This window comes from Acinetobacter sp. V115_6 (genome assembly GCF_031799025.1).
In the GTDB taxonomy this organism is placed as follows: domain Bacteria; phylum Pseudomonadota; class Gammaproteobacteria; order Pseudomonadales; family Moraxellaceae; genus Acinetobacter; species Acinetobacter pittii.
In genome coordinates, this window is the sequence record NZ_JAVQNO010000020.1 from 1 (window position 1) to 57,671 (window position 57,671).

Consider the following 57,671-nt stretch of genomic DNA (forward strand, 5'->3'; position numbering starts at 1 on the left):
CTGCACCAACTGCACCAACTGCACCAACTGCACCAACTGCACCAACTGCACCAACTGTCTCGATAAAGAAACAATCTACAGTTTCAAAACAGACAAAAATAAGCAAAGAAGAATCAAAAATTATTGATCAAAAGTCTAGTTTAGCGACTACTAAAGAAAAAACAGTGATAAAGGATTCTGCTTCCCAACGAAAGACTGAAGAAAAAGTAGAACTGAATGCAGTTGAACCCTTGTCTAAGGATATCATTACTTCATCAGCACCAGTAGCACCAAAAAACGATGAGGCGAAGTACACTACCATTGATGGTGTGGAGTACGTTAATAATGAATATTTAGAGAATCAAGAGTTTAATCTAGAAGGGAAAAAACGTTTTTATATTATGCCTGATGGTTTAGGTCGTACTGAATCTATTGAGCGTAAAAAAGGTGTTGGTCAGTCTATCCTTGATAACGTATTGCATCGATCTCAAGAAGATCAAGTCTCTTCTGTGGTATTAGCTCCTACTTATGTGAGACTTTCACACAAAGAGTTAGCAAGCACTTTTGAAAATGATTTGTGTTTTATTAATGGCTATAACAAATCAATTAAAAAGCTAAGCCAGAATAAAGAAGTTGGGTTATGGCCGAGACAACCTCTTAAAGAAAAATTTGAATACGAAGTCGTAAAAGTAGATTCTTCTATTAAGAATATACAAGTAGCTTCCTATGCTACAACCAATGATAAGCCTGTATATTATTGGCCCCTCGCTGTTTTCTTGGATGAAAAGGGGTGTGTTATAGAAGGTGCTAGTGGTTTTAAAAGTAAGTCGTATCCTGCGACGATTTTACAACATGCATCGATTTTAGGCGTTTTACAGGTGCCAGAACGTACACACTATATTATGTTAACGCCTTTATCGTCGGCTGTGGATATGCCAGATCAGGAACTATCTAATCAGGGACAAATTAAAATTTCGGTATTACGTTAAAAATAAGTAGGAATGATGATGAGTAAAAAAATTTTATTACCTTTTGCATTATCCACATTGGCAATTGTATTAAATGGTTGCGGTGGTGGTGGCTCAACAATTAATGAAGATCCTACTCAAGGTGGTGGTACGATTCCGACCACTAATTTGGATTGTAAAGCAACAGATGAAACCTGTCTGAATTTTGAATTAAATTATCCAATAGCAGGTTTGAATTTCGACTGTAGTTTATCTCCGAATCAGCGTTATATTACTAAATTGGTTGGTAACTCTGTTGGTGGTGCTTGTAGTATCAGTGGCAGTAAATCAGATGAAACAATTACGCTTTATCTACAAGGTAGCAATACTCACAAGATTGCGTTAGGTACGATAAAACTTGATACATTAGGAAAATACGGAACAACACATTTAACAGTTTTGGATATGGCTACAGCATTAACTGGTCAGCCTCCTGCTTCAATGAGTAACGCTGATCCAACTATTAAAGTAGCTATGGCTTTAGTTAAGTTATTCCAAAGTATTGGTGTTGAACGTGGCGATAATGTGGTAGGTGATTTACAACCAACCCAATTTACTCAAGATAAGAAAAATCTGTTGACTAGTTTGACACAAGATATAACTGCAACAGAATGGAAGAATGGGCAATATGCAACTCTTCTAAAACCTTGGTTAGATGTAAGTAAAGTGTCTGATGCACAAGCTTATGCACTCGTGGTTCAAGTCACAAACTTAGCAAATGCTGCATTATTTCAAGCAAATGAAGCGACTTATGCGGGTATTGTAGATCCTGTTAGTTCACCGTTACCGCTGGGTTTTTATGGCTGTAATCAGGCATTAGCAGATTGCTTTAATAAATCTACCACTAATTTACGTCATATGATGGCTAACATGTTCATGTTGACTGACCGTGAAGGTTATGCAATGGGTTACGGTCTGCAATGGCGTGGTGATGCTACTTTATATAAAGATAAGGATGGAAACGTGACTGGTGTTGCTCCACCAGTTTTATTGTGGACCAAAGCAAAACCAATGCAAATGCTTGTTGCTCCCCAACAAAATGGTTGGCTTAACCCAATTTCAAAAGATATTCAATCGACTCAACCCTTACGTTTAAGCGTTGATAGCAATGCAAATAATGATTTGCAAATCTATCAAGGTAAGTTTATGAACGATTATGCTGTTGCTGGAAGTGAAGGTTTCTATAAACAACTAACACGCTCGACCACAGGAAATATTCAGCATTATGGTTTATGGCGTCAAACAGTAGGTACAGAAAACTATAAGGGTTCACTTGATATTATTAAAGCCAACCCGATTAGTTATCTTGGAAAAGAAATTTTTAAAACAGCAGCTAACGTGAGTTCTGGTCAACGCTATGTCTTCCCATTATATGCGACTTTGACATTCCGATTTGATACTACTGGGATAGCTCCTATCGATTTAGGTATTGTCGTTGATGAAAAAGGAAATATTCGTACGGATATTAAACCAAATGCAACTGCAACCGATATGTCTGGTCAATGTGCAACAGTAACAGACAACAGCTTAATTGATAGTAATGGTGTGCAACAATACCGACTTGGTACTACTGGTGGAACAGAGTCATCGGATAATGATAGCTCTATTACTGTTCGTATGATTTTATCGAATCCTCAGCTAGGTAACCTTAATGGGATTTTGATGGGACTTAACTCTGTGGTGAGACAGGATACTAATCCAGATGATAATGTAAATGATTCAATTTCGGTAAATGGAGCCAAGATTAACCTCTATAACTTGTTAGCAGGTCAAAACAGCAGTAATAGTATTAATTTAAGTGATTATGAAAACAAGACTGCACGTTGGATTAACCTTTATGCTTTCTATCAAGCTGTTTATAATAATATTAAGGACATTAGCCCAGCACCAACAGATGCTGAAAAAGCTTTAGCTCAACGCTTGTCTGGCACGGTGTCTATTAAACTAGCCAATCAGTCTATTCCAGCTTGTAATGCAATTAAAACTAAGTCTTAAAAATAAGAGACAAATAAAAAGACCGATTAGCGGTCTTTTTATTTGTCTAATTAATTAACCCGTATGGTCTAAACGAGTACCCAAAGTTTCAAGATGTGTTGGGAATACTTGTTTCTTACGATCTTCAAAATAATGTCTTAGTGTATGTTCGACACTAGGAAAGGCTAGTTCTCCCCATGGAATTTCATGTTCTTCAAACAGGCGACTCTCGATGCTTTCTTCACCTGCACCAAAAATGCCATCTTTCAGCTGTGCTTTGAACAGTACATAAATTTGACCAATACGCGGAATATTGTACATACAATACAGTTGTTCTATTTCTATCTCGGCTTCTGCTTCTTCTCGAGTTTCGCGTGCTGCACCTTGCTCCATGGTTTCGAACAATTCCATATAGCCAGCAGGCAAAGTCCATAAACCATAACGAGGTTCAATCGCACGACGACAGAGTAATACTTTGTCTTCCCATAACGCTAAGGCACCGCAGATTACTTTGGGGTTTTCATAGTGAATATTTCCACAATGAGTACAAACACGGCGTACTTTATGATCACCTAAAGGAATTTTTTGTTCGGTTTTATGCCCACACGCTACACAGAAACTCATAATTATCATCGAGTATAGAGATGCCTCAGCATAACTGAATTTTTAGACTTACGCATCAACTCTATTCCCTAACTTTGATTTTCAGATATGATGCAAAGAGAGACAGAATAATAGGTGAATGGTATGGAAGAGCACTTGCTAACACAAAAGTTACAGCAAAGATTGCGCTTTTCCACCCGCATACAAGAAGCACAAGCTGCAGTACTCATTGCCATTACGAATGAGAATGATCCTAAGGTACTGCTTACACGCCGTTCAATACATATGAACAACCATGCGGGGGAAGTCTCTTTTCCTGGGGGAAAGCGTGACCCTAGTGATACCAGTAATATTGTTGTAGCGTTAAGAGAAGCTCAGGAAGAGACAGCTTTAAACCCTTTTGATGTGCAGTTGTTAGGTGATTTGCCGATGCAGCGTGCAAGAAGTGGTTTGTCTGTAAAACCGATCGTTGGGCTTATTCCTCCAGAGGTGACTTTAATACCTCAGCCTACCGAAATTGATCGAATTTTCTTTGTTCCGTTACAGCAACTGATCGAGACGCGTCCAACACCCTATGAAGTTCGATATGCTCATCAATCTTTATATTTCCCAAGCTTACAGATTGATAATGAAATTATCTGGGGGTTAACTGCTCGTATGTTAGTTGCTCTGTTTAAATATGGATTGGGTTATCAAAAAGATTGGCCATTTTTACTCAACTCACCAACCTTTGGAATGCCAAAGTTTTCTCATAAAAAATAAAGATCAGGATTGATAAATTATGATGTATAGCTATCAAGGACAGCACCCAAAAGCATTACATGAGCCATGGGATGGTTGGGTTGCTCCAACTGCAACACTTATTGGGCAAGTGGAATTAGGTCGTCAGGTCAGTATTTGGTTTGGTGCAGTAGTTCGTGCTGATAACTGTGTCGTTCGGATTGGTGATTTTTCTAATATTCAAGAAAATTCTGTCTTACATACCGATGCTGGACTTGAGCTAAACATTGGTGAATATGTCACGGTCGGACATAAAGTCATGTTGCATGGTTGTACGATTGGTGATAATAGTTTGATTGGTATGAACGCCGTAATTTTAAATCGGGCTGTGATCGGTAAAAATTGTATTATCGGTGCTAATGCTTTAATTCCTGAAGGGAAGGTGATTCCAGATAATTCAGTGGTGATGGGTTCACCAGGCAAAATTGTCAAAACTTTAGATGAAGATGGCGCTGCAAAAATACGTTTGAGCGCATTACATTATGCTGAACACTTTAAGAGCTATGCTGATTTAAAAGAGTTTCACTTTTAAAATCTTTTAATAAGTTATTTTCTATGCCAAGCACAAGCTTGGCATTTTTATTTAGAGATAGAACAACTCGCCTATCAGAGCCGAGTGGGGTATCATAACCCTCGTTTTTAATCTGATTTAATACTAAGGTTGTGCATGAAATTGCTGGCGTTGGAAACTGCAAATGAGCAGTGTTCCATTTCATTAGTCGATGAAACCCAAGAACTGTTTTTTCAACTCGATACGCGGGCGAAAGCACAAACCCAGACCATTTTGCCCATGATTGAGCAGGGGCTACAACAAACAGGTCTTGAAGTTGCTGGTTTAGATGCGATTGCCTTTAGCCGTGGGCCAGGTTCTTTTAGTGGTGTTCGAATTAATGCTGCTGTTGCCCAGGCTTTAGCTTGGTCACAAGATTTACCAGTAATTCCCGTTTCTACATTGCAAGCTTTAGCACAAGCGGCATACCGACTTGAAGGTTTGGAGCAGGTGACTGCGGTGCTCGATGCACGTATGAATGAAGTTTACATTGCAAGTTTTGTTCTAGATGAACAAGGAATTATGCAGTGTATTGATGAAGAAAAATTAATGAGCTATGAGCCAGCAGCTGCTTATGCAAAACATTGCTTAATTGGTTCGGGCGCCAAGCTACTTCAAGTTGATGCAGAGCATCAAACAATCACTGCAACTGCACAGGATATTGCTTCTATTGCACGTGTCTATGCTGCACAAAAGCAATGGGTGGATGCCGAGCATGCTTTGCCAGTTTATTTACGTGATGATGCGTGGAAAAAGATAGCGGATCAGGGTAAAGCAAAATAAAGGCAGTACTCATGCATATATATTTTGAAGAAGATTTTCAAGAACAAGCACAGCACTACCAAGCTGTGCTTTGTTCTAGAGGTGTGACTGTCGATTTACAGCCAATTGAAAAGCTGAATGCGCGATTTTTACGCTTCAATCCTGAAATTGCCCTTTGTGTAGATGAAAACGGACTTTGGTTATCTGCTAATGGCATGAAAATGCAGCCTGACTGGAAAGCTGAAATTCCACGTTTAAAACGTGCAAGTCTTAAATCGGAAATGATTGCCCGTGCTTGTCAGTTAGGTGAAAAGCCGGTACTAGTTGATGCTACAGCGGGTTTAGGCCATGACAGCTTACTTATGGCTTATCTAGGTGCCCAAATCCAGCTCGTTGAGCGCCATCCGATTTTATTTACTTTACTTGAAGATTCGAAAGCTCAGGCGGAACGTGATCCATTCTTAAGTCAATTTATGGATCGTATTCAACTGATCTTTGCTGACTCTGGGAGCTATTTACAGCAATTACATCAAGAAGCAAAAACGGTTGATGTAGTCTATCTTGACCCGATGTTCCCACAGCGCGACCAAAATCAACAAGCAATTAAAAAACAAGCTCAAGTCAAAAAACAAATGCAACTTTTACATCTTCTTTTACCCGAAGATGGTGAGATGGATTTGGGGGATAATTTGCTAGTTTTGGCACAGAGAGTTGCTAAACGTGTAGTCGTTAAGCGGCCACGCCATGCTATTTTCTTGGCAAATCAAGAGCCAGCTCATCAATGGCAAGGGGAGGCTTGTCGTTTTGATGCGTATTTTCAGTAGGCTTATGTAAGGTTAGGTTTTATTGCTTGAATAATGCACAAATATATGTGATATAGTTCAAAAGCATGATTGCTAAAATTCTTAGCAGGCATACACTTAAGATGCCTGTCAAAAACGAAATTTTTGAAAACCTTTTATGATTGATCTTAAACCCTCCATTAACTTTTGGCATGATTTTAAAAGCAACCAAATTGCCGGAATGTGGCTGTTTTTGGGGTCGAGACGTTCTTTACAGATTGTGCATCCATCTATTCTTCAGCTTATTGTCTGGGGAATTTTAGGGGGGTGTACTAACTCTCTTTATAGCTGGCTTGTCGCTGGTCAAATCGGTGATTTTAATTCACAAGGTTTAATTGGTTATGCACTTTGGCCATTCATTGCCTTAATTGTTGGTATTTTCTTATCACAGCGAACTAACCAACCTCGCTTAATGCTAGTTCCTGCTTTACTTTGGCTGGTTCTAGATACAAATATCTTATTAATTCAATGTTTAATCCAGTATTTGGGGTCTAACGGTTATCTCAACTTTATTCCCGATGCTATTTATAACGGAATTTTACCGAGTTTATTTGTAGCTTTATTCGTGTGGCAAAGTTTAGCCGTAATTTGGGTTTTCTCACGTGAGCTTAAGTGGCCATGGTGGGAACGTGCACTGGTTATGGTTGCGACTATTGCAACGATGGTGGTGTGGCAACTTTCTGTAAAAGATCAACCCATTTGGAAGGTCGAAGATTCGGCTCCAACGTTTGCTGAAGATGCTTTTTATGCGCAAAGTAAACTTTTAAATGATTCTTTAGAGCAAGTTCAATATGGTGAGCTCGCCAAAAGCCATTGGTACTTTTTAGGAGTTGCTGGCGATAGTTATCAAGATGTTTTTAAATCGGAAGTGGTCCGTATTAAAGAGCAGTTTGATACACGCTTTGGAACGATTGGGCGCTCAATGATGCTGGTCAATAATCCAGATACCCGCACAGAAATTCCGATTGCCTCTAAAACCAGTATCGAATTAGCCCTACGCCGTATGGGCCAGCAAATGAACCGTGATAGTGATGTACTATTTTTATATATGACTTCACACGGTGAACAAAATCACTTCGAAATTGAAAATGCGCCATTAGATTTAGGGCAAGTAGACCCAAAATGGTTGCGTGAAACACTGGATAAATCCGGTATTCGCTGGCGTGTGATTGTCATCTCTGCCTGTTATTCAGGAAGCTTTATTCCTGCTTTACAGTCTCCTGATACCTTAATCATTACCGCATCTGCTGCTGATAAAACTTCTTTTGGATGTAATAACGAAGCTGATTATACTTATTTTGGTCGAGCTTTCTTTGATTTGGCTATGCGAGAGCAATCGTCGATGAAGGATTCGTTTAACACAGCTAAGCAAACGGTAACCAAATGGGAAGTGGCTCAAGGTGTTGAACCTTCGGAACCTCAGTGGATGATCGGTAAAAATATGGAACTTATGCTACCTCAATTGGAAAAGTATCTATTTCCTCAGCAAAATACGGGTAGTGTAGATATTGCTCAAACAAAAACAGAGGCTAAAAACGATGCAACTCCTGCAAAAAAACCGCTGCTTTGAGGGTGAGCAGCGCATATATCAATTTGAATCTTCTTATTTAAAAGGGCCTGCTAAGTTTGGTGTTTATTTACCACCGGCAGCTTTAGAGGGTAAAGCTTGCTCAACTCTGTTTTACTTAGCGGGTTTAACGTGCACTGAAGAAACTTTTGCCATTAAAGCCCATGCTCAGCATATGGCAGCACAACTTAGTCTTATATTGATTACGCCAGATACTTCTCCTCGTGGAGAACAGGTTGCGGCAGGGGATCATTGGGATATAGGTCAAGGCGCAGGCTTTTATATTAATGCCACAGAAGCACCTTGGTCTGAGCATTATCAAATGGAAAGTTATTTAATTGATGAGCTATATCCACTCATTTTAAAAAGCTTTCCTGTAAACGATCAACAAGTTGGTATCTTTGGGCACTCAATGGGTGGCCACGGCGCATTGACTTTGGCTTTTAAATATCCTGAGAAATTTAAGTCGGTATCTGCTTTTGCTCCGATCTGTGCACCAACAGAGTGTGCATGGGGAAACAAAGCGTTTAGCCATTATTTAGGTGCAGATCGCAATAGCTGGTTAGCTCATGATGCTATAGCTTTAGTCTCAAAGAATGGTGCAATATTTAGCGAAATTTTGGTGGATCAGGGATTGGATGACCAATTTTATGAACAACTTCACCCTGAAAAATTTAAGCAAGCATGTTTAAAAGCGGGACAGCCTTTAACTTTAAGACAACATGCTGGCTATGACCATGGTTATTATTTTATTCAAACCTTTATGGATGAGCACTTACAGTTTCATGCAATCCAGTTAGAAAAAGTATCTGGCTAATTAGTTTAGTGTTGCCATTCAACTTGAAATTCTTGTTGAGCCATACGGTTTAGATGATCAAGCACCACTTTTTCTAAGTGGTTGTGGTCATCTAGCTGACTATCAATAGCAACGTTTAACTGCTCTGTTTCTGGTGCAAGCGTAATTGTTGCGGTAGGCATTAAGATTTTAAAATCTTGTTCAGTTTCTTGTACTTCAAATTTGTGCTTCCAATGATTAACTAAACGTTTTGCAATGCGTTTTCCATCGTTTGTTAATAGATGAGTTGTGCTTTTCATTATCAATCCTCACATTGGTTTAATGTACCTTAACAAATTCGTTTCGCCATTAGCATTCTATTGTTGCAACGTTACGTTTCAAGTTTGAAATGTTGTCATTTAAGCAAGGAAGGGCGGGCTAAGTAGGTTCTTTTTTGTTATAATTTTTAGCCTCTCCTTAAACTTCTAGCCAGGTCATCCACCTATGTCCAAGCCTTATTTGATTGCTCCTTCTATTTTATCTGCCGATTTTGCTCGTTTAGGCGAAGATGTAGACAAAGTGTTAGCCGCAGGTGCAGATGTAGTGCATTTTGACGTTATGGATAATCACTATGTTCCAAATTTAACTTTTGGTGCAGGTGTATGTAAGGCTTTAAAAAACTATGGGATTACAGCTCCGGTTGATGTGCATCTAATGGTATCTCCAGTTGATCGTATTATTGGAGACTTTTTGGAAGCAGGCGCAGATATTATTACATTCCACCCAGAAGCATCTCACCACATTGACCGTTCATTACAGCTTATTAAGTCTGGTGGTGCTAAAGCAGGGTTAGTTTTTAACCCAGCCACGCCATTGCATTATCTAGATTATGTACTTGATAAAGTTGACCAAATTTTATTAATGAGTGTAAACCCTGGTTTTGGTGGACAAAAGTTCATTCCAATGACTTTAGAAAAATTACGTGAAGCTCGTAAAATTATTGATGCAAGTGGTCGTGATATTCGTTTAGAAGTTGATGGTGGTGTTGGCCCTGCAAATATCCGTGAAATTGCAGAAGCTGGTGCAGATATGTTTGTTGCGGGTTCAGCAATTTTTGGTCAACCCGATTATAAAGTTGTGATTGACCAAATGCGTGCAGAGCTTGCGAAAGTAGGCAGTGTTGATGCTTAAAAAGATAGAGTTAATCTAAAACAAACTTGTGGATAACTTTGTTTATAACTGTATGGATAACTGTGTTGATAACCGTATGGATAAGATGTTGGTAAAATAAACAAAATTAGATCAACCGTTTATTCTATAGACAAAAACTATGAAAAAAGAACGTTTTGGCGTTCTTTTTTTATGCGTGTTGAATAATTTATTAGCTGGTTTTTTATTAAGCTTTGCTAAAAAATAACCTGTGCAAAAAACGATGTAGCTCTGTGTAAAACTTTTTGTGCATAGATACGTATAAAACTGTAAAAGTGTCATGAAAAATAAAGCTAAATTTGGTTTAATAAGTTTTTAGTAAGAGACCTCGATAATTAATGACAGTAAAAATTTTAGCGGTAGATATGGATGGGACTTTTCTTAATTCCAAAAAGCAGTACAACAAAGCACGTTTTTTAAAACAATACGAACAACTAAAACAAAATAATATTCATTTTGTGGTAGCCAGTGGTAATCAACTTGCAAAACTTGTTACCTATTTTCCAGAAATTAATCATGAGATTGCTTTTATTGCAGAAAATGGCGCACATGTTGTAGATGCAGGGCAAGAAATAGCTTTTGCTCATTTAAGTCAGCAACAATATATTGAGATTTTAAAAGCGATTGACTCTTCATATATCTCAACCATGGTGATCTGTGGGAAACAGAGTGCTTATGTGCATAGCAGCATGAACGCAGAAGACTATGCCAAAGTTGCCCGATATTTTGAAAAACTGACAGTTGTAGATGACTTTTATGTACTAGATGACTTGGTGTGCAAAATTACTTTTACCGCTCAGGAAAACGAAAGCTTTGCGATTTTTGAACATTTTCAGAAGCAAAGTTTTGTAGCAGATAAAGTTTTGGTACCTGTTTCAAGTGGTTTTAATTTTATTGATTTGATTCTTCCCGACCAGCATAAAGCACATGGTTTGAAGTTATTACTACAAAAATGGCAGGTTGAACCTAATCAAGTGGTTGCGATTGGTGATAACAACAATGATATGCAGATGATTAAAGCTGTGGGGTATGGGTTTGCAGTTGAAAATGCAGTAGAAGCATTAAAAGCGGTGGCGCCCTATACCACTGTAAGTAATGAGCAAGAAGGTGCATTAGAGGTGATTGATTTAGTACTTCAGCATCGACCCCCATTTGCTTAATTGCTCTATAATAAGCAGTTAAGATAGAAAATTGTATCTCTTTTAAAACTTAGTTATGCTAATGGCATTAAGATCACTCATCGGCTCTAGGCGATAAACCACAATGGCTCTACACCACTTACGCAAGTATGCTTGGTTTGTGTTCCTAATGACTTTGGTCATTGGGTGGAGTGGTGTGTCTGTTGCTCAGACGCCTATGCAGCATGATCTTCATACGATACCGTGTCATAGTGAAAAAACTTCGCATAAGAATATGCATGTTCAAACAGATGATCAGACTGTATGTCATCAAAATATGACACAGGCTGTTCACTCGCATGGTGAGCACTGTCAGGACTGTAATCCAGTTCATTGTCAAATTATGAATTTGGCATTACAGCAAGCTGTACCAGATCTTGACTCGCAATTCATTCCTATCTCGTCTCAATTTAGCAGTATTTATCAGGCTCAGCATTTAGCCGGATACTGGCAAGAAATTTTACGTCCTCCAAAAGCTTAATCCTTTCTTACTTATTTTTTTAGTTCAAAGGATTACAGCAATGTCACATAAAACAATTAGCAGCCTCGTCGCTGTATTTGGTCTATTGGTTTCACCATGGACCCTCGCGGCAATTAAGGAATATCACCTTAATATTAATGAACAACAGGTCAATGTTACCGGTCAGCCGCTCAAACGAATTACCGTAAATGGAAAATTTACAGCACCAATTCTTGAGTTTGAAGAAGGAGATGAAGCTGTTATTCATGTTCATAACCAATTAAAGAATCAAGATACGTCTTTGCATTGGCATGGGTTGTTACTACCAGGGTTAATGGATGGTGTGCCCGGTTTCAATGGTTTTAAAGGAATCGCACCAAACGGAGATTTTGTTTACCGCTTTAAGGTGAAACAAAACGGCACTTATTGGTATCACGCCCATAGTAAAGGCCAAGAGCAAGATGGTTTATATGGGCCACTTGTGATTTACCCGAAAGGGAAAATACCCGTAGCTGCACATGAAAAAACGGATCGTGATTATGTGGTGATGCTTTCAGATTTTCATAATTCTTCTAGTGATAGCATTATGAAGAATTTGAAGAAATCTGCTGAGTATTATCAAAACCGCCGTGAAACTGTATCTGATGTTTTGAAGCAAGTTAAAACACAAGGCTTAAAAGCAACTTGGCAAGATCGTTCGATGTGGAATCAAATGCGGATGTTAAAAACCGATATGTCTGATGTGACGGGCTATACCTTCTTAGTCAACGGCAAAACACCGCAGCAAAACTGGACAGCTAACTTTAAAGCTGGTGATAAGGTTCGATTACGATTTATTAATGCATCAGCGATGTCATTTTTTGATGTCAGAATTCCAAATTTGAAAATGACTGTTGTGAGTGCAGACGGGCAGCCTGTTAAGCCAGTTGCAATTGACGAGTTCCGTATTGGTACAGCCGAAACCTATGATGTCATTGTAGAACCTACGCAATCAAATTATCAGATTGAAGCAGAGTCTATTGACCGCAGTGGTTTTGCTATTGGGACCTTGCACAATGAAAATACGCAAGCTGTAGAGCCAGTTCAAATGCCGCAGCCACGCCCACGTTCTTTGCTAACCATGGATGATATGGGTATGAGTCATGGCAATGGGGCAAGTGATGAACATGCTGGCCATCAAATGAACATGCAACACGACATGTCGGCTATGCCTGAAATGAAAAAAGAAGAGAGCCAGACTAATCATGATTCTACAATGATGAATATGGATCATGACATGAAAAATAAGTCATCTAGCGAACATGATCATTCCATGATGCAAATGAAGCATGACATGTCAGCGGTGCCTGAAATGAAGCATGATATGCAGGCAATGTCAGCTAGCGAGCATGACCACGCTATGATGAATATGAATCATGAGATGTCTGCGCAATCTGAGAATAAGCCTAAAAAGGATGAATCCGTTTATGGCTGGGCAAATGCTTCAACACCAGCGGGTATGAAAGCACTGCAATATAGTGATTTGCAATCTTTAACACCTCAGCCAGACACGCGTGCACCAGAACGTGAATTAGTTATTCGTTTAGGTGGCAACATGGAGCGTTATATCTGGACCATTAATGGCAAAAAATTTAGCGAAGCTGAGCCATTACAAGTTAAGTATGGCGAACGCATCCGCTTGAAGTTTGTGAATGACAGCATGATGGCCCACCCAATGCATTTACATGGCATGTTTATGCAATTAGAAAATGGCCAACAAGCTGAAAACTTACCAAATAAACATACCCTTATTGTTCCACCTGGAAAGACGGTTACTGCGTTATTGACAGCCGATGCCTTAGGAGAATGGGCGATTCATTGCCATTTGCTCTACCACATGAGTGCGGGAATGATGAATAAGTTGATTGTTGCTCAAGTAAATGATGGGCAACAAGCTGCTCAAGCTCAACCATCTGTTCAATCTGAAAATGAGAAAGGAGCTAGTCATGCGCATCACTAAGTTATTTTCTCAAATGATATATTGCGGTGCTTTCTCGAGCATATCAGTATTTACTTTTGCTCAAGAGCCTTTAACTCATGATCATTTACGTGAACATGGCGGACAGGTTTATCAAGCAACAAAAATTGATACTGGCTGGACTCAAAATGAAGAAGGAGAAGGTAGTTTTTCTTCTGAATTAGAAACTTGGGTGGGAACGGATGAAAATAAATTGTTCATTAAAGCCCACGTTGAAAAAGCAGAGTCAGAAGATGCCAATTATGGCGGTTCAGTACTTTATAGTCGAAATGTAGCTGACTATTGGGATGTACAGGCCGGTGTAAACTACGAACGTTTGCAACGGGAAGATGAAAAGCAAGATCGCTGGGCTGGTGTAGTGGGCTTACATGGCATGGCGCCTTACTTTTTTGAAACCGATGCATATCTTTATGCAGGTGAAGACCAGCTATGGAAGTTAAGTTTAGAAACGGAAAGGGACTTGCTCTTTACCCAAAAGTTAATTGGTAAACCTTATTTAAAAGCAGATGTCGTTTTGCAAGATGAATCTCGCTATGCAAGTAAAACAGGTTTATCAAGTTTACAAGCTGGTTTTCAAACCCGTTATGAAATCAATAAAAAGGTGATGCCATTTGTTGATGTCGGTTATGGTTATGAAAAAGGTTTAAAACAAACTGCTTGGCAAACTGGAACCGACTCCGAACATGGTTGGTATTATGGAGCTGGGTTAACACTAAAATTCTAATTGCTGAACAAAAAGTAAGCTTAAACATATGCCATTGGTTTATACTAATGGCATTGTTTTTTGTGTCAGTTATGGTGCAAAGATGGCTTTAGAAAAACAAGAGAATCAAATACATTTAAGTAAAAATAGCTCTAACTGCGAATGCTCAAGCATGTCGTCTCAGGAGTGTTTCACACCTAGTGAACCTGTGACTAAAAAGAGTCAATGGGTAAGTTATTATCATATTCCCCGCATGGACTGTGCAGCCGAAGAGCAAATGGTGCGGATGGCTTTAGCCTCTTACACTGATGATATTCAAGAGCTTCATTTTGATTTGCCTGCACGCCATTTAGCGATTTATCACAGTCTTCAAGCTGAAATGATTACTCAAAGTTTACAGCGTTTAGGATTAGGAGCCGAGTTACAACAAACACAGCCACATTATGAACCTGTTGAAAAACCTAAAAAGGTTCGACCAAGTACTTCAACGAATGCAGCACAAAAACAAGTTTTACAATGGTTGTTACTGATTAATGGGGTCATGTTTGTTATTGAGTTAATGGCAGGCATCATTGCTTCCTCTACAGGATTAATTGCCGATTCGCTCGATATGTTTGCCGATGCTGCAATTTATGGCATTGCTTTATTTGTGGTGGGTAAAAATCTAAATGCGCAATTAAAGGCTGCGCATCTTTCGGGGTGGTTGCAGTTTGGCTTAGCCATGATTGTGTTAATCGATGTATTGCGTCGTTTTATTTATGGCAGTGAACCTGTTTCAATTCTCATGATTTTAATTGGCGGATTAGCTCTTGCGGCCAACATTAGTTGTCTTTATTTAATGAGAGACCATAAGGAGAGCGGGGCACACATGAAGGCGAGTTATATCTTTTCTGCAAATGATGTCATCGTCAACTTGGGTGTCATTGTCGCTGGAATATTGGTTGCCATTACAGGTTCGCGTTATCCTGATTTAATGATTGGATTGATTATTGTTTTGTTTGTTTTAAATGGTGCACGAAAAATTTTACAGTTAAAAAATGAATAATATTTTCTGATAGAGGCAAGCCTGTGTCAGGGTTTGCCTTCATTTTTTATTTTAAAGTAAACTGAGTCCTCACATAAAGGAGGAACGACCTCCCCCATAATGGGACATCATGTCGGGACGACCTGACGTTATAAAAATTAGTGAATGTTATGGCTTGGGCTATTTTAATTTTAGCAGGTGTATTTGAAATCATTTGGGCATATTCTATGAAAATGTCCGAAGGTTTTACACGTTTAACCCCTAGTGTTATTACCGTAGTTTTTATGATTTTGAGTGTAGTTCTGCTTTCAATTTCAATGAAAACTTTACCTCTTGGCACTGCTTATACGGTTTGGACAGGCATTGGCGCAATTGGGTCATTTCTTGTAGGTATATTTTTTCTTCATGAACCTATTGGAGCTATGCGAATGATTGCCGCTGTATTAATTGTGTCAGGTTTGGTTTTAATGAAAATTTCATCGCCGTCTTAAGAGAATAAAACTATGTTGCTGTCTTATAAGTATATCAATTCGCCTGTTGGGCAATTAAAGCTAGTTGCGAATGAAAATGCTTTAGTGGCAGTACTCTGGGACAATGAAAATCCAAAACGTGTTCGACTGGCTGAGCTGGTCGAACAACTTGAGCATCCAGTTTTATTAAAGACCGAACAACAACTACAAGAATATTTTGAAGGTAAACGCCGAGAGTTTACATTGCCACTAGATTTCGAAGGAACCGCATTTCAAAAGCTAGTCTGGTCTGCTTTACTGACTATCCCTTATGGGGAAACAAGAAGTTATAAAGATATTGCACTCCAAATTGGCAATGAAAAAGCGGTGAGAGCAGTGGGCGCGGCAAACGGTAAAAACCCGATTTCCATTATTGCACCTTGTCACCGAGTCATTGGTGCTGGTGGAGCTTTAGTTGGTTTTGCTGGTGGGCTTGATAAGAAAGATATTTTATTAAAACTAGAGCAACAATGAGCCGTTTTTGCGCTCGATTTTTTTAGTCTTTTCTACTAAGCTGTCCACTATGATATTTCATAAGGTCGGTGCTTCACTGCATTGCTTTTTTGAAATATTGATCTTATTCATAACAAACTTTGGATGTTCTAAAAATGGCTGTCGGTGACGTAACAATGCCACAAATGTATGTGGTAAAAGGTGTAAAAATTGGCTCAACAGAAGCATATGTACGTTACCAAAACCGACGAGATTTAGTCATTTTTGAGTTTGCAGAAGGCTCAAATGTTGCTGGTGTATTTACTCAAAATGCATTTTGTGCAGCACCTGTTCATGTCTCTAAAGCTCATCTTGCCGAAGGTAATCCGCGCTATTTAGTGATTAACACAGGTAATGCCAATGCGGGTACTGGACCTACAGGCTTGAAAAACGCTCAAGATACTTGCGCGAAGTTAGCGGAGCTTGCAGGAGTTAATAGCTCTGAAGTACTTCCATTTTCTACAGGTGTGATTGGTGAGCAGCTTCCAATGGAGCGTTTACTTGCTGGTCTTCAGCCTGCATTAAATAGCGTACAAGATGCTGCTTGGAATGATGCTGCAACTGGCATTATGACAACAGATACTGTGCCTAAAGGCGCATCTGAACAATTTGAACTTGATGGCATTACTTATACCATGACAGGTATTAGTAAAGGCGCTGGAATGATCCGCCCGAACATGGCAACCATGTTGAGCTTTGTGGCAACAGATGCACCTATTAGCCGTGATTTAGTACAAAAGCTATTAAAGACAACAGTTGAGCATTCATTTAACCGTATTACGATTGATGGCGATACTTCGACCAATGACTCTTGTATTTTTGTAGCAACAGGTCAGGCGGGTGGCGCTGAAATCACATCGGACAGCGATGCACGCTACGCTAAAGTGTTAGAAGTTCTTGCTCGTGTAATGAATCGTTTAGCCCAGTTAATTGTCCGTGATGGTGAAGGTGCGACGAAATTTATTACTGTTGCTGTAGAAGGCGGCGCAAATACTCAAGAATGTTGTGACATTGCATATAGCATTGCGCATTCACCACTTGTCAAAACTGCACTTTTTGCATCGGACCCGAACTGGGGACGTATTTTAGCTGCGATTGGATATGCAGGCGTTAAAGACTTAGACGTGTCTAAAATTCAAGTGTGGTTAGACGATGTACAAATCTGTAAAGACGGTGGCGCAGCTGAGGACTATACCGAAGAAGCGGGTGCGCGCGTTATGGCACAAACCGAAATTACCATTCGTGTTGATTTAGGACGTGGTCAGGCCAAAGACACGGTATATACGTGTGACTTATCTTACGACTATGTCAAAATTAATGCTGATTACCGTTCTTAAATATCAGTTATAATCAAGCCTCGACAAAGAGGCTTTTTTATTAGCCCCATCTTTTGATATTAAATGATTCAATCCGTAAATCATTTAAGCAGTAACGTTATATGCGAGCAGGTATGCCAGCATGAAGGATAGAGAAGACGTTTTATGAGTGATGCGACTTTAATTGCCAACGATGCAAAAAACATTGTACAAGCGCATTTAGACCGTTTAGGTGAGCCAAAAGACAATCGCTTAAGTGAAGAAGCAAAACAACAAAAGTTTGCGCAGATCGAAGCAGAGCTCAAAAAACGTGATGCTGTCCTTGTTGCTCATTACTATTGCGACCCTGAAGTACAAGAACTTGCCGAAAAAACAGGTGGATGCGTTTCTGACTCTTTAGAAATGGCCCGTTTTGGACGAGATCATGCAGCCTCTACACTGGTTGTGGCTGGTGTTAAGTTTATGGGAGAAACAGCAAAAATCCTGTCTCCTGAAAAAACAATTTTAATGCCGACACTTGAAGCAACCTGCTCACTCGACTTGGGTTGCCCAGTTGATGAGTTCACAGCATTTTGTGATCAGCACCCTGACCACACTGTAGTTGTTTATGCTAATACATCGGCTGCTGTTAAAGCACGTGCAGATTGGGTCGTGACTTCAAGTTGTGCGGTCGAAATTGTTGAGCATCTAGATAGCCTAGGTGAAAAAATTATTTGGGCACCAGATCAGCACTTAGGTCGCTATATTCAAAAGAAAACTGGTGCAGATATGTTGCTTTGGGATGGCGCATGTATTGTGCATGAAGAATTCCGTGCGCGTGGTATTGCCAACATGAAAGCACTGTATCCAGACGCTGCTGTATTGGTACATCCTGAGTCACCAGAGTCAGTTGTAGAAATTGCAGACGCGGTAGGTAGTACGTCTCAACTCATTAAAGCTGCGCAGACTTTGCCAAATGAAAGACTCATTGTGGCAACAGACCGCGGTATTTTCTACAAAATGCAGCAAGCTGTACCGAATAAGATTTTAGTTGAAGCGCCAACAGCGGGTGAGGGGGCAACTTGTCGTTCATGTGCTCACTGTCCTTGGATGGCAATGAATGAACTTGACGGAATTTTAGAAGTTTTACAAAAAGGTGATCAGGAAATACACGTCGATCCAGCGCTTGCTGAACGTGCCAAAATGCCTTTAGATCGAATGTTAGCCTTTAGTGCATCGTTAAAACGTTAAAAAACCTCAAAATGCTTGTTAAATATACATTTGATAAGGATTTTTAACTTTTTTTGAGAATAGGTGTTGACGTCTGAGGGCGTCGCGCCTAGAATGCACACCGTACCGCACGATGTGCGATACAGCAAAAGCTGAGATAGATCGGAGCATAGCACAGCCTGGTAGTGCACCTGGTTTGGGACCAGGGGGTCGTAGGTTCGAATCCTACTGCTCCGACCACTTAAAATAATATTTTAAGATCGGCGAAGTATCGCATGATAAGCATCATCGGTTAAGCGCCTGTAGCTCAGTTGGATAGAGCATCCGCCTTCTAAGCGGATGGTCACAGGTTCGAATCCTGTCAGGCGCGCCATTTGGTAGCTTGGTACATAGAACTTATTTGATGGTGGATGTAGCTCAGTTGGTAGAGCCCTGGATTGTGATTCCAGTTGTCGCGGGTTCGAATCCCGTCATTCACCCCAATTTCGGAGCATAGCACAGCCTGGTAGTGCACCTGGTTTGGGACCAGGGGGTCGTAGGTTCGAATCCTACTGCTCCGACCATATTTAAAAGCGTTCAAGCTTTGAAAATATCCAAAAAATTAAAAAGAATTTCTTCTTGTCTTATCGATAGAAGGAATTTTTTTGTTTTTATATATTTAAATTTTAATTCATACACACTCCAATATTTGAACTTATTTATATAAGCTCTATTTCTTCTTATTTCTATTAATTAAAGATTTTAAAAAATTATATGTGTATGTTCGGCTTTGACAAACAAGGACTAAAAATACGGATTGTGAATAGCTATTTGAACTATTTTTAAAAATATCCGTCTAGATATGAATCCTGTGGGGTTTCCTAAATATGATTCTGAAGTTATGAAGCGTTTCTGGTATAAGCGTTTTATGAATGCATACCACAATGTACGAGAGCCTAATGGGTTAATGAGTTGGGCAGAGGCCCCGCAAATGTGGCTTGCTTGTTATAAGAGGGCACAATCAAATGAAAGGTAAAACTGTGATTACACCACGTTCTTTTAAATACTGATAAGTAATAACTTTTTGTGATTGCAATACGCCTAAGACTAAAACTATTAGTCCAATAATCATAAAGCCATGGGGTAAAAAATAAAGAATATCATACATGTCTAGTAGACGTGACTTCAGTGAGGTAAATGTCAAAATATTTGGAACATTCATAAAGAAGTATCCGAGAAGTAAAAATATTGCTGCTTTTAAAAACTTAATTTTAAATTGTTTATAGTTAAGCCAGCCATACACAGCCGTGACATGAAAATCTTGATCATATTCAAACATTAAGTATCTTCCTTCTTGCTTTGACATATATCTATAATGATATGAACCTAACCTAGCTCTAGGATACTTTTTGTTAAATTCCATCATAGAGAAATAATCAAATTTTGAAGACCTCGTCATCTTCTGAACATATAACTCTTTAATTTTAATTTTTAATTCTTCTTTTTTATTTGGATCTGTTTCAAGTTCAACTAACTTTCCATAGTTCTCAATATCTTTATCGATTCTCAGGAAAAGAGGAAAAATCAACTTAATGAGATCTATAAATAAATAAACAAGATCTTTCATTATTAAATCCTTTCAATTTGATAACGGCACATCGATGTACGAGAGCCTGATGGCTTAATGAGTTGGGCAGAAGCCTCTCAAATGTGGCTGGCTGGATATAGAGAAAATAAAGGGTAAAAAAAGCCGCTAAGCGGCTTTTTTTATTCAGAGAATAATAAGCTAAAAACCGAATTTCCATTTCGATCTGCTTCTATAAATGAACGAAAAACTTTGTGCTCAATAACCTTTTCCATAAGAATCTCATTTTCAATAGTCAAAAGTGAAATGATATATAGTTCTCTAGTAGAAAAATCAGATAGAAAAATAGACATACCTACTTCTTTGTCTTTTTTATCAATTCCTTCAAATTTTTCAATAAAATTAATAATATATAAGAAATATTCTTTATATTTTGTGCCTTTCAAATAACTATAAGCAAGACCATAGGGCGGAATTTCAACGATCATTTTTCTTAAACTTTTTAAGATTTCATCTTTATGAATAAATCCATCTCCATGAGATTTCTCAAAATTATCATAAATTTTTAGTGCCGCCATATGTAATGTTTTAAATGTACTTTCATTCTTAATAGAATCCCTGTAAGCAGATGAGCCAAAAACAGGTAGCTCATCGGCAATTTCATAGTAAGTTTTTTTTCTATTAAGTAACGGGAAAAGTATATTAAAGAAATTCTGAACCTGAGCCTCTTTAATCTGTTTTTCTAATAAATCAGCTTGTTGCTCTGTTATTAGCATTTGTTGCTCAGCAATGTCATTAGCTTTGGAAATTTCATCCCTTTGAGCTGCTAACTCTTTACGCTGAGCTTGAAGTTCTTGCCGTTGCATAAACAAAGAAATTAACAGCAGGGCAAATGCCCAACCACTAAATAAAGTATTTAAGGAACCATAAGCATCACCATAAGTACCATATTTCTCACCAATTTTTTCAAAGTAAGACTTTTTTTCGTCATTTGATAAACCTGTATGTTGACTTGGTTTAGAAGCAACAGCGATTGGCTTGTTATCTTCATCTATCTCTAAAAGAGTTGCAGGATACATTTTCCATATAGCAGCAATAAAAATTAAACTTAAGAAAATTGATAAGATCTCAAAGTTTTGCCAATATCGCTCTTTACGCTCTCTTTTATTTTTAGACATTTTCCAGCTCTCAAAACAATGTATTAGGAGACTTTTTGAAAAATTGACAAGTGAAAACTTTAATCTTCACTCTCCCTTTTCCCTTTAATTATTGGTTCAAGGGGTGATAGGAAAAGATTCTTAGATTCAATAATATAAATTCTTTTCTTACCATCAATTTCCATATTATAAAATAGATAGTCTTTATTGAAATATTCTAAAGAGGGTTGCTCACATAATCGAAAATTTTTTATCAACTCATTTTCTAATTTTGTTAAATTCTCGAAGTCATTAGGATAGTATGCAAATTTCCTAAAGTTACTTACCGTGTAATATAAAAATATGCCAAATATAATAAGGTATAACATTGTTAAAAATAGGGTGTGTATTTCAGAATAATCTTGTTTTTTTACATCATCAAAAATTTTGTCTAGGCCTGCTGGACTTTTATTTCTAAATTTAAGTATTAAGGTGATTATAAGTTCAATAATATAAATTGAACATTTAATGATTAAGAATAATACTGCAAATTCATATGCAACTTGTCTGAAATCTTGCTCTCTAGTATGAAATTTAAGGAATATAAAAATAACTAAAGTTAGGACTGAAATATTAAGTAATAAGTAAATGAAAAGATGCTTTTTAGAATGTGTAAAATGGTGGGAAAAATTTTTACTGTCATAAAGTAAAGCAAAGTTAGTAAGGTATACTGATATAGCAAAAGCCATAAATATAATGACTAGACCATCTGGTAAAAGTTGAGTTACAGAAAAAAAACGGATATATGGGATACCAATTGAACCCAACTCTAAAAGTTGCCATATACCACCAAGTGAAGTGGGAATTATAAAAAGAATAGGTAAATAATCTTTAATATTCTGAAATGATAGTGATGGTCTTTTGAAAATAAAGTGATTTAAAATATTCTTTAAAGTTTCAAACATATTATGAAAGTAGAAATAGTATATTGCTATCTTGACATAACGATTCACTATCAGCAATAAGAAAAAGCACAGTAAAATCTGTGTACAGATGTGAAAATTTGCTTTTAATCAAAGAAATTAAAAAAGAAACCTTTTACACGGATTTGTTGATTTTGAAAAACTTATAATTTTATTAAGATATTTTACTTAATTCATATTTAAAAAAAATTACTAATATTTCTGCCTTAACTCATCTTTTTCTTGATCTGATAAAAATGCGATTTTAAGTCCATTTTCTTGAGCTGTATAAATTTGCTCAGGGCTTAAACCTGCTAATGGGGCAGCAGTTAAATATTCATGTTGTATCTCAATGCCTTCTACAGCAGGGTCATCCGTATTAATCGTTGCAAGCACACCATGTTCTAAAAAAGTCTTTAATGGATGTTCTGCTAAAGACGGTACTGTGTTGGTTTGAATATTTGAGGTGAGACAAGATTCAATACCAATCTCATGTTTAGCCAAATAATCTAAAAGTTTTAAATCCTGAACTGCTTTAACGCCATGTCCAATTCGTTCGGCCCCTAATTCTTCAATAGCTTGCCAAATACTTTCTGGACCAGCAGCTTCGCCTGCATGTACCGTAATGTGCCAACCTGCATCACGCGCTTTTTTGAAGTGGTCAATAAATAAATTGCCCGGAAAACCAAGCTCATCTCCAGCAAGATCCAATGCTTTAATATCATTTTTATGGGCAAGCAGGGCATTTAATTCTTTTTCACAGGCTTCTTGGCCAAAAGTACGGCTCATAATGCCAATTAAATTCGCTTTTACCCCGTAAGCTTGACTGCCTTCTTTTACACCACCAATCACAGCTTCAACAACGCCTTCAAGTGGAAGTTGATGTGTCATTCCCATATAACCTGGTGAAAAACGCAGCTCTACATAGTCTAGGCCTTGCTGTGCTGCATCTTGCATGTTTTCAAATGCAATACGCTTACAGGCATCTAAACTGGCTAATACTTTTACGCCCCAATCTAGCTTAGATAAAAAACTTAATAAGTCAGGTTGGTTATCCATCACTTGTACGTGTGGCCGTAAAGATTCAATGTCATAGGCAGGTAAATCCAAATTGTATTTTTGCCCCAACTCTAAAATGGTTTGAATGCGGATGTTGCCATCAAGATGACGGTGTATATCTGTAAGCGGGAGCGTTTTTGTAATCATAAATTTCTTCTTATCTGTTCGTCTTAATTCATCATGCCTGTTTAGATGCACTGATAATAGTTTGGATTTGCTATGTTTTTGTGAAAAGCGTTGAGTTGAGTTTTTTGAACTTACTATATTTGTATAAGTTTTAATTTTGATGACATTGTTCTGGCCTAAGAAGATAACGCAGTCTGTGTAAGATACGAGCACCAAGATTTTTATTGTTTTTAATTTCGCTGAGCCTATTTTTTGTTGACTCTTCAATAGTGGATTGGCTGAAGAATGGTCATTGGTATTTTGGCTTTTACTTGTAAAGATGAATAAAGGCTTGCTAAAGACCAAACTGATAAAGCGATTAATTTATCTGTAGAAATCTATTTCTGGCAAGTAAATGAAAAAAAAGAAATAGGAAGCACTCAAATGAAGTCGGTACTTTGTCATCAAGCAAAACTACAAGTGGTGGACCAACCAAAATTAACCCCTGCTAAAGGACAGGTTTTATTGGAAGTGGTGCGATGTGGGATCTGTGGCTCTGATTTGCATATGCAGCATCACTGCGACCACATGCATGATTTGGCTGCACGTGTAGGGTTTAATGGTTTAGCGAAGTCTACAGATCCGTTTGTACTAGGACATGAGTTCTGTGGCAAGGTTTTGGATTATGGTCCAAAAACACGTCATAAATTTAAAGCAGATACACTTGTTTGTGCAATGCCGCTTTTAAATGTAGATCAGCATGGTTACTTGTCTACAGGACTTTCTCCAAATGCTTCGGGCAGTTATGCCGAGCAAGTATTGGCTCAGTCGAGTTTGATGTTTGAAGTACCCAATGGTCTAGATGCAGATAGTGCTGCCATGACTGAACCTATGGCGGTTGCATTGCATGCTGTTCGCCGTAGCCGTGTAAAAACTAGTGAACCTGCGATTGTAATTGGCTGTGGTCCTGTTGGGCTAGGTGTCATATTAATGCTTAAAGCAGCTGGGGTTAAAACCGTAGTTGCCAGTGACTTTTCTCCAAACCGTCGTAAGCTTGCCGAGCAATGCGGTGCAGATATTGTGGTAGACCCTAAAGAGACATCGCCATTTGCTAACTGGAAAGAGTTTGGTTTACTTGGCAATGTATCAGATGCGATTAATATGGGCATGGGGCTGTTTGATAAGTTGCAAGCAACTCGCTTACCGTGGTGGCATGGATGGCGCATGATTGATAAATTAGGTGCTCTGCCAAAACGTCCTGTTATTTTTGAGTGTGTGGGCGTACCGGGTGTCTTGCAGCAAATTATTGAAGGTGCACCTTTGTTTTCCCGAATTGTTGGGGTGGGTGTCTGCATGCAAAGTGACAAAATCGAACCAGCACTTGCGATTAATAAAGAGTTAGAAATTCAGTTTGTGTTGGGCTATACACCGCTTGAGTTTAGAGATGCGCTGCATATGATTGCAGAAGGTAAAGTGAACTGTTCACCGCTAATTACAGGTGTTGTTGGCCTAGAAGGTGTTACGAGTGCATTTGAGGCATTACGTGACCCTGAACAGCACGCCAAAATCTTGATTGACCCAAAACGTAGTGGTTCAGACATTCAATTGATGAGTCATTAATTCAAAGTCATTTACACTTAACTAAAAAGATTGTGATTTGATTAATCACAATCTTTTTTATGTTTATAGATCGCAATATGTGGCATAAATCAAAGCTGCTAAGCTAATTGGTATTACTTTTTAACTGCTCTAACTCTTGGTAAATCCACTCAACAAATTTTTGAATAGTCGGTGAGATGTCTTGGCTCGAATGAATAAGGTAATACTTTCGGCTACCTTTTAATTTTTTATTGGAAACAATCACCAGTTCCTTTTTTTGTAATTCAGACTCAATCAACATTTGTGGAATTAAGGCCATTCCCATGTCATGGCTTGCAGCAACCGCAAGCATTGAAAATAACTCATGGCGTTGTCCATCAAAAGGCTTCGGGTGTTGCATCTGATGGGTTAGAAACCATTCTTGCCAAATGCTAGGCCGAGTGGTTTGTTGAAGTAGGGGGATTTTCAGTAAATCTTCAGAGCTTAAATCATAGGTATTTTCATTGATCATGACTGCATCTGGAAAATACTTTTCGATGAGTTTTGGTGAGCATACAGGTACAATTTCTTCATCCATTAAATAATGTGCTTGTATACCGGGCCAGTGGTCAATTTGCTGCTGAGTACCTGCAAAAATAGCAGCATCAAAAATATTATCGTTAAATAAAAAAGGCTTGGTACTGGTTTCTAAGTGAACCGTAATTTCAGGGTGTTTTTGATTTAAAAGATGAAGCTTGGGTAACAGCCAGCGTGTTGCAAAGGTAGGAACCACACCTAATTTTAGTGTGCCACCTAAACCTTTATGAGAAATCACATCGGCTGTACATTTCTCTAGACCTAATAGGTAGGGTTTAATGCTTTTAAAATATTGTTGGCCTGCAATGGTGAGTTCAACGCCATGCCGAGTACGTATAAAGAGTTCAACGCCCAAGAAATCTTCTAACTGCTGAATTTGGCGCGAGACTGCACTTTGGGTAATACATAACTCTTGCGCAGCATAGGTATAACTTAGATGTTTTGCTGCACTTTCAAAGCAAAGCAGGCCCTGAATGGATGGGATACTTCTTCGCATAAATAAAATCCTTTTATTTGTCGTCATATTTCAAAACAGCATATGACCTAAATGCAGAGAGCAGAGTTTAGTATAAAAATAAGCCATTTTTAATGAAATACAACGAATTAAATATCTAAATTTAATGCCTCTTATTTTAAATATGCATAAGTTGCATATCTGCATGAACATTTATCGTTTGATTACTGCATTTTTCACGCATAACATCGAGTTAAATAAAGAAGATCAAATCAAGCAGAGGATGCGATGAATCACATGGTGACAACAAAAAAAGCAAAAGTTCAATTTAACTGGCAAGACCCATTTTTAATTGAGCAACAGCTTACCGAAGATGAGCGCATGATTCGTGATGCTGCTCACGCCTATTGCCAAGAGCGTTTGCAACCACGTGTACTTGAACAATTTCGTCATGAAACAACAGATCCATCTATTTTCCGTGAAATGGGAGAGCTCGGCTTACTGGCTCCAACCATTCCTGAGCAATATGGCGGCGCGGGTTTGAACTATGTGAGTTACGGTTTGGTTGCACGTGAAATTGAATATGTCGATTCGGGTTACCGCTCTATGGCGAGTGTGCAAAGCTCATTGGTCATGGTTCCGATTCATGAGTTTGGTAGTGAAGAACAAAAGCAGAAGTACTTACCTAAACTCGCTACTGGTGAATACATTGGTTGTTTTGGCTTGACTGAACCTGACCATGGTTCAGACCCGGGCAGTATGATTACACGTGCTAAAAAAGTTGACGGTGGTTATCGTTTGACTGGCGCCAAAATGTGGATTACCAATAGTCCAATTGCCGATGTATTTGTCGTTTGGGCAAAAGAAGTTTCTGCTGAAGGTAACGTGGGTGATATTCGCGGCTTTATTTTAGAAAAGGGCTGGGAAGGTCTATCTGCACCTGCCATTCATGGCAAGGTTGGTTTACGTGCCTCAATTACAGGTGAAATTGTAATGGATAACGTTTTTGTACCTGAAGAAAATGCATTCCCTGAAATTCGAGGTTTAAAAGGTCCATTTACCTGTTTAAACAGTGCGCGTTATGGTATTGCATGGGGTGCGATGGGGGCTGCCGAGTTCTGCTGGCATACCGCACATCAATACACCATGGACCGTAAACAATTTGGTCGTCCGTTGGCTGCAAATCAGTTGATTCAAAAGAAACTCGCAGATATGCAAACTGAAATTGCATTAGGCTTGCAAGTAGCTTTACGTTTTGGCCGTATGAAAGATGAAGGCATTGCGTCAGTTGAAGGCACATCTCTAATTAAGCGCAACAATTGTGGAAAGGCGCTTGATATTGCTCGTATGGCGCGTGACATGATGGGTGGAAATGGGATTAGCGACGAGTTTGGCGTAGCACGTCATTTGGTTAACCTTGAAGTCGTAAATACCTATGAAGGCACACATGACGTTCATGCCTTAATTTTAGGTCGTGCACAAACGGGTATCGCAGCATTTAGTAACTAACTCATTAATTTTTAAAAGATCGAGGTGTTCTTTCGAGAGCACCTTTAGGGATTTTTACGCAAAAATTTATGGAAAATGACAAGATTCATCGTAAGGATACTCATGTGAAGATGTGCCTCTGTGTACTTAAAACCAAATGTAAGATGATGAAAATATAGAAGATTAAGTCATACAGAAAACATAAGTAGGCTACCGATGACTCATTTGGGAAAATGAGGAGCTAAATATGAACAATGACGTTCAAGTAATATCGAAAGAATTAAGAAATACATTTCCAAGTAACCTTGGAACATACGAAAGGATTGGACCTCATACATGGAAATGGGCCTTGTTATTTGCCTATTTTGCAATGGTGGTCGATGGTATTGATATTATGCTGCTGTCTTATAGCTTGACCAGTTTAAAGGCAGAGTTTGGTTTAACTACCTTTCAAGCGGGTGCATTAGGCAGTGCTTCTTTGGCGGGTATGGGTATTGGCGGTATTTTGGGTGGTTGGGCATGTGACAAGTTTGGTCGTGTACGAACGATTGCCAACTCAGTTACTTTCTTTTCGGTAGCGACTTGTTTATTAGGCTTTACGCAAAGCTTTGAGCAATTTATGGCTCTACGTTTTATTGGTGCTTTGGGTATTGGAGCACTCTATATGGCTTGTAATACCTTAATGGCTGAATATGTACCGACTACTTACCGTACAACGGTCTTGGGCACACTACAGACAGGTCAAACCGTAGGTTATATTGCTGCGACGTTATTAGCTGGCGCAATTATTCCAGATCATGGCTGGCGCGTTTTATTCTTCCTGACCGTAGTACCTGCTTTCGTCAATATTTTCCTGCAACGCTTTGTGCCAGAGCCAAAATCTTGGCAGCTCACCAAAATTGAAAGCTTACAAGGCAACAGACAACCTAAAGAAATGGTCGTGGCTGAAAAGCCGAAAAGTAGCAGCATTTATAAGCAAATTTTTAATAACTTTAAGCACCGTAAAATGTTTTTGTTGTGGATGACCACAGCATTCTTCTTGCAGTTTGGCTATTACGGCATTAACAACTGGATGCCAAGCTATTTAGAAACAGAAGTGCATATGAACTTTAAAAACTTAACCAGTTATATGGTGGGTTCATATACAGCAATGATTCTAGGCAAAATTTTAGCGGGTTATCTTGCCGATAAATTTAACCGCCGTGCTGTTTTTGTGTTTGGAACAATTGCCAGCGCCGTGTTCTTGCCAATCATTATTTTCTTCAATACCCCTGACAATATTTTGTATTTATTAATCACTTTTGGCTTCTTATATGGCATTCCATACGGTGTGAACGCGACTTATATGGCTGAAAGTTTTTCAACCGATGTGCGCGGAACAGCCATTGGCGGTGCCTATAACATTGGTCGTGTCGGGGCTGCGATTGCACCAGCCACCATTGGTTTCTTGGCATCGGGTGGTACGTTTACCATGGCCTTTATTGTGATGGGCGCTGCGTATTTTGTTGCGGGTGTATTGCCGGGCTTATTTATTAAAGATCGTCAGTACGATCCGCAAAAACAATCATAAACAATGACAGGGAGGTGCATTAGCACCTTCTAAAAAGATAAGGGTATCGTTATGGGTGCATTACAAGGAATTCGGGTTTTAGATTTAAGTCGTGTACTTGCGGGGCCATGGTGTGGGCAAATCTTGGCAGACCTTGGCGCGGAAGTCATTAAAATTGAACGTCCTCGAGTAGGTGATGACACCCGTATGTGGGGTCCACCATGGATGCCCGATCAAGATGGAAACATGACCCATGAATCTGGTTATTTCCAGTGTACCAACCGCAATAAATATTCGGTTGCGGTAGACATAACTACACCCGAAGGTCAGGCCTTAATTTATGAAATCGCCAAGACCGCCGACGTGATAATTGAAAATTATAAGACAGGGTCTTTGGCTAAATATGGTTTGGACTATGCTTCCTTAAGTGAGTTGAACCCAAATATTGTTTATTGCTCGATTACTGGTTTTGGGCAAGATGGTCCACGTGCAGAAGAACCCGGTTATGATTTTATTATTCAGGGTATGTCTGGCTTAATGAGCATTACTGGCGAGCCTGATGATGTGGCAGGCGGCGGTGCACAAAAGGTTGGTGTGGCTGTGGTAGATATTCAAACTGGATTGTATTCCACCATTGCCATTCAGGCCGCATTGATTGCACGCTCACACACGGGACGCGGTCAGTATATTGATATGTCACTCCTTGATGTACAGGTCGCGGCACTGGCAAATCAGGGAATGAACTATTTAGCTTCGGGTAAAGCCCCACAGCGCATGGGTAATCAACACCCAAGTATTGTGCCATATCAAACTTTTAAGGCTAAAGATAAAGAATTTATTATTGCTTGCGGTAACGACAAACAGTTTAAAGATTTGTGTATTGCGATTGGTTATTCAGAGCTACTCGAAAATGAAAAGTTTGTGCGCAACCAAGACCGTGTCAAATATCGAAATGAACTGATTCCTTTATTGTCGGAGCACTTTTTACAGAAAACTGCTAAAGAATGGGTCGACATGATTCACGCGCTTAAAGTACCCGTAGGTGTTATCAACTCTATTGAAGATGCTTTGGCTGAACCACAAATCGTCCATCGCAATTTGGTGGTCAATATTCCTCATCGTTTAAATGAAAACTTTCAAACGATTGGTTCACCAATCAAAATGTCTGATACTCCAGTTGAATATCATCATGCACCACCAGAGCTTGGTGAGCATACGGCTCAAATCTTATCCAGATTTAAAACAGCAGAAGAACTGGCTACGTTAAAAGAGAAAGGCATTATTGATGGGAAGATTGCTTAAGCTATTGCCGTTTTTAATGTGATTCAATTTAAATAAAACTGTGATTTGCCATAAATCACAGTTTTATTATTAAAAAATAAGACACTTAATATTTAAAAATAAGCGGCAGTTCTGGTCTGAAATCATGAATCATTCCTTGAGGTTCATGATCAAAACTAATTTCCATTAAGTGTTCCGATCCATCAGTCACTTCAAAATCATCAAGTGTATTGAACAGTAACGAAGTAGGATGCTGCTCAAGGTTTGGAATAGAAACCTTAATCGCGGTGATCTCTGATAAATCTTTGCTATGCACAAGTGGTTGTTGTTTGTCTTTTACAGCAAGGTCTGGTCGTGAAGCAAATGAAAGGAAGAACCACATCGGTTCAGATACCACAGAATCTTTGGCAACATTTACTTCTAAGCTGGCTGGTAAATAGCTTGGCTTGTACACCCAATGAGGAAATTTTGCACCGTTACCATCTTTATTTTTAGGGCGAAAACAAATACCAAAAGGGGACGCGATATTATTTTGAGTATTTAGTCGCTCAAAAAGCAGAGTAGGTTTGGTGAGATCACTTGAGGCTTCTTCTGGGTTATTTAAAAAGATTAATTCGATAAAGCTATTTTTAAAGAAAAAGCGTCTGTTTTCGGTACCTTGACCCAGATGCTTATTGGATGAACCTTCTGTTAGACCAAATTTTTTTAAAGTTTCAGCTTCTGGAGCGCCTGATTGTACACAAATAAAAATATGGTCCACTTCCATTTTAAGTTCTCATGCTAATGTTGATGAATATTAAATAATTGATTAATCGAATTTTTCATGTTTATCGCAAGTGTTTCATCGAAACCATCGACTAAAAAGCGGCTAATGAGTCCTTCAATCACCGTATAGATCAGCTCAGATAAAGCTTCACCATTCGGTATATTGCAGTTTTGCGCAATCAATACTTTAATCCATTGTTTATGGGCTTTAGAAATAGAAATAATGTCTTGATCATCTTGGTTAGATTCTGCGACAGCTCTTACAAATAAACAGCCTTTAAAAAAATCTTGTCTAAACCAGTTAGAGTGCCAATCCAGAATCTTATTGATGGCTTCTAACCCTGTTGCATCTCCAATATAGCCCAAAAGGCTTTGCTTAAACCGTTCATCACGTGCAACGAGCACAGACTTAACCAGTTGATTTTTATTTTTATAGTACGTGTACATGGTGGTTTTAGAGCAGCCAGATTCATCCCGAATCAGGTCAACACCAACCCCGACGAAACTATTTTCATTAAATAACTTCTCGGCTGTGTCTAATATTTTTAAGGCAGATTTTGACATGTGTCTTTTCCAAAAAATAAAATAGTACAGATCTGTACTATTTGAAATTTTATCTATATGCTTTTTAAAAAGCAACTTCTGTCTCAGGAATAAAAATCATGTTCTCTATTTTTTATGGCAAAGAAAAACTAGCACCATCGCCCAATAAAATTGATATTTTAAGAAGCCTTGTTGGGGGGACGGTCAGTATTTTTATACTGTTGTGGTTGAGTAAGATCACACACAATATCTTTATCATGGCGCCGTTTGGTGCGACCTGTGTATTGCTCTATACCGTGTCGCAGTCACCTTTGGCACAGCCGAGAAATATTATATTTGGACATCTTATTTCAGCTTTTGTAGGTTTGTTTTTTCTAAAATTTGTCGGCGTTTCCATTTTTACAATTGCTTTTTCCGTGGGCTGTGCCATTGCGCTCATGCAAGTGTTTAAATGTGTTCATCCACCTGCTGGAGCTAATCCTTTGGTTATTTTGCTCACCGCAAGCAGCATACATTACGAGTGGAGTTTCTTAATTTTCCCTGTTTTGGTTGGTGCAGTGTCTTTGGTTTTGGTGGCGATGCTGATTAATAATATTAAAGCGAGTACGAAGTGGCCGATGTATGGCTTAGGAATTTTAAATAGTAAAAAGTAGGTGGGGTATGAAATATTTTGAGCTTAAAAATAATAAAAGTATTCACTATGCCAAGATAGTGAATACTTTTGAATGAAATTATGACTTCTTCGAAATACGCTCTTCGATAGCAAATTTGAGTAAAGAAGCACTGCGGTAAAAACCATGTGCGAACTTTCCAAATGGCATGGTAATAAAGAAAGTCATGACAGTGGCTAAATGGAAAATCAGTAAAAGTGCCATGTAAGGGGTATTGCGAAATGCCATGAGTGCTAGCCCTGAAGCGCTAACGATAAGTAGAAGGAAAATAAAGCCTCGATCTACAGGTTTTTGCTCACGGTCACCATGCAACGGATGGCGTTTAAGATTTAAATAGAGTAAGCCAGCAGGCCCGACAACTAAGCCAATTCCACCTAAAGTGCCTAAAATCACAGGCAAGCTTAGGTAAGGATAAGGTGCATGTAGGTCAAGAAAATAATGATATAAAGTCGCTACACCTGTAGCTGCAAAGCATAGCATAAAGCCATAAAACGTCAGGTGATGGAACACACGGCGGATTTGTGTGTAACGGTCATCTTGCTCATTACAGCCTTTGCCATGTCCACCATCTAAATATTTAAGGGTTAATACATTTTGGGTAGCTTGAACCAGATCGGGTTTCTCAACTTTGCCATGAATGACTTTAGAAGTTTGTCGCCAGAATTTGCTAATTCCAATGCCGAGCAGAACAATTGCAACTGTAAAGGTCGCTCCAAATAATAGAGCTAAAAAGTTATGCGGGAAAATCGCATAGAAATTACCTTGATAGCCTGCAAACAGGTCGGTACCTTTGTACCACACCACAGCTAACATGCAAAAAAAGAAAATAAGTGTTAACGCCGAGACAAAAGGAATACCCACAGATTTATAAAGTCGACCTAAAGGCTGAGGGGTCGCAAACTCTTGGTAAGTTTCTAAACGTACTTGTGCCATCGCTTTTGGAATGTTGACGCCAAACTCATGCGGTGGCGCATATTGGCAAGCGTGTAAACAAGCACCACAGTTATGGCACAGGTTTGCGAGGTAATGAATATCGGCTTGGTTAAACTCAAGACGTTTGGTCATGGCCGCAAATACAGCACAAAAAGACTCACAGTAGCGACAAGCATTACAAATCTGTAGAGCTCTTTGGACTTCTTGCTCATGGTCAGAGAGCTGAACAACTGGAATTAGGGCTTTGCTATTAGCATTCATGTTCAACTCCTTGTGAAAGTGCATAGTGGGCGGCATTTTTTCCGGCAATGCGTCCAAATGTCGTTCCGATTGACATGCCGACACCTGCGGTATAGCCCTGACCAAGTACGTTACCTGCCATCATTTCACCTGCGACAAATAGGTTACGGCTTGGCTTATTGTTAAAACGCACAGCAGCATCGTCTTCGACTTTTAAACCTAAATAGGTAAAGGTAATGCCGGGTTTAAGGGCATAGGCATAGAAGGGTGGCTGGTCGAGAGGAACGGCCCAGTGGGTTTTGTTCGGAACAATATTTTCGGTGGTGCAGTCATCTAAAACGGTATGATTAAAGGTGCCTTGCACACAGGCTTGATTAAATTCTTCTACGGTATGGCATAAGGTTTTGGCATCTAGCCCGATTTTTTCGGCTAACTCTTGAATGCTATTTGCTTTTACACCAGCAAATACAGGTGGCATAAAGCGACCAATGGCTTTTGAATCAATAATCGAATAAGCAATTTGCTGAGGTTGTTTAGCTACAAGGCGGCCCCAAATCGCATAACGTTTTGGCCAGAAGTCTTCACCTTCATCGTAAAAACGTTCAGCTTTGTTATTGACCACAATACCCAAAGAAACGCAGTCAATGCGAGTACAAATACCACCATCATATAATGGTGCGCGTGCGTCTACGGCGACGCAATGTGATTGTGATGGGTCACCAATAATATCGGCGCCTTGATCTATCATAAATTTAAGCAAGTTGCCCTGATTAAAGCGGGTTCCGCGAATAATGAAATTATCGGCAGGCCATTCGCCATTTTCATTTTGTCCCCATGCTTCTCTTAACCATTCCAGATTTGACTCAAAACCACCTGCGGCCAATACACAGCTTTTCGCTTTAAACACATGACCATCTTCCGCAATTGCAGCTTCAAAATGTCCTTGGTTTAACTTTAGATCTTTAATTTTTGTGTTGTATAAAATTTCGATACCAAGTTCTTGGGCACTACGGTAATACGCATTAATGAGGGCTTTACCACCACCCATAAAAAATGCATTGGTACGTGCAACATGCAAAGCACCCGATAGCGGTGGCTGAAAATTCACACCATGTTTACGCATCCAGTCACGACAAGTCGCTGTGCTACGAATGACCAGACGAGCTAAATGTTCATTGGTTTTCCCCGCAGTCACTTTAAGTAGGTCTTGCCAATATTCTTCTTCGGGATAGGCGTCAACCAATACATCTTGAGGAGCGTCATGCATGCAACGGAGGTTACGAGTGTGTTGTGAGTTACCACCACGCCACTCTTTGGGCGCTGCTTCTATTACCAGTACAGAAGCGCCACTTTCTTTTGCCGTGAGCGCGGCACACAGTGCGGCATTCCCACCACCAATTACAATCACATCATGCATGGATTTCTCCCTTTCTCAGCTAGGGCTAATGTAGCTTTAAAAGGGAAGATGAAGTGAGAGGCTAGGCTTGAATGGGTGTTTAGTAAAAATAAACACTAATAGCTTAAGTGTTTATGAGTTTCGCACCGGGCCAGCGCTTTTCATTAATCAAGTTTGCTACACAGGCACGAATCACCACTTTCGTAGCTAAAGTAGCTGGGGAGAGTTCTTCTTCAGAGAGACTAATTAAATAGTTAATACGCTCAATGGCAGGTTCTACAACGCGTAGCAAACACAAGTCTTGCCTTGAGTTTAACGATGCACCCGCAGGTTGAATGGTTGCCATTTCGAGTTGACTAATGCTTTCCATTAACAAATGCAGCCCATCAATTTCATAGGTCACTTTAAGTTGATGAATTTTCTGTTCGAGCAACAAGCGCAGCCCATGTCGTTGACTCGGTAAAATCAGGGGAAGTTCTTTAAGCTGCGAATGAGTAATGGTCTGAGTATCGATACAGCTTTCAAGGTGGTACTGACTCAACACTTCTTTAGGCGAGATTAAAAACATCTGTTCTTTGACTAAAGGCTGTATGGCCCACTGTGGGTCGACATCGTCACTAAAGATGATGGCAACATCGAGCTGCCTTGCATTAACCAAGGCTTTGAGATCACCCGATAACCCTTCAATTAAACGGACTTTAATATCGGGATAACGATTTCTCATGAGTTTTAAAAAGTGCGTGCCAATAACAGCCGCAACACTTGGTGAAAAACCGACGGTGACGTGACCACTTAAACGTGAAGAATGCGCAGAGTCTACGGCATGGTCTAGGTGTCTAAGCGCCAGTTGCACTTGTTGAAAAAAAGCTAAACCCGCAGGGGTGGGAACCGTACCCAAAGCGGTACGTTGTAAAAGGCGAATAGAAAGCTCGCTTTCTAATTTTGAGATTTGCTGGCTTAATGCAGAAGTTCCAATATCGAGATTTTTTGCAGCTTTACCCAAGCTTCCTGACTCGATCACTGCAATAAAATACTTTAATTGTTTGAGTTCCACGGCAAATACTACATTAACCTTTATGGATTAATTCTACACTGGTTTATCGCTATAGATTTTGTTCTATTGCTTTGAGTAAACCACTAAAAGAGAAAAGGCAACATCACCTCAAGATATTGCCTTTTAGAGCTTTTATTCTTTAACTTGCTCAAGACCCTGTTCTTCAATAATTTGTGTTGCTTGTGGCGATTTCACAAATTTAATTAACTCTTTTGCGACTTTTGCATGTTCCGAGTTTTTACCAATGCCTGCCGCAAATACCGTCACTTTTTGATACGGTGCAGGAATTGGACCGACTAATTCAACTTGACCATATTTGCCAGTAAAAGGTTTGATTTCACTAATTTGCTGGAAACCAATATCAAACTGGCCTTCGGCGATACGTTTTGCAACGCGGTCACCAACTACTTTTTCTGCCTTACTCGAAATTACTTTGTACTCGACAGGCGGGAAGCTTGGGAAAACATCTTTTTCAAGATGCGTACCGCTCGCACTTGCTGAATAGCCGATATGCTTGGCATTTAATAAAACTTTTTCAAATTTTTCTGCAGAACTAATATCTGGCTTTGGTGCCCCTTTAGGCACAGCCATGCCAATGCTTGAGTTCACTAAAGCACTTTGTGAATTTGGGTCTACATAACCCTTTTCTGCGAGCTTGCTCAGTTCAGGAGCAGCCAAGACCACCACGTCAAAACGTTCACCACGATCGAGTCGATTTGGAATTGCAGTTGGTGATGCACCCATTGATGAACCAGATGAGAGATGTACGGTATGGCCTGTTTGTTTTTCAAATAATGGAATGAGTTTTTCCATAGATGAATAAAAACCACCTGAGCTAATCACTTCGATTGTATCTGCGTTAGCAAGAGTTGAGCCTAAGCCAGCACCAGCTAGGCAAATGGTCATGAAGATAGGGGACTTTTTCATAATATCTCGCTTTAATGACAGGAGAACACAGTACGGAGACGTAAGATCTGCCGTACTGTTCATTAAAATTTCAGGTTAAATAGTTGTTGTTTTAAGCGCTAATTTTTGCAGGTTCAGCAATCGCATCAGTATTTTTCTGTTTAGAACCACGGCATAGATACAAGCTTGAGATGAGGCTACAGACCGCAGCAAGCATGAGCCAGAAAGCAGGGGTACTTGGGTTGCCTGTGTTTTCGACAAGGAAGGTACAAGCCATTGGGGTCATACCACCAAAAATAGCGGCTGCAAGGCTGAACGCTAAAGAGAAACCAACTGTACGTACACGTTTCGGCATCACTTCTGCAAGGGTTGCGACCATGGTTCCGTTGTACATACCAAAGAAGAACGAGAAGTAAGCAAGCGTAATTAGAAGGTTTGAGAAGCTAATGTTGTTCACTAACCAACTTAAAACCGGATAACTTGTAAAGAGAGCAAGTGTAGTAATACCGACTAGTACTGGACGGCGGCCAATTTTGTCTGAAAGCAAACCACCCATTGGTAACCAGAAGAAATTAGACAAACCAACAAACACAGTTGCTAAAAGGCTATCTGTTACTGACATTTCTAAAGTACGTTTTGCATACACTGTAGTGTAAACCGTAATAAAGTAGAAAGTGGTCGTCGTCATTGCACTCATCATCATGCCTGCAAGGACGATGCGCCAGTTGCTTGCCAGTGTGCTGAAAATTTCTTTGGTCGATGGATGAGTCTTTTGCGCTTTAAAGTCTTCAGTTTCCTCTAAAGTACGACGGAACAAGAAGATTAACGGAATAATCAAACAACCGATTAAGAACGGAATACGCCAGCCCCATTCACCCACTTGAGCAGTAGTTAAAATGGTGTTGAGCCAGTAGCCAAGTAACGCAGCAAACACAACAGCAACTTGTTGACTGCCAGACTGCCAGCTTGTGATAAATCCACGATTTTTATCTGTTGCAATCTCTGCGAGATAAATCGACACACCGCCAGATTCAACACCTGCCGAGAAGCCTTGTAATAGACGTCCAATCACCACCAAAATCGGAGCAATAATACCTATGGTTTCGTAACCCGGTACAAAGGTAATTAAGATGGTTCCGATGGCCATAAGACTTAAAGTAACAATAAGACCTTTACGTCGACCAACTCTGTCGACATAAGCGCCCAAGAAAATAGCGCCGAGAGGACGCATAAGAAAACCCGCAGCAAATACGGTAAATGTCATCATTAAAGAGACATATTCATTTTCAGAGTGGAAAAATTTTGCCGCGATATAAGTGGCATAGAAACCAAAAAGAAAAAAGTCGTACTGCTCTAAAAAGTTGCCACTCGTTACATTTAATATTTTTTTAAAAGTAGCCCTACGGTTATTCACGACATCCATTGGAGACCTCCTTGGCCTGACAAAATGGAAACATTCACGATTTTCGAGGCTGGACCTAAATTGATTCAATCAATAAATCTAAAGAGCAAATGGGTTAGAGATGAGATTTAGCGAGGTCCTTTGCAGAAAATGTGATGCCTTGTTTCCAGTTCAAACTACACATCTATATTTCGATAAGCAGAAAACCACTTATCATTCGGACGAAAATGTAATCTCAAAAAGCAGGAGGGAGTGAGAGGGCAAAATTAATTAGGTATTTAATAAAATTAATGACTCTTTATAAAATAATTTCCGAACATGGCCAAATCTGGTTTTGAATCAAATCTTTCACGCAAGCCTTAATGGCTGACTTTGCGGCAAGTGCGGCAGGTGATAATTCTTCTTCGGCAAGGCTTACCAAGTAATTGATTCGTTCAACTTCAGGGTCTACTAACTTGAGTAATTGAAGCTTATGTTTGTACTCTTGCAGACAAGCGCTACCTGGGCGGACGCTGGCAAGGTCGAGGTGAATTAGACTATCCATGAGTAAGTGTAGGCCATCAATTTCATAGACGACATTAAGCTGACCAATCTTGTGCTCAAGCAACTTTCTTAAGCTATGGCGCTGACGTGGTAGTACTAAAGGAAGGTCTCCAATTTGTTGAGACTGAATAACGCCACTTTTGATGCATTCGGCAAGGCCATATTCTTCTAGCACTTCCTTGCGTGCCATTAAATACATTTGCTCGCGTACCAAAGGCTGTATTGACCACTGCTTATCAATTTCATTGGTAAAAATAATCGCGATATCGAGCTGACGCGAGTTAATAGACTGAATTAGATTGCCTGATAGCGTTTCCACAATTTCTAAACGAATATCTGGGTAACGTTCAGACATTAGTTTCATTAAAGGGATGCCAATCAAAGCCGTAATGGTCGGTGGAAAGCCAAGGCTGACATGTCCAGACAGTCGTGCAGAATGAGCAGCATCTACCGCGAAGTTTACTTGACGTAAAATAAGTTGAGAATGTTTTAAAAAGGCGAGTCCTGCTGGAGTAGGGGTGACCCCAAAGGCATTACGCTGTAATAGGCGAATGCTTAGCTCTTGTTCTAATTTACTAATTTGCTGGCTAATAGCAGAAGCACCCACATCGAGTTTTTGGGCAGCTTTACCAATACTACCTGCTTCAACCACAGTTAAAAAATATTTTATTTGTTTGATTTCCATAATAAATGTGTTCGCTCATCATCCTTGATTTAATTTGTACAGATATGAAGGATTGGGAAATCTATCATGTGCTTTAATATTAACAGCAATCCATAAAAAAGATCTTTAATTTGATATTCTAAAAACAATAAAAACGATCTTTTTCAACTTTAATATTAAAATTTCTCCTCTAACTTTTATTTATTATTACGATAAATTTACCGCTAGATTTTCAGTCTTTCACATTCCCTTTTCTTAGAATTTTAACCTATTTAATTTTACTAATGCCCCCTTTAATTTATTGGTATCACGATGTTTTCTTGATCTGTGCTTTAATCTTTTCAAATGAAAAAAGGAGCACATTAAATGCATGATGCATTAAAAAATATGATGGATTTTCAAATGATGAAGAAGAGTAACTGATTCAATAACTATTGGAAAAATATATGAGTATTTAGCTCATTTGATCAGAAGGGAAGATTGGGTAAACAGGTTTATTTATTTAAATATTAACGTTACCCATTGCATGGATATGCAAAAGACAACTCAATAGATTAAGTTTTTACTATCTTGTTGTTATTCATCAGTATTATTTAACCAAAGCATTTTTAGATATTTTTGCAAAGGTTTTAATTCTCATTATAGATCTGGTGATTGTCCTAACTTTCCCTCTCCTTAGCTATTTCTTTCAGTCGATTGATTCGTAATTTTTTTAGTAACGCTGCATTACTGAAATTCGCTGTGAAAAAGTGCATTTCAAAACATAAGACCAAAACTAAAAACCGATAAGCATGATCGTGCCAAGGAGGTCGATTATGGAGATTGGTAAAAATCAAAATATGAATAGAGCAAAACGTTATAAGGATGTATGTAACATGAAAAATTTAACTTTACTCGCATTAACATGCGTCAGTGTGACAATGGCTGGGTGTGGTTCAGGAAATGCTTCTAAAGAGGCGGGTCAGCCAAAACGTCCGGAATGTATAGCCCCAGCTAAGCCGGGTGGCGGGTTTGATATGACCTGTAAATTGATTCAATCTGGCTTTAAACAAACAGACCAGCTCAAAGATCCAATACGCGTAACCTATATGCCGGGTGGGGTAGGTGCCGTAGCCTATAACAAAATCGTAAACAGTGACCCTGCGAATAATAATGCTGTGGTTGCATTTTCCACTGGTTCACTTTTGAACTTAGCACAAGGAAAATTCGGACACTTCACTGAAAAAGATGTGAAATGGTTGTCTGGCGTCGCCGTCGATTATGGTCTGGTTTCGGTACATAAAGACTCACCATTGAAAAACCTTGATGACTTGATGAAAGCACTCAGAGAAAATCCAAAAGCACTTAGCTTTGGTGGTGCCGGAAGTGTGGGTGGTCAAGACTGGATGCAAACAGCAATGTTGGCAAAAAAAGCAGGTATTAGTCCTGCCGATTTAAGATTTGTTGCACTTGAAGGCGGTGGGGAAGTGCTGACTTCATTACTGGGGCAGCATATTCAAGTTGGGGTCGGCAATATTAGTGAAGTCAGTTCATACCTAGAGTCTGGTGATATTCGGGTATTGGCAGTTTTTGCTAACAAGCGTTTAGACGGGAAGTTCTCAAAATTACCTACTGCAAAAGAGCAAGGCTATGACATTGAGTGGCCGGTGATCCGTGGTTTCTATATGGGACCTAAGGTCAGTGATGAAGCTTATGGTTGGTGGAAAAATGCCTTCGATAAAATGATGGCTAACCAGAAATTTAACGCAGTCCGTGAAAATCAGGATCTACTCCCATTTCAGCTGACAGGTGAAGAACTCAAAGCTTATGTTTATAAACAGACCGCGGAAATGCGGCAGTTATCGCAAGAATATAAATTATCACAATAACAAATCGGCTGGGTTGAGAAGCTATTTTTCAGCTCAGTTTTTTTCTGAGGATAGATGATGAAATCTGAACGGATTCTTACCGCCATTATTACGGTTTGTGGGTTATTTTTGTTGATTTATGCGAGCAATTTTGAAGCCCCAATTTCCTACGATCCAGTGGGCCCTAAAGCTTTTCCTATTTTATTAATGGGCTTAATTACAGCGAGTGCAGCGTATCTCACTATTCGACCGGCCATTATGTTTGAACCCGTGGAATTGGGATGGACAAAACATCTAGTCGTTAAGTTAGTGTTGTGTGTGGTGGCTTTAACGCTATATGCATTAGTTTTTGAATGGCTCGGCTTTATTGTTGCAACCCTGTTGATGACCATTGCAGTGGGCAAACTTTTCCATGGCAAAACCATACCGGTTTTGGTGACAGGTTTGGTACTGAGCATGAGTACCTACTATATGTTTGACCGTTTCTTGGATGTGCCGTTACCACTTGGATTTTTTGGTTAAGGATGACCCGATATGGATGTATTAAGTTTTTTAATGATGGGGTTTGAGGTTGCCTTGCAGCCGCAGAATCTTTTAATTGCTTTGATTGGCGCATTTATTGGAACGATTGTTGGCTTATTACCGGGTTTAGGCCCAATTAATGGTGTGGCAATTTTATTGCCGTTTGCTTACGCTTTGGGTTTACCTGTAGATAGTGCCTTGATTTTATTGGCAGCAGTTTATTTGGGCTGTGAATATGGTGGGCGTATTTCAGCGATTCTGTTAAACGTACCCGGAGATGCTGGGGCCATTATGACCACGTTAGATGGTTATCCATTGGCACAGCAAGGTAAGGCAGGAATTGCATTGTCTTTGTCATCGGTCAGTTCCTTTGTTGGAAGTACTGTTGCCTTTATTGGGATTGTATTGTTTGCACCTATATTGGCGAAATGGGCAATTGCGTTTGGACCTGCTGAATATTTTGCTCTGATGGTCTTTGCAATTGTTTGTTTAACTGGTCTGGTCAGTACGCAGCCTTTTAAAACCTTAATTATGGCACTCATGGGCCTAGCACTTTCAACTGTAGGGATGGATGCAATTACAGGTGTATATCGCTTTACCTTTAACAGTGTCGGTTTAAGTGACGGAATTGCATTCACAACTTTGGTTATTGGCCTATTTAGTGTAAGCGAAATCCTATTAATGCTCGAACGCACGACAATTGGTCAAGTTGCCTTAAAACAAGGAAAGCGTTCTCTTTTTAATCTTAAAGAGTTCTTTTTCTCGTTAGTTGCTATTATCCGCAGTTCAGTGATTGGTTTCTTCTTGGGTATTCTTCCAGGAGCAGGTGCAACCGTTGCAAGTGCGATGGCCTATACCACTGAACGAAAAATGGCAAAAGATAGTAGCAAGTTTGGTAAAGGTGATTTACGTGGGCTTGCTGCACCAGAAAGTGCGAATAACGCAGCGGCTTGTGGTTCATTTGTACCCATGTTGACACTAGGTGTACCGGGTTCGGGGACGACTGCGGTCATGATGGGCGCATTGCTTATGTACAACATCGCACCAGGTCCACAGTTATTTGTTCAGCAACCTGTACTGGTATGGTCGCTGATTGCATCGCTTATGGTAGGCAATATCATTCTGTTGGTATTAAACTTGCCATTGGTAGGCTTCTTTGCCCGCATGTTGAGTATTCCTAATTATATTTTGATCCCGATCATCGCAAGCGTGAGTTTTGTTGGTGTGTATGCTATTCATAGCAATATCTTTGACTTGCTGTTATGTATGGGCTTAGGTGTATGTGGATATATTCTTAGAAAATTTGATTTTCCTTTAGCTCCATTAATCTTAGGTTTTGTACTTGGCGAATTAATGGAATCGAATCTGCGCCGTGCACTTTCAATTTCTCAAGGGGAACTTGATGTCTTATGGAGCAGTAACATTAGTATAGGACTTTGGATCATGTCAGGATTATTATTGATCTTGCCAATCGTTCGTAAATACTTGTTTATCAAAAAGCAACAAGCTTAATAGGACAGCAATAATAGTCAGCATTGGTTGGCTATTATTGCTCTGAATTATGGAAAAAATAAGCTCAAATCTCAAAGGATTAGCAATTGCTCTGGTCGGAGCTTTAATTGCCAAATATTTGCATATTCCCTTGCCTTGGTTGCTTGGACCTTTATTGACGGCTTTATTGTTCGGTAGTGTTGGTCATCCACTTGCCTGTGATCCCCAGTGGCGACGCATAGGGCAGGTCATTATCGGTATGGCTTTAGGCCTATACTTTTCACCAGCTTTGGTACAGGCAGTGGCAGCATATTGGGGCTTTATCCTCATAGGTTTGGCATGGTCACTTGTATTGGGTACGTTGCTGGCTGGATTGCAATATCGAGTTAATGCCTTGGATTGGGCAACTGCATGGTTTTCTTCTGCGATTGGTAGCGCCAGTGAAATGGTGAATATTGCAGAACGATATCAAGCTCAAGTCGATAAAGTCGTTGCTGCCCATAGTTTGAGAATTGTGATTTTGGTTGTGCTGGTTCCAATTTTTATGGAGCTTTATTTTCATGTCGAATGGACTGGTTTAAAGATACCAGTGTCGGATCAATTTAGCTTTTTTCAGGTTGTATTGCTGTTTTGTCTGGCTCTGTTTGTGGGTAAGGTTTTTCAATTTTTTAATCTTTTGAATGCTTGGATTTTGGGGTCACTCGCCATTATTGGGTTATTGTCATTTTGTGGAATACTTCAGATGAAATTGCCTGAGTGGTTTACTGCCTTTGGTCAAGTCTGTATTGGCTGGTCACTAGGCAGCAAATTTCCATTTAGCTTTTTAAGGAAAAATAAAAAATTTATTGGAATCACACTGATATTCAATTTATTGGCTTTAGCGTTATCGATCAGCGTTGCTTTATTACTGGTTAATTTAAGTCATACAGAAAAACAAATCTTGATTTTGGGGCTTTCACCCGGAGGCATCGCAGAAATGTCACTGATGGCTAAAGCTCTCGGACTCGCAGTACCCATCGTCGTTTCTTTCCAACTTTCAAGATTAATTTTCGTAATTCTCACTACACGCTTTTTTTATCAATACAGTCTGCGATTGTTTTTTAAATCTAAAAAGTAAGCCCTTTTTTAATATAAAAACTTTGTTGTGCTTACCGCTACACAAACCATAACTTTTCAATATGGCATCTACGGTCAACTCATTGGCGTTTGGAGCTAAGCAGAAGCATTCAAATCTACATAAAGTGAGGAATCAAAATAAAAAATATCCAGGATGGATCCATGAGTTTTGTTGTGAATAAAAAAATATTGATCTTAGGAATAACTTCAATTTGCATAAGCACCTTACATGCGGCTGCATTTGATAAAACAGGGCAGTCTGTAGCGGCATTTTTACAACCGGGTAACTATTTTGAAGCAAGTTTAGGAATCACAGATGCCAATTTAAGTGGTGTAGAGTCGGGCACAAACCCGTCACATCATTCAATTTCAGATATAGCCAACACCGATTATCGACCTACCGCAGCTTTAAAATTACAGTTAGCACCGCAGTATTCATTTGGCTTGCTTTACGATCAACCATTTGGTGCCGACACAGAATATTCAGGCCTAAATGGCTTTGTTGCCACGCCAAAAGACACGGTTATGTTACCCAGCATTACAACAGCAGGACTTGCCAATGCTACTTCTGGTCAGGCTCCTACAGGAAATGCAAAATCAGAATTTGATATACAAAATTTAAGCTTTATTTTGGGGTATCAACCCACAAAAAACTGGAATCTTTATGCGGGGCCAGTCTATCAAACCTTTAAAAGTCAGGTTGAATTAAGAGGTAATGTATTTAGTCTTTACAACGGCTATGACTTTCACACCAAAACTGTAGGTGACTTGGGATGGTTAGCAGGACTTGCCTACCAGATTCCGGAAAAAGCTGTGAAAGTCTCATTAACCTACCGTTCAGCCATTACTCACAAATTAAACGCGACTGAAAATGCCCCACTCATTGATATGTTAAGCACTCAACAAGGTCGTGATTTAGTTAATCAGCATCTAGACTACATGATTTCTATTGGTCAGATGACTTCACAAAAGAAAGCTTACTTAAACCAGATTATTGCCAATTTGCCAGAACAAGAAGATACAGGTACAACAAAATTTAAATCTCCTGATTCAGTGAATTTAGAGTTCCAGACCGGACTTCGTCAGGGAACGTTACTGTTTGGTGGTTTACGCTGGGTAAATTGGAGTGATCTTGCTTTGCAACCTTATCGCTTCGGTGAGATCTCAAAAGTTGTTGGCGTACTATCAACGCCAAGCCGTCCAGAAGGTTTTAATTTGGTTCGTTATTATGACGACCAATGGTCTTTAAATTTGGGGGTTGGACAACGCTTTTCACCTAAATGGTTAGGTTCTGTGTCGGTTGGATGGGACTCGGGAGCAGGTGATAAAGTGTCAACGGGTGGCCCAAGCAAGGGATATTACAACTTGGGCGTGGGTGCTCAATATAGCCCGACATCGCAATACTTTATTTCTGGTGGTATTAAATATTTTTGGTTAGGCGATGCAAAAGCTCAGCTTGGCGCACAGGCGGGTAGTGACTATTATGTAGGTGAGTTTAAGGATAACCACTCAGTCAGCTATGGCTTAAAAATTGGATATAAATTCTAAACAATACAAAAATTAAAAGAGGAAATAGAGAATGGATTCATTGGTAATTACCGTATTCTTACCCATAGCCTTGGCGATTATCATGGCAGGTATGGGGTTGGAATTGACTCTCAAGGATTTTAAGCGTGTTCGCCAGCATCCCAAAGCCGTATTTATTGCTTTGTTTTGTCAGCTCATTATTTTAGTAGCTATTGCTTTCATGATTTGTAAGGTCTTTGCTTTACCACCAATGATTGCTGTTGGGCTAATGTTACTTGCAGCTTCACCAGGCGGGGCCACTGCAAATTTATTTAGCTATTTATATAAGGGCGATATTGCCCTTAATATTACTTTAACGGCGATAAATTCAGTGCTCGCTGCTTTTACACTGCCCTTGATTGTGAACTTCGCATTACTACATTTTGTGGCAAGTGAACAACACGTTGGATTGCAGTTTTCTAAAATAATTCAAGTATTTGTTATTATTTTATTTCCAGTCATCATTGGAATGTTGATTAGACATTTCTCACCAAAATTTGCAGAAAAGTTAAATAAACCCGTTCGTGTGTTCGCCATTGTATTTTTACTTTTTATTATTGCGCTCGCGATTGCTAAAGACTATCAAAAACTTCTCGATTACATTGGACTCGTTGGCGGAGCAACCTTACTTTTCTGTGTTTGTAGTCTTGCGATTGGATATTGGTTGCCACGTTTATTTGGCATTAACAGCTTTCAAGCCAAAGCATGTGCATTTGAAATTGGCATTCATAACAGTACCTTGGCTTTAACGATTGCTTTAACTGTGATGTCAAGTTCGGATGCAGCAATGCCAGCAGCTGTGTATTCAATATTGATGTACATAATGGCCACTTTATTTGGTACCTTATTAAATCAATTAGAAAAGAAAGATTTAGCTAAAAACAAAATAATTATTAATTAACTGCAAAGATTATTAAAACGGAGCTTCATACATAATGAACAAATTTTTTAAAAACAGCCTATTTTTAGGATTATCGACTTTCATTGCAGGTTATGGAACTCTCCTTCATGCGGAAGCAAGTCCAACAACTTTGCCGGCGGTTTCGCAAAAAGCGTTAACCATTATTGATGGGCAAACAGAGTGGTTAAATAAGGTCTATAAAGACATTCATGAACACCCTGAACTTGGGTTTATGGAAACGCGTACTTCAGCAATTGTTGCCAAAGAACTTAAGTCACTGGGTTTTGACGTTAAAACGGGAATAGCCAAAACAGGCGTGGTCGGCATTTTAAAAAATGGTGAAGGACCAACAGTAATGTACCGTGCCGATATGGATGCCAACACTGTTGAAGAAGCGACTGGTTTACCATACGCGAGTAAAGTGCGTGTAAAACTTGATGATGGAACTGAAACACCTGTAGCACATATGTGCGGTCATGATGCACATGTGACATGGATGCTCAGCATGGCAAAAACATTAGTCGCTTTAAAAAAGGAATGGAGCGGAACTATTATTTTAGTCGCGCAACCTGCCGAAGAGCCGATCACAGGTGCAAAAGCTATGGTGACCGATGGCTTATGGACAAAATATAACTTGCCAAAACCTGATTATTTCTTTGCAGTGCATACCACACCTGCACCTGTGGGCGTGGTCATCAATGCACCGGGGCCACGTATGGCGGGAACCGATCAGCTTGATGTTTTATTTAAAGGTGTGGGTGGGCATGGTTCACTACCAATGCTCACCAAAAACCCAATTAGCATGGCGGCCAATGCAGTAAATCAATATCAAACCATTATGGGTAACGCAGTTGATCCGCAGCAAGCGGCAGTATTATCGATAGGTTCAATTCAGGCTGGAAACTCGAATAACGTGATTCCTTCTACTGCTTTGGTCAAAATGAACTTGCGCTGGTTTGATCCAAAAGTGCGTGAAACCATGTTAAATAACATTAAGTCTATGAGTGAAGGCGCGTCTCAAATGCAGGGGATGGGTAAAGACCAAATGCCGACCTTTACTTTTAAAGGTTCAAGCACACCTGTAATTAACAATAAAGAATTTTCAGCACGTTTAAATGGGCCTTTAAAAGCACTATTGGGAGATAAACATGTTCTAACTGAGTATCCTGCGGTTATGGGGTCAGAAGATGTTCATCATTTGTTAGGCGACCAAAAAGACATTCCTTTTAACTTTATGTTTATTGGTGTGGCAGACCCTGTTGTGTTTGCAAATGCAGTCAAACAAGGCAAACCTGTGCCTTATATTCCACATAGTCCAAACTACATTGTTGACTTAAAAGCTTTGCCAGTGGGTGCTAAAGTCACTACAGTTTCGATGCTAGAACTACTTACTAAAAAATAAATTACTCATAAAAAAAAGATGCACTTACATGCATCTTTTTTATCTAAGTTTTCAAAAGTTAAGAGCAAGCCAGATATTTTTCTCGATAATGGATAGGTGATAAATCGGTCCAGCGGCGAAACGCACGGGTAAAACTACTTACATCGGTAAAGCCAAGAATATAAGCAATCTCAGTAATATTATGGTTTGAGTTTTTAATATACGATAAGGCGAGTTCATGCCGAGTCTGATCAAGTAACTCACTATAAGAGGTGTTTTCGGCAGAAAGTTTGCGTTGCAGACTCCGTATGCTTAAGCCCAGACTTTTTGCAACGTCTTGTTGTTGAAAATCACCTGTAGATAATTTTTCAATTAATTTTACTTTCACTCGTGCCAATATATTTTCTTTATCGAGCCGTGCCAGATAACGATTAATAATTTCATCATATTCTTGGGTGAGGGTTGGATTTGCACCTTCTAGTGGTTGTTCTATGGTTGCCGTATCAAACACAATCATATCTTTGGGTGCATTAAAAACGATCGGAGCTTTTAAAATACTCTGGAATGTTTCTAAATCTTCAGGTTCTGAACGTCTAAGTTCAATGCGTAAGGGCGAAAAAACAGATCCTTGTAAAGCACGACTCGAGCGAATAAAAACGGAAATAAATGCATCTATTGATTCGGGCTGAACTTCGTCGGGAACATGAATAACGAAATAATGATTATTTCCTTGCCCATAAAACTCTAGCTCTGGAATATCTGTAACCACACGAAAATAACGAATAATTCTTAGAAACATCTCTTTTAGGGTGGTGCTGGTAATCAGTGAATGTCCTAACACATGAAAAGTATTTTGATTGACTTGGCTGGCAACTTTAAGGCCAAAACATGAATCTTGAGTTTTCTGAACTGCTAATTTCCATAAATTTGCTGTTTGTTTTAATGAATATCGTGCATCAGGATTACTCAGAGCCTGAATATCTAAACCTGCTTGTTCTAATAAAGGTTGACTATCAACACCGGCTTTTTCAAGCGCCTTTTGAATCGCTTTTACCCAGCTAGCCAGTGCCGTTGCTGTCTGTGGCATGTTATGTCCTATAACTTGTGATTCATATTCCTCTGAACAGTATAAAAGATTCAAAACTAAAAAATCTTTTGTTTATTTTGAATCTTTTTATTTTGGCATCCATAGCCAATAGATTGGCGTTTCGAGCTAAGCACACTTAGGGCGATCTAAATAAAGTAGGGGCATGAAAAACTGAGGAATAACGGATGACCTATATTTATAAAAATCCTGCCGGAATGACCGATAGCGAAAAAACGGAACATATTAAAAAAGTAGTAACAGCAGAAGGCGTGGCTTTACGCAAACGCCATCCTATTTTGAACCATCAAAATGCTATTGGGGCGATGATTCTATTTATATCTTTGGTCGGCATGATAGCGACTGCCGTGCTCTATATAAATCATCAACTTTCAGCTTGGTTTGCAATTCCGATTATTGCTTTTTTTGCATCGCTCACCCATGAGTTAGAGCATGACCTGATTCACTGGATGTATTTTAGAAAGAAACCATGGGCACATCATTTAATGATGGGCTTAGTCTGGTTAGCTCGACCAAGTACCATTAACCCGTGGAAACGTCGTGAGCTGCATTTTAACCATCATAAAAATTCAGGCACCGAAGTCGATTTAGAAGAAAGAGCTTTAACCAACGGAGAGCAGTGGAGCATACGTCGACTCATCGCGATTGGTGATAACGGCTTGGCGGTCTTGTTTCGTATTATTTCTGCAAGCAATTGGACGGTTAGAAAAGTAATTTTTAAACGTGCATTTATGGCTTATTTTCCGCTAGGAATTATTCACTGGTCGCTGTGGTATATCTTTTTAGGTTTTCATGCAGTTGATATGATTTCAAGCTTGGCAAATGCACCGATCGCATGGTCAGCTACAACCCTAAATGTTATGCATGTGATTAATGTTTTGACTGTGGTGTGGATTGCGCCAAATGTGCTGCGCACCTTCTGCCTGCACTTTGTGACAAGCAACATGCATTACTATGGTGATGTTGAATTAGGCAATGTGATTCAACAAACGCAAGTGTTAACACCGTGGTGGATGATGCCGTTCCAACTCTTTTGCTTTAACTTTGGTTCGACGCATGCCATCCATCATTTTGTGGTGAAAGAACCATTCTACATTCGACAAATGACTGCGCCCGTTGCCCATAAAGTCATGCGTGATATGGGTGTTCGGTTTAACGATGTTGGAACATTTAAAAGAGCAAATCGTTGGAATGTAAATGATTTATCTGAATCGAATACTTAAAAAATAGATTCTTAACTCGCTTGAATGGACTGAGTTCTGTACACAGGACTCAGTCCATACTCTACAGTCTCTTAAAAATCAAGTGTCTCTACTGAAACTTAGTAAAAAGCAAAATCACACCTAACACACATAAAATTGAGCCAATCACCTTATTAATCTGTACTTGCTTGGCTAACATTTTCTGTCTCAGTAGCATGGATGAAAACAGCACCGCCACCAGTGAAAACCATACAAAATGGGCCAAAGACATAAAAAAGCCATAAGCCAAAAGTATGGTTTTAGGCGTGGTTAAACTCACAATTTGCGTATAGGTGCTAATCACAAATAGCGTGGTTTTAGGGTTCAGGGCGTTGGTAAAAAAGCCATATTTTATGGCTTGCAAAGTACCTATAGAATTTAAAGCAGCAGTGTCTAAAACTGGTTTTTGAGTAAAGGTTTTATAGCCAATATAGATCAGATAAAGTGCGCCAATATACTTAACAATATTCAAAATTTGTGGCGTATAAGTCATCACAAAGGCAACGGCTACAAGTGTATAGGTTACATGTACCAACACGCCAAGCGATATTCCGAGTGAAGTGAACACACCTATTTTTCTGCCGTACAAGTAACTATTTTTCGTAACGATCGCGAAGTCAGCGCCGGGGCTAACCACCGCCAAAATCGTAATGAGAATAACCGCAATAAACTCTGCCATTATCTTGTGCTCTCACTGAAAACGAGGGGGTTGATCTGTACTTTTTGGAATGTATTTGAGAGGAGAGCTGTTTTACTGAAAGCTATTATTCTTTTCGTGAGAAAGATAGGGGCTTTACATTTATGAAGATAGATATAGATATCTAATATATTTTTCATCATCTAAAATGGGGTTTAATAAAGATGATTTTTATTTTGAACAGAAACCTAGAAATAGAAATCGATAAAAACGACTATATATCTATGAGTTTTTGGAATGATTGAAAGAATATCGCTGAATTCATTAAAATTTTTCTATTTTGTGGCGAAGTATGGCAGCGTCACTTTAGCTGCAAAGAAATTATTTGTGACGCAAAGTGCAGTCAGTAAACAAATTTATAATTTAGAAGAAGCTTTAAATACGGCTTTATTCGAGCGAAAAAACAAAACACTTGTGATGACCGAGCAGGGCGAAATTTTAATGAGTTGTTGCCATCAGGTTTTTGGTCAACTCGATGAATGTTTAATCCAGCTAAGTCAGCCTAAAACTCACAACAAGCAACTGGTCTTGTCGTGTGAACCGACTCTTTCCATGAAATGGCTCATACCGCGGTTATCAAAATTTAAAAAGCTTGGGCATGATTTTGAGATTGTGTTACTTACCGCAGGCGGCGTGGTCGATTTTGAAAAAGATAATATTGATATCGCGATTCGCCGAAATGACTTTGATTGGGGAGAGCATATCTATAGCGAAAAGATTGCCGATGAATATATTGCTCTAGTTCAAGCAACCAAGCCATCGGAAACAAACGACTTACTCATTTCAACTTCTAGACCAAATTTTTTCAAAAGTACGAGTCGCATTGCTGAGTTAAAGCAGAGGTTAAAAGGCTACACCAAAGTTGAACTCGAACATTTTTATCTATGTTTAGAAGGTTGTTTGGCTGGACTTGGCGCGACAGTCATCTCAATTTATATGATTGAAAAAGAGCTTGAGTGGAACTTACTGCAAAAAATTTCACCTGTTGTGCAAGATAATTCAGCTTATTTTTTACTTTCTCATGGCGCTTTTGAGGAAGATTCACGTAAAACCATATTTTTAGAATGGCTAAAAACAGAGATGAATGAAAGTCAGCACACATTACTTTAGGTCGATTCTTTTTAACTTAAATTTTTACTATTAAGTATTTGAAAATAATAATTAATATTAAAAACGATTAAAGCGCTGCTTGAGCGCCGTATATTGAATTTCTACTGTCTAACATTCTCTAAGATGAAAAATATTTAACTTCATACTTATTTATTAAACTCTAAACATGAATTTCACTCAGTTTGTAATGAGACTAAATCATTTTTATTCATGTTCTGATTGCGGTATAAATCTATTCATGCTCTGAAGCGCTCCAGTTATTCACTTTGATAAGACCATAAGGCACAAATCTGACAAGTCTGGAAAGTTTAAAAAGAGCAAAAAGTTTTTATTTAGGTTTTATCTCAGAAATTAGGGTACTGATCACAATGAGTAAAGAATTTACATTTACGATTAAGAGTATTTGTTTCGATGAGAACTATCGTCCAGCAGACAATACACGTATTACAACCAACTTTGCTAACTTGGCAAGAGGGATGAGCCGCGAAGAGAATTTGCGTAATACATTGCAGATGATCGACAATCGTTTCAATGCCTTAGCTCATTGGGACAACCCTAAAGGTGACCGCTATGGCGTTGAACTTGAAATCATCTCAGTTGAAATGAACATTGATGCCGAAAACCGTACCAGCGGGCTTCCTTTAATCGAAATATTGAAAACCAATATCGTTGATAAGAAAACCAATGAACGCATCGAAGGTATTGTAGGTAACAACTTCTCGTCTTATGTACGTGACTATGACTTTAGTGTGCTGTTGTTAGATCACAACAAAAACAAGTCTACGTTTAGCACGCCAGAAAAGTTTGGTGAATTGCACGGTAACTTGTTTAAGAGCTTTATTAACTCTGAAACTTACAAAGCCAACTTTAAAAAGGCGCCTGTGATTTGCCTAAGCGTTTCGACGACTAAAGAATACCACCGTACTGAAAACGAACATCCTGTTTTAGGTGTTGAGTACAAGCAAGAAGACTATTCACTCACTGATGAATATTTCCAAAAAATGGGCTTAAAAGTTCGCTACTTCATGCCGCCAAATAGCGTTGCGCCGTTAGCGTTCTATTTTACAGGCGATTTGTTGAGTGATTACACCAACCTTGAGTTGATTAGTACCATTAGTACGATGGAAACATTCCAAAAGATTTACCGTCCTGAAATTTACAACGCAAATTCAGTGGCTGGAAAATCTTATCAACCAAGCTTGAAACATGAAGATTATTCACTTACTCGAATTGTGTATGACCGTGAAGAACGTAGCCGTCTGGCTATTGAGCAGGGGAAGTTTGTTGAAGAGCAATTTATCAAACCATACCAAGCGATTCTTGAGCAGTGGTCTGCTAATTACGCTCCTAATTAATCAACATACGGGTCATTGATCATGAAAAAATTATTACCAACTTCAACTGCTGGCAGCTTACCAAAACCGTCTTGGCTTGCAGAACCTGAAAAGCTTTGGTCGCCTTGGAAACTTGAAAATGAAGGCTTAGTTGAAGGTAAAAAAGACGCGTTACGTTTAGCGTTGCACGAACAACAACTTGCTGGCATCGATATTGTGAGCGATGGCGAACAAACCCGCCAACACTTTGTGACCACGTTTATTGAACACTTAAATGGCGTAGATTTTGAGAAGCGCGAAACAGTTCGTATTCGTGACCGTTACGATGCAAGCGTGCCATCTGTTGTAGGTGCGGTGTCTCGTCAAAAGCCTGTGTTTGTTGAAGATGCGAAGTTTTTACGTCAGCAAACCAATCAACCAATTAAGTGGGCATTACCTGGCCCAATGACTATGATTGATACGCTTTACGATGGTCACTACAAGAGCCGTGAAAAACTTGCTTGGGAATTTGCCAAAATCTTGAACCAAGAAGCGCGTGAGCTAGAAGCTGCTGGTGTAGATATTATTCAGTTTGATGAACCTGCATTTAACGTATTCTTTGACGAAGTAAATGACTGGGGCATCGCGACTTTAGAACGTGCAATTGAAGGTCTAAAATGTGAAACTGCGGTCCACATTTGCTACGGTTACGGCATTAAAGCCAACACTGACTGGAAAAAGACACTCGGTTCTGAATGGCGCCAGTACGAAGAAGCTTTCCCGAAACTTCAAACGTCTAATATTGATATCATCTCGTTAGAATGTCACAACTCACATGTGCCTATCGATTTACTTGAACTCATTCGTGGTAAAAAAGTCATGGTCGGTGCAATTGATGTGGCATCTAACCAGATCGAAACACCAGAAGAAGTAGCCAACACACTACGTAAAGCGCTTCAGTTTGTAGACTCTGACAAGCTTTACCCGTGCACAAACTGCGGTATGGCGCCTCTTTCTCGTGAAGTGGCACGTGGCAAGTTAAATGCTTTGAGTGCAGGTGCAGAAATCGTTCGCCGAGAACTGACGGGTTATGATCTTACTGCTTAATATTTCCCAATAAGTGGTATAAAGGGTTACTTTTTTGATGGCAGTTGATAATCAAACAAGTAACCCTCATTTTACTTACTACATGTAGTTCTAATCAGGACTCATGTTGATAAAGTACCTTCCTGATGGAGTTGGGCGGTATAGCAAACACACAGGACAAGGTACGGTTCAATTTAGGAATAATGTCATGGTTCAAGCAACAGACTTTAGAAATGCAATGTCTTTACTCACAAGTGCAGTTAGTGTTGTGACCACGGCAGGCATGTCTGGCCGTTTTGGATTTACTGCCTCTGCTGTTTGTAGTGTGACCGACACACCTCCGACATTATTGGTGTGTATGAACCAATCTGCGAGTTCACATGCACATTTCCTAGATAACAAAATCTTAACTGTGAATGTGTTAGGCGCGCATCACGAACATATTTCAAAAGCATTTTCATCTAAACTCACACCAGAAGAGCGCTTTAAACATGGCGCATGGATTGAGTTAGAAACAGGTTCGCCTGTGTTAGATGATGCTTTGGTGAGTTTCGATTGTGAGATTGAGCAAATTCAACAAGTCGGCACACACACGATTTTTATATGTCCGATTGTGGCGATTAAACAAAGCCAACATGACCAAAGTTTGGTTTATTTTAACCGTGCTTATCACCAAGTGGGGCAGACCGAGATTGTCTAATCTCACTTTCCATTTTGTTGTTTCAAATTAAAAGTTAAAAGATAGAAATGAGTAAGCATGGATCGCTTCACTTAATTTAAAAATACAATTAAATATAATATATAAAATAATAATTAAGTTAATCTAATGAAAAACAATAAGAAATTTAAATACTTGTCATAAAAGCTACATTGACACCTCTAAACTCTCAGATTATGCTTTGCGTGCTGGCCTACATTGCCAGTTGGCTTTGACAGGCCAGAACCTAAGACATTGAAAAAATTTGTTTTTTTAATGTAGACTCGTTCGTCCCCCTTTTTGTTGCGGTAGGACGGAAGGGGGACACCCTCGGGTGTGCTGATTCTTAGGTTCAGTCTGTCAACCCTCTTTCGTTCTACCACCATTATTTGACAGTAATGCGGTAGGACTTCTTTTACCTAAGGAGTCGCTCATGCGCAACATTTCTATTTTATTGGCAACCATTGCCAAGCCTTTTATTCCAATATCGTTTAGCTCATCTTTAAAACTGTTTAATTGAAAATACGTTTTAAAGCTTTAGCTCGTCACGACTAAAAACTTATATCAACAATAAAACTTGAGATGTGCCAAGCACCGTCTTGCGGCTTTGCTGTGCCTTTTTTTCTCCCAAAAGGGCACAGGCTTTTTATCTCATTTAGAAACAACAAGAATTTATAACGGTAAAACTATGCCAACTTTAGAAATATCTTCCAAAAAATTACAGGTGGTTCAAACTGCCATCCAACTCTTTACCACGCATGGGTTCCATAATGCAGGGGTAGACCTGATTATCAAAGAAGCCAAAATACCGAAAGCCACGTTTTACAACTACTTCAACTCCAAAGAACGCCTAATTGAAATGTGCATCGCCTTTCAAAAAAGCCTACTCAAAGAAGAAGTGCTCTCCATTATTTACTCAAGCCGTTACTACACCCAAAAAGATAAACTTAAAGAAATTATTGTCTTACATACCAATTTAAACAGTCTGTACCATTTGCTGCTTAAAGCAGTTTTTGAAATAAAACTACTGTACCCGCAGGCCTACCGTATGGCAGTTGAATACCGAAAATGGTTACATCGGGAACTTTTTGACCTGATTTTTAGCTGTGAAACCCGTGCTTTTAAATTCGATGCAGATATGGTTTTAAACCTTATAGATGGTTTGCTGCTACAGGTTTTAAGCTCTAACAGTTTGGATGAAAGAAATGTGGTGTTGGAGAGGTTTTGGGGGAGGGAAAATAATAAAATAGTATACGGTGACTATACTTAAGGTTATTCAATAAAATTTTATTTTTATGCTAATATTTACCCGCTAAGGGTTTATAAAATATGTTTATATATTATTTTATATATTAATTTGAGGGTCATTATTTAGGTTGGGATATATCAATAATGAAATTATTTATAAAAATTATTTTATCCTTACTAGCTGTTTTTCTTATTTTATTAGTTGTAACTTCATCTTTTAACCTACAATCAAAAGTTTTTAAATTATTTCATCCTGACTGGATTGAGATAAAAGATTATGAAATTTTAGATTATAACGTTTATTGTAAAAGAAAGTATTGGCGACGAGGAATGGATAGAAGTGCTCGTGGAGATATAAGGTATCAATATACATATCAAAATAAAGTTTATAAATCAGAAGAAAAAGATTTTTTGGTTGTATATAGATTGTTTATTTCTGAGAATTGTGATGAGATGAAAGACCAAAATGTATCTATATTTAATGAGATAAAGAAAAAGAATGAA

Annotated in this window: 54 protein-coding genes and 4 tRNA genes (1 of these 58 running past the window's edge); 41 read left to right on the forward strand and 17 right to left on the reverse strand. The window is 39.1% G+C overall.

The genetic code is table 11. The features are described 5' to 3' along the window. Together filE and RMA94_RS07630 are read left to right on the forward strand one after the other, a co-directional pair. The coding region (gene filE, locus RMA94_RS07625) for a putative pilus assembly protein FilE (protein ID WP_311082410.1) at window positions 1–968 on the forward strand (968 nt) is incomplete at its 5' end. 12 nt (window positions 969–980) lie between these two features. Further along, a complete protein-coding gene (locus RMA94_RS07630) occupies window positions 981–2,981 on the forward strand; it encodes a protein FilF (protein ID WP_204085862.1) in 2,001 nt (666 codons plus the stop codon). 54 nt (window positions 2,982–3,035) lie between these two features. On the opposite strand, the gene RMA94_RS07635 is transcribed toward RMA94_RS07630, so the two are convergent. Beyond that, complete coding sequence (locus tag RMA94_RS07635; RefSeq protein ID WP_002115876.1) at window positions 3,036–3,584, reverse strand: NUDIX hydrolase; 549 nt, start codon at window positions 3,582–3,584, stop codon at window positions 3,036–3,038. 114 nt (window positions 3,585–3,698) lie between these two features. Here RMA94_RS07635 and RMA94_RS07640 point away from each other — a divergent pair, with 114 nt between their 5' ends. From RMA94_RS07640 to fghA, 6 genes are all read left to right on the forward strand, one after another. Then, entirely contained in the window at window positions 3,699–4,325 is a 627-nt protein-coding gene (locus tag RMA94_RS07640; RefSeq protein ID WP_014208431.1) for a CoA pyrophosphatase, read from the forward strand. 22 nt (window positions 4,326–4,347) lie between these two features. Next, a complete protein-coding gene (locus RMA94_RS07645; protein ID WP_078210186.1) occupies window positions 4,348–4,875 on the forward strand; it encodes a gamma carbonic anhydrase family protein in 528 nt (175 codons plus the stop codon). Between the two features lie 135 nt (window positions 4,876–5,010). Further along, window positions 5,011–5,676, forward strand: a complete 666-nt coding sequence (gene tsaB / locus RMA94_RS07650) for a tRNA (adenosine(37)-N6)-threonylcarbamoyltransferase complex dimerization subunit type 1 TsaB (RefSeq protein WP_206243217.1) — start codon at window positions 5,011–5,013, stop codon at window positions 5,674–5,676. A gap of 11 nt (window positions 5,677–5,687) precedes the next feature. Continuing rightward, entirely contained in the window at window positions 5,688–6,479 is a 792-nt protein-coding gene (locus tag RMA94_RS07655) for a class I SAM-dependent methyltransferase (protein WP_311082413.1), read from the forward strand. Window positions 6,480–6,615: 136 nt separating this feature from the next. Beyond that, window positions 6,616–8,067, forward strand: coding sequence for a C13 family peptidase (locus tag RMA94_RS07660; protein ID WP_005071224.1), 1,452 nt, complete (start codon window positions 6,616–6,618; stop codon window positions 8,065–8,067). Beyond that, the gene (gene fghA / locus RMA94_RS07665) at window positions 8,036–8,881 is read left to right on the forward strand and encodes an S-formylglutathione hydrolase (protein WP_159141602.1); all 846 of its coding nucleotides are present in this window, start codon (window positions 8,036–8,038) and stop codon (window positions 8,879–8,881) included. The genes RMA94_RS07660 and fghA overlap by 32 nt, the downstream gene beginning before the upstream one ends. A 5-nt stretch (window positions 8,882–8,886) precedes the next feature. Here the strand turns inward: fghA and RMA94_RS07670 are convergent, their stop codons facing one another. Next, window positions 8,887–9,159: a DUF2218 domain-containing protein gene (locus RMA94_RS07670; RefSeq protein WP_000843456.1), complete on the reverse strand. Its 273-nt coding sequence runs from the start codon at window positions 9,157–9,159 to the stop codon at window positions 8,887–8,889. A gap of 184 nt (window positions 9,160–9,343) precedes the next feature. Here RMA94_RS07670 and rpe point away from each other — a divergent pair, with 184 nt between their 5' ends. From rpe to RMA94_RS07740, 14 genes are all read left to right on the forward strand, one after another. Beyond that, complete coding sequence (gene rpe, locus RMA94_RS07675) at window positions 9,344–10,030, forward strand: ribulose-phosphate 3-epimerase (RefSeq protein ID WP_000043044.1); 687 nt, start codon at window positions 9,344–9,346, stop codon at window positions 10,028–10,030. A gap of 356 nt (window positions 10,031–10,386) precedes the next feature. Continuing rightward, entirely contained in the window at window positions 10,387–11,208 is an 822-nt protein-coding gene (locus RMA94_RS07680) for a Cof-type HAD-IIB family hydrolase (RefSeq protein ID WP_311082415.1), read from the forward strand. Window positions 11,209–11,311: 103 nt separating this feature from the next. Beyond that, entirely contained in the window at window positions 11,312–11,707 is a 396-nt protein-coding gene (locus RMA94_RS07685) for a hypothetical protein (protein WP_311082417.1), read from the forward strand. Window positions 11,708–11,747: 40 nt separating this feature from the next. Continuing rightward, entirely contained in the window at window positions 11,748–13,685 is a 1,938-nt protein-coding gene (locus RMA94_RS07690; protein WP_311082419.1) for a copper resistance system multicopper oxidase, read from the forward strand. Next, window positions 13,672–14,427, forward strand: a complete 756-nt coding sequence (locus RMA94_RS07695) for a copper resistance protein B (RefSeq protein ID WP_044102877.1) — start codon at window positions 13,672–13,674, stop codon at window positions 14,425–14,427. Before RMA94_RS07690 ends, RMA94_RS07695 begins: the two co-directional genes overlap by 14 nt. 28 nt (window positions 14,428–14,455) lie before the next feature. Continuing rightward, window positions 14,456–15,451 (forward strand): cation transporter, encoded by a 996-nt coding sequence (locus tag RMA94_RS07700; protein WP_204085869.1) that lies wholly within the window; start codon window positions 14,456–14,458, stop codon window positions 15,449–15,451. A 149-nt stretch (window positions 15,452–15,600) separates the two neighbouring features. Further along, a complete protein-coding gene (locus RMA94_RS07705) occupies window positions 15,601–15,921 on the forward strand; it encodes a multidrug efflux SMR transporter (RefSeq protein ID WP_002115842.1) in 321 nt (106 codons plus the stop codon). 12 nt (window positions 15,922–15,933) lie between these two features. Continuing rightward, window positions 15,934–16,413, forward strand: coding sequence for a methylated-DNA--[protein]-cysteine S-methyltransferase (locus tag RMA94_RS07710; protein ID WP_069141826.1), 480 nt, complete (start codon window positions 15,934–15,936; stop codon window positions 16,411–16,413). 134 nt (window positions 16,414–16,547) lie between these two features. Beyond that, complete coding sequence (gene argJ, locus RMA94_RS07715; protein WP_069141825.1) at window positions 16,548–17,768, forward strand: bifunctional glutamate N-acetyltransferase/amino-acid acetyltransferase ArgJ; 1,221 nt, start codon at window positions 16,548–16,550, stop codon at window positions 17,766–17,768. Window positions 17,769–17,912: 144 nt separating this feature from the next. Next, window positions 17,913–18,977, forward strand: a complete 1,065-nt coding sequence (gene nadA, locus RMA94_RS07720; RefSeq protein WP_002115913.1) for a quinolinate synthase NadA — start codon at window positions 17,913–17,915, stop codon at window positions 18,975–18,977. 142 nt (window positions 18,978–19,119) lie between these two features. After that, a tRNA-Pro gene (locus tag RMA94_RS07725) sits at window positions 19,120–19,196 on the forward strand. 56 nt (window positions 19,197–19,252) lie between these two features. After that, window positions 19,253–19,329: transfer RNA gene (locus RMA94_RS07730), tRNA-Arg, on the forward strand. Window positions 19,330–19,362: 33 nt separating this feature from the next. Then, window positions 19,363–19,438, forward strand: a tRNA-His gene (locus RMA94_RS07735). A 4-nt stretch (window positions 19,439–19,442) separates the two neighbouring features. Then, window positions 19,443–19,519 (forward strand) — tRNA-Pro (locus RMA94_RS07740). Between the two features lie 437 nt (window positions 19,520–19,956). On the opposite strand, the gene RMA94_RS07745 is transcribed toward RMA94_RS07740, so the two are convergent. From RMA94_RS07745 to add, 4 genes are all read right to left on the reverse strand, one after another. Next, complete coding sequence (locus RMA94_RS07745; RefSeq protein ID WP_311082425.1) at window positions 19,957–20,562, reverse strand: hypothetical protein; 606 nt, start codon at window positions 20,560–20,562, stop codon at window positions 19,957–19,959. Between the two features lie 140 nt (window positions 20,563–20,702). Beyond that, window positions 20,703–21,698 (reverse strand): hypothetical protein, encoded by a 996-nt coding sequence (locus RMA94_RS07750; RefSeq protein ID WP_311082427.1) that lies wholly within the window; start codon window positions 21,696–21,698, stop codon window positions 20,703–20,705. Between the two features lie 59 nt (window positions 21,699–21,757). After that, window positions 21,758–22,621, reverse strand: coding sequence for a hypothetical protein (locus RMA94_RS07755; RefSeq protein WP_024438877.1), 864 nt, complete (start codon window positions 22,619–22,621; stop codon window positions 21,758–21,760). A 210-nt stretch (window positions 22,622–22,831) separates the two neighbouring features. Further along, on the reverse strand, window positions 22,832–23,824 hold the full coding sequence (gene add / locus RMA94_RS07760) for an adenosine deaminase (protein ID WP_311082431.1): 993 nt from the start codon (window positions 23,822–23,824) through the stop codon (window positions 22,832–22,834). Between the two features lie 402 nt (window positions 23,825–24,226). On the opposite strand from add, the gene RMA94_RS07765 reads away from it, so the two are divergent. Continuing rightward, window positions 24,227–25,402 (forward strand): zinc-binding dehydrogenase, encoded by a 1,176-nt coding sequence (locus RMA94_RS07765; protein ID WP_311082433.1) that lies wholly within the window; start codon window positions 24,227–24,229, stop codon window positions 25,400–25,402. A 103-nt stretch (window positions 25,403–25,505) separates the two neighbouring features. On the opposite strand, the gene RMA94_RS07770 is transcribed toward RMA94_RS07765, so the two are convergent. Further along, window positions 25,506–26,453: a LysR substrate-binding domain-containing protein gene (locus RMA94_RS07770; protein WP_311082435.1), complete on the reverse strand. Its 948-nt coding sequence runs from the start codon at window positions 26,451–26,453 to the stop codon at window positions 25,506–25,508. 246 nt (window positions 26,454–26,699) lie between these two features. Between RMA94_RS07770 and RMA94_RS07775 the strand changes: the two genes are divergently transcribed. The 3 genes from RMA94_RS07775 (at window position 26,700) to RMA94_RS07785 (ending at window position 30,750) form a co-directional block, all read left to right on the forward strand. Beyond that, window positions 26,700–27,920 carry an acyl-CoA dehydrogenase gene (locus RMA94_RS07775; protein ID WP_311082436.1) on the forward strand — a complete coding sequence of 407 codons (1,221 nt, stop codon included), beginning with the start codon at window positions 26,700–26,702 and terminating at the stop codon, window positions 27,918–27,920. 226 nt (window positions 27,921–28,146) lie between these two features. Next, complete coding sequence (locus RMA94_RS07780) at window positions 28,147–29,469, forward strand: MFS transporter (RefSeq protein WP_311082438.1); 1,323 nt, start codon at window positions 28,147–28,149, stop codon at window positions 29,467–29,469. Window positions 29,470–29,520: 51 nt separating this feature from the next. Next, a complete protein-coding gene (locus RMA94_RS07785; RefSeq protein ID WP_262463002.1) occupies window positions 29,521–30,750 on the forward strand; it encodes a CaiB/BaiF CoA-transferase family protein in 1,230 nt (409 codons plus the stop codon). Between the two features lie 85 nt (window positions 30,751–30,835). Here the strand turns inward: RMA94_RS07785 and RMA94_RS07790 are convergent, their stop codons facing one another. Together RMA94_RS07790 and RMA94_RS07795 are read right to left on the reverse strand one after the other, a co-directional pair. After that, a complete protein-coding gene (locus tag RMA94_RS07790; RefSeq protein ID WP_311082439.1) occupies window positions 30,836–31,495 on the reverse strand; it encodes a VOC family protein in 660 nt (219 codons plus the stop codon). Between the two features lie 14 nt (window positions 31,496–31,509). Beyond that, on the reverse strand, window positions 31,510–32,058 hold the full coding sequence (locus tag RMA94_RS07795; protein ID WP_032007290.1) for a TetR/AcrR family transcriptional regulator: 549 nt from the start codon (window positions 32,056–32,058) through the stop codon (window positions 31,510–31,512). Between the two features lie 98 nt (window positions 32,059–32,156). On the opposite strand from RMA94_RS07795, the gene RMA94_RS07800 reads away from it, so the two are divergent. Then, the gene (locus RMA94_RS07800) at window positions 32,157–32,690 is read left to right on the forward strand and encodes an HPP family protein (RefSeq protein ID WP_032007289.1); all 534 of its coding nucleotides are present in this window, start codon (window positions 32,157–32,159) and stop codon (window positions 32,688–32,690) included. Between the two features lie 78 nt (window positions 32,691–32,768). On the opposite strand, the gene tcuB is transcribed toward RMA94_RS07800, so the two are convergent. The 6 genes from tcuB to RMA94_RS07830 all read right to left on the reverse strand — a co-directional run bounded on the left by tcuB (window position 32,769) and on the right by RMA94_RS07830 (window position 39,867). Beyond that, entirely contained in the window at window positions 32,769–33,902 is a 1,134-nt protein-coding gene (gene tcuB / locus RMA94_RS07805) for a tricarballylate utilization 4Fe-4S protein TcuB (RefSeq protein ID WP_019767948.1), read from the reverse strand. Continuing rightward, window positions 33,892–35,298 (reverse strand): FAD-dependent tricarballylate dehydrogenase TcuA, encoded by a 1,407-nt coding sequence (tcuA, locus tag RMA94_RS07810; RefSeq protein WP_311082442.1) that lies wholly within the window; start codon window positions 35,296–35,298, stop codon window positions 33,892–33,894. The genes tcuB and tcuA overlap by 11 nt, the downstream gene beginning before the upstream one ends. A 103-nt stretch (window positions 35,299–35,401) precedes the next feature. After that, the gene (locus RMA94_RS07815; RefSeq protein WP_311082444.1) at window positions 35,402–36,331 is read right to left on the reverse strand and encodes a LysR substrate-binding domain-containing protein; all 930 of its coding nucleotides are present in this window, start codon (window positions 36,329–36,331) and stop codon (window positions 35,402–35,404) included. Window positions 36,332–36,463: 132 nt separating this feature from the next. After that, a complete protein-coding gene (locus RMA94_RS07820; protein WP_057085133.1) occupies window positions 36,464–37,258 on the reverse strand; it encodes a substrate-binding domain-containing protein in 795 nt (264 codons plus the stop codon). Window positions 37,259–37,349: 91 nt separating this feature from the next. Continuing rightward, the gene (locus tag RMA94_RS07825; RefSeq protein WP_068526752.1) at window positions 37,350–38,660 is read right to left on the reverse strand and encodes an MFS transporter; all 1,311 of its coding nucleotides are present in this window, start codon (window positions 38,658–38,660) and stop codon (window positions 37,350–37,352) included. Window positions 38,661–38,937: 277 nt separating this feature from the next. Beyond that, window positions 38,938–39,867, reverse strand: a complete 930-nt coding sequence (locus RMA94_RS07830; RefSeq protein WP_005803313.1) for a LysR family transcriptional regulator — start codon at window positions 39,865–39,867, stop codon at window positions 38,938–38,940. 794 nt (window positions 39,868–40,661) lie between these two features. Here RMA94_RS07830 and RMA94_RS07835 point away from each other — a divergent pair. The 7 genes from RMA94_RS07835 to RMA94_RS07865 all read left to right on the forward strand — a co-directional run bounded on the left by RMA94_RS07835 (window position 40,662) and on the right by RMA94_RS07865 (window position 48,691). Continuing rightward, window positions 40,662–41,714, forward strand: a complete 1,053-nt coding sequence (locus RMA94_RS07835; RefSeq protein WP_068526751.1) for a tripartite tricarboxylate transporter substrate binding protein — start codon at window positions 40,662–40,664, stop codon at window positions 41,712–41,714. 54 nt (window positions 41,715–41,768) lie between these two features. Then, complete coding sequence (locus RMA94_RS07840) at window positions 41,769–42,215, forward strand: tripartite tricarboxylate transporter TctB family protein (protein WP_078224226.1); 447 nt, start codon at window positions 41,769–41,771, stop codon at window positions 42,213–42,215. A gap of 12 nt (window positions 42,216–42,227) precedes the next feature. Continuing rightward, window positions 42,228–43,727: a tripartite tricarboxylate transporter permease gene (locus RMA94_RS07845; protein ID WP_000382837.1), complete on the forward strand. Its 1,500-nt coding sequence runs from the start codon at window positions 42,228–42,230 to the stop codon at window positions 43,725–43,727. A 49-nt stretch (window positions 43,728–43,776) separates the two neighbouring features. Then, window positions 43,777–44,823 (forward strand): AbrB family transcriptional regulator, encoded by a 1,047-nt coding sequence (locus tag RMA94_RS07850; RefSeq protein WP_068557204.1) that lies wholly within the window; start codon window positions 43,777–43,779, stop codon window positions 44,821–44,823. Window positions 44,824–44,984: 161 nt separating this feature from the next. Beyond that, window positions 44,985–46,370, forward strand: a complete 1,386-nt coding sequence (locus RMA94_RS07855) for an outer membrane protein transport protein (protein ID WP_057067989.1) — start codon at window positions 44,985–44,987, stop codon at window positions 46,368–46,370. Between the two features lie 31 nt (window positions 46,371–46,401). Beyond that, window positions 46,402–47,289 (forward strand): bile acid:sodium symporter family protein, encoded by an 888-nt coding sequence (locus RMA94_RS07860; protein WP_057067986.1) that lies wholly within the window; start codon window positions 46,402–46,404, stop codon window positions 47,287–47,289. 34 nt (window positions 47,290–47,323) lie between these two features. Continuing rightward, window positions 47,324–48,691 carry an amidohydrolase gene (locus tag RMA94_RS07865; protein ID WP_311082448.1) on the forward strand — a complete coding sequence of 456 codons (1,368 nt, stop codon included), beginning with the start codon at window positions 47,324–47,326 and terminating at the stop codon, window positions 48,689–48,691. Between the two features lie 58 nt (window positions 48,692–48,749). On the opposite strand, the gene RMA94_RS07870 is transcribed toward RMA94_RS07865, so the two are convergent. Then, window positions 48,750–49,757, reverse strand: a complete 1,008-nt coding sequence (locus tag RMA94_RS07870; protein ID WP_017387508.1) for an AraC family transcriptional regulator — start codon at window positions 49,755–49,757, stop codon at window positions 48,750–48,752. A 215-nt stretch (window positions 49,758–49,972) separates the two neighbouring features. Between RMA94_RS07870 and RMA94_RS07875 the strand changes: the two genes are divergently transcribed. Continuing rightward, complete coding sequence (locus RMA94_RS07875) at window positions 49,973–50,998, forward strand: fatty acid desaturase (RefSeq protein ID WP_311082524.1); 1,026 nt, start codon at window positions 49,973–49,975, stop codon at window positions 50,996–50,998. Between the two features lie 88 nt (window positions 50,999–51,086). On the opposite strand, the gene RMA94_RS07880 is transcribed toward RMA94_RS07875, so the two are convergent. After that, window positions 51,087–51,695 carry a LysE family translocator gene (locus tag RMA94_RS07880; RefSeq protein WP_282463920.1) on the reverse strand — a complete coding sequence of 203 codons (609 nt, stop codon included), beginning with the start codon at window positions 51,693–51,695 and terminating at the stop codon, window positions 51,087–51,089. Between the two features lie 255 nt (window positions 51,696–51,950). Here RMA94_RS07880 and RMA94_RS07885 point away from each other — a divergent pair, with 255 nt between their 5' ends. The 6 genes from RMA94_RS07885 to RMA94_RS07910 all read left to right on the forward strand — a co-directional run. After that, entirely contained in the window at window positions 51,951–52,823 is an 873-nt protein-coding gene (locus RMA94_RS07885; RefSeq protein ID WP_311082451.1) for a LysR family transcriptional regulator, read from the forward strand. A gap of 368 nt (window positions 52,824–53,191) precedes the next feature. Next, the gene (locus tag RMA94_RS07890; RefSeq protein WP_000031350.1) at window positions 53,192–54,178 is read left to right on the forward strand and encodes a DUF1852 domain-containing protein; all 987 of its coding nucleotides are present in this window, start codon (window positions 53,192–53,194) and stop codon (window positions 54,176–54,178) included. 21 nt (window positions 54,179–54,199) lie between these two features. Further along, a complete protein-coding gene (locus RMA94_RS07895) occupies window positions 54,200–55,243 on the forward strand; it encodes a methionine synthase (protein WP_000735359.1) in 1,044 nt (347 codons plus the stop codon). A 187-nt stretch (window positions 55,244–55,430) separates the two neighbouring features. Beyond that, window positions 55,431–55,922 (forward strand): flavin reductase, encoded by a 492-nt coding sequence (locus RMA94_RS07900; protein WP_000249487.1) that lies wholly within the window; start codon window positions 55,431–55,433, stop codon window positions 55,920–55,922. Between the two features lie 685 nt (window positions 55,923–56,607). Beyond that, window positions 56,608–57,189 carry a TetR/AcrR family transcriptional regulator gene (locus RMA94_RS07905; protein WP_311082452.1) on the forward strand — a complete coding sequence of 194 codons (582 nt, stop codon included), beginning with the start codon at window positions 56,608–56,610 and terminating at the stop codon, window positions 57,187–57,189. A 122-nt stretch (window positions 57,190–57,311) separates the two neighbouring features. Continuing rightward, window positions 57,312–57,671: the 5' portion of a hypothetical protein gene (locus RMA94_RS07910; RefSeq protein ID WP_311082453.1), read on the forward strand. It continues 168 nt past the right edge of the window; 360 of the gene's 528 nt are visible here — the first part of the coding sequence; its start codon is at window positions 57,312–57,314; its stop codon lies beyond the right edge, outside the window.

Excerpts from the sequence above, each read along its gene's own strand:
- RMA94_RS07795 (WP_032007290.1), bottom strand. The coding sequence starts at position 32,058 with ATGTCAAAATCTGCCTTAAAAATATTAGACACAGCCGAGAAGTTATTT.
- RMA94_RS07885 (WP_311082451.1), top strand. The coding sequence starts at position 51,951 with ATGATTGAAAGAATATCGCTGAATTCATTAAAATTTTTCTATTTTGTG.
- RMA94_RS07690 (WP_311082419.1), top strand. The coding sequence starts at position 11,748 with ATGTCACATAAAACAATTAGCAGCCTCGTCGCTGTATTTGGTCTATTG.
- RMA94_RS07880 (WP_282463920.1), bottom strand. The coding sequence starts at position 51,695 with ATGGCAGAGTTTATTGCGGTTATTCTCATTACGATTTTGGCGGTGGTT.
- RMA94_RS07800 (WP_032007289.1), top strand. The coding sequence starts at position 32,157 with ATGTTCTCTATTTTTTATGGCAAAGAAAAACTAGCACCATCGCCCAAT.
- fghA (WP_159141602.1), top strand. The coding sequence starts at position 8,036 with ATGCAACTCCTGCAAAAAAACCGCTGCTTTGAGGGTGAGCAGCGCATA.
- RMA94_RS07820 (WP_057085133.1), bottom strand. The coding sequence starts at position 37,258 with ATGAAAAAGTCCCCTATCTTCATGACCATTTGCCTAGCTGGTGCTGGC.
- RMA94_RS07655 (WP_311082413.1), top strand. The coding sequence starts at position 5,688 with ATGCATATATATTTTGAAGAAGATTTTCAAGAACAAGCACAGCACTAC.
- RMA94_RS07630 (WP_204085862.1), top strand. The coding sequence starts at position 981 with ATGATGATGAGTAAAAAAATTTTATTACCTTTTGCATTATCCACATTG.
- argJ (WP_069141825.1), top strand. The coding sequence starts at position 16,548 with ATGGCTGTCGGTGACGTAACAATGCCACAAATGTATGTGGTAAAAGGT.
- nadA (WP_002115913.1), top strand. The coding sequence starts at position 17,913 with ATGAGTGATGCGACTTTAATTGCCAACGATGCAAAAAACATTGTACAA.
- RMA94_RS07895 (WP_000735359.1), top strand. The coding sequence starts at position 54,200 with ATGAAAAAATTATTACCAACTTCAACTGCTGGCAGCTTACCAAAACCG.
- RMA94_RS07780 (WP_311082438.1), top strand. The coding sequence starts at position 28,147 with ATGAACAATGACGTTCAAGTAATATCGAAAGAATTAAGAAATACATTT.
- RMA94_RS07860 (WP_057067986.1), top strand. The coding sequence starts at position 46,402 with ATGGATTCATTGGTAATTACCGTATTCTTACCCATAGCCTTGGCGATT.
- RMA94_RS07745 (WP_311082425.1), bottom strand. The coding sequence starts at position 20,562 with ATGAAAGATCTTGTTTATTTATTTATAGATCTCATTAAGTTGATTTTT.
- RMA94_RS07840 (WP_078224226.1), top strand. The coding sequence starts at position 41,769 with ATGATGAAATCTGAACGGATTCTTACCGCCATTATTACGGTTTGTGGG.
- RMA94_RS07825 (WP_068526752.1), bottom strand. The coding sequence starts at position 38,660 with ATGGATGTCGTGAATAACCGTAGGGCTACTTTTAAAAAAATATTAAAT.
- RMA94_RS07775 (WP_311082436.1), top strand. The coding sequence starts at position 26,700 with ATGAATCACATGGTGACAACAAAAAAAGCAAAAGTTCAATTTAACTGG.
- RMA94_RS07770 (WP_311082435.1), bottom strand. The coding sequence starts at position 26,453 with ATGCGAAGAAGTATCCCATCCATTCAGGGCCTGCTTTGCTTTGAAAGT.
- RMA94_RS07680 (WP_311082415.1), top strand. The coding sequence starts at position 10,387 with ATGACAGTAAAAATTTTAGCGGTAGATATGGATGGGACTTTTCTTAAT.
- RMA94_RS07705 (WP_002115842.1), top strand. The coding sequence starts at position 15,601 with ATGGCTTGGGCTATTTTAATTTTAGCAGGTGTATTTGAAATCATTTGG.
- RMA94_RS07870 (WP_017387508.1), bottom strand. The coding sequence starts at position 49,757 with ATGCCACAGACAGCAACGGCACTGGCTAGCTGGGTAAAAGCGATTCAA.
- tcuB (WP_019767948.1), bottom strand. The coding sequence starts at position 33,902 with ATGAATGCTAATAGCAAAGCCCTAATTCCAGTTGTTCAGCTCTCTGAC.
- RMA94_RS07685 (WP_311082417.1), top strand. The coding sequence starts at position 11,312 with ATGGCTCTACACCACTTACGCAAGTATGCTTGGTTTGTGTTCCTAATG.
- tsaB (WP_206243217.1), top strand. The coding sequence starts at position 5,011 with ATGAAATTGCTGGCGTTGGAAACTGCAAATGAGCAGTGTTCCATTTCA.
- RMA94_RS07790 (WP_311082439.1), bottom strand. The coding sequence starts at position 31,495 with ATGGAAGTGGACCATATTTTTATTTGTGTACAATCAGGCGCTCCAGAA.
- RMA94_RS07670 (WP_000843456.1), bottom strand. The coding sequence starts at position 9,159 with ATGAAAAGCACAACTCATCTATTAACAAACGATGGAAAACGCATTGCA.
- RMA94_RS07755 (WP_024438877.1), bottom strand. The coding sequence starts at position 22,621 with ATGTTTGAAACTTTAAAGAATATTTTAAATCACTTTATTTTCAAAAGA.
- RMA94_RS07835 (WP_068526751.1), top strand. The coding sequence starts at position 40,662 with ATGGAGATTGGTAAAAATCAAAATATGAATAGAGCAAAACGTTATAAG.
- RMA94_RS07905 (WP_311082452.1), top strand. The coding sequence starts at position 56,608 with ATGCCAACTTTAGAAATATCTTCCAAAAAATTACAGGTGGTTCAAACT.
- RMA94_RS07660 (WP_005071224.1), top strand. The coding sequence starts at position 6,616 with ATGATTGATCTTAAACCCTCCATTAACTTTTGGCATGATTTTAAAAGC.
- RMA94_RS07890 (WP_000031350.1), top strand. The coding sequence starts at position 53,192 with ATGAGTAAAGAATTTACATTTACGATTAAGAGTATTTGTTTCGATGAG.
- RMA94_RS07865 (WP_311082448.1), top strand. The coding sequence starts at position 47,324 with ATGAACAAATTTTTTAAAAACAGCCTATTTTTAGGATTATCGACTTTC.
- RMA94_RS07875 (WP_311082524.1), top strand. The coding sequence starts at position 49,973 with ATGACCGATAGCGAAAAAACGGAACATATTAAAAAAGTAGTAACAGCA.
- RMA94_RS07785 (WP_262463002.1), top strand. The coding sequence starts at position 29,521 with ATGGGTGCATTACAAGGAATTCGGGTTTTAGATTTAAGTCGTGTACTT.
- tcuA (WP_311082442.1), bottom strand. The coding sequence starts at position 35,298 with ATGCATGATGTGATTGTAATTGGTGGTGGGAATGCCGCACTGTGTGCC.
- RMA94_RS07830 (WP_005803313.1), bottom strand. The coding sequence starts at position 39,867 with ATGGAAATCAAACAAATAAAATATTTTTTAACTGTGGTTGAAGCAGGT.
- RMA94_RS07695 (WP_044102877.1), top strand. The coding sequence starts at position 13,672 with ATGCGCATCACTAAGTTATTTTCTCAAATGATATATTGCGGTGCTTTC.
- RMA94_RS07635 (WP_002115876.1), bottom strand. The coding sequence starts at position 3,584 with ATGAGTTTCTGTGTAGCGTGTGGGCATAAAACCGAACAAAAAATTCCT.
- RMA94_RS07900 (WP_000249487.1), top strand. The coding sequence starts at position 55,431 with ATGGTTCAAGCAACAGACTTTAGAAATGCAATGTCTTTACTCACAAGT.
- RMA94_RS07645 (WP_078210186.1), top strand. The coding sequence starts at position 4,348 with ATGTATAGCTATCAAGGACAGCACCCAAAAGCATTACATGAGCCATGG.
- RMA94_RS07845 (WP_000382837.1), top strand. The coding sequence starts at position 42,228 with ATGGATGTATTAAGTTTTTTAATGATGGGGTTTGAGGTTGCCTTGCAG.
- RMA94_RS07850 (WP_068557204.1), top strand. The coding sequence starts at position 43,777 with ATGGAAAAAATAAGCTCAAATCTCAAAGGATTAGCAATTGCTCTGGTC.
- RMA94_RS07765 (WP_311082433.1), top strand. The coding sequence starts at position 24,227 with ATGAAGTCGGTACTTTGTCATCAAGCAAAACTACAAGTGGTGGACCAA.
- RMA94_RS07710 (WP_069141826.1), top strand. The coding sequence starts at position 15,934 with ATGTTGCTGTCTTATAAGTATATCAATTCGCCTGTTGGGCAATTAAAG.
- rpe (WP_000043044.1), top strand. The coding sequence starts at position 9,344 with ATGTCCAAGCCTTATTTGATTGCTCCTTCTATTTTATCTGCCGATTTT.
- add (WP_311082431.1), bottom strand. The coding sequence starts at position 23,824 with ATGATTACAAAAACGCTCCCGCTTACAGATATACACCGTCATCTTGAT.
- RMA94_RS07700 (WP_204085869.1), top strand. The coding sequence starts at position 14,456 with ATGCCATTGGTTTATACTAATGGCATTGTTTTTTGTGTCAGTTATGGT.
- RMA94_RS07750 (WP_311082427.1), bottom strand. The coding sequence starts at position 21,698 with ATGTCTAAAAATAAAAGAGAGCGTAAAGAGCGATATTGGCAAAACTTT.
- RMA94_RS07855 (WP_057067989.1), top strand. The coding sequence starts at position 44,985 with ATGAGTTTTGTTGTGAATAAAAAAATATTGATCTTAGGAATAACTTCA.